Below are 42,271 nucleotides of genomic sequence, written 5' to 3'. Positions count from 1 at the left end.
AAAACAGTTGCAAAAAGAAAAACGCTTATAACGGATGTTTAAAATCCTGTTACAAGCGTTTTTTTATTGTCTAAAAAACGGCACTAATCAAAATAGGCGATGTTTTTCAGTGGCCTCAAAAAAAATGTTGGTTTTTTTTTTTTGTAAAAGCAAAAGTTTGATTTTTTAAGCTGGAATTTGTTGGCTCAGGCAATGCAACGTTCCAAAACCCCAAATGAAATCAGTAGCGTTAATTCCGATAATTTCCCTGTCAGGAAAACATTCTGAAAGTATGTTTAAAGCCACACGATCTTTAACATCATTAAAAGTAGGGACCAAAACACAATGATTTAAAATCAGGAAATTAGCATAACTGGCAGGCAATCGCAGGCCATCAAATTCCAATCGTTTTGGCATTGGTAACGCCACAATTACGGGTGATTTGCCATTCTCTAATTTGGCATTTTGCAATCGTTTTAAATTGTCCTGTAATGGTTTGTAGTTATTGTCTTTAGGATCTGTTTCTATAATGGTTACAATCGTATCTTCATTTACAAATCGGCATAAATCGTCAATATGACCGTGCGTATCATCCCCTTCAATTCCATCTCCCAACCAAATCACATTTGTAATTCCAAGGTATTCATTGAAAACCGCTTCATAATCCGCTTTGGTGAAATTTGGATTCCGAACCTGAATATCAGGATGCATCAAACATTCTTCCGAAGTCAGTAAAGTACCTCTTCCATTGGTATCAATAGCTCCTCCTTCAACAATAACCGGTTTTCCGTTATGTAAAACCTGGGTAACAGGAATATGTAGAAATTCTCCCACTTTAGCTGGAACAAATTGATCAAGCTGAATGTTTTTGTACTTTGCCCAACCATTAAAATTAAAGTTCAAAGCTTCTCTTTTGGTTCCATTTTTAATGATAATTGGGCCCGAATCACGCATCCAGCTTCTGTTGGTTTTATGAATGATATAAGAAATATTTGTCAGTGCGACATGAGCTGTCTGGAGCATTGCATTGACTTTTTCCTTTTGTTTTTCATCGGCAACAACTAAAAATACGGGCTCGAAAGTGGCCACTTTTTTTATGAATTCTACAAAAGCCCACTGAACCGCCTCGTATTTTCCCGGCCAATCCTTACCGTTGTGCGGAAAACAAAGTAAAATGCCTTGTTGCTTTTCCCATTCGGCAGGAAATCTTCTGTTATTTGTAGTCATAATTAATCGATTGCTCTTTTTGTAATATCACCAAAAGCGTCAATTCTTCTGTCTCTGAAGAACGGCCAGTTCTGACGTACATTTTCTTGTAAATCTAAATCAACTTCGGCAATCAGAATCTCTTCTTTGTCGTGCGAGGCTTGCGCCAAAATTTCGCCCTGTGGTCCCGCAATGAATGAAGATCCCCAAAACTGTATTCCCGCTGTATCAGGCAGGTATTGTTCTAACCCAATTCGGTTTGCTGCTGCTACATATACGCCATTGGCTACTGCATGTCCTTTCATCACGCTCATCCAAGCGCCATGCTGGTTTTCGCCATATTGCTCTTTTTCTTGTGGATGCCATCCTATGGCTGTAGGGTAAAACAACACTTCAGCACCTTTTAAAGCAGTCAAACGAGCTGCTTCAGGATACCATTGATCCCAACAAATTAGCGTTCCAATTTTTCCTTTTTGGGTTGGTATCGTTTTGAAACCTAAATCACCAGGTGTGAAATAGAATTTTTCATAAAAATGAGGATCATCCGGGATGTGCATTTTACGGTACAGTCCTGCCTCCGATCCATCAGTGTCAATGATGTAAGCGCTATTATGGTAAATTCCCGCCATTCTTTTTTCGAAGAAAGGAACAATAATTACCACACCTAATTCTTTTGCCAAAGTACTAAAAGCAATAAATGAAGTACTGTATAATGGTTCTGCCAAAGCAAAATTGTCCACATCCTCGCTTTGACAAAAATAATGACTGCTGTATAATTCCGGTAACGAAATGACTTCGGCACCAAGATTGGCGGCATCACGAACCCAGCTTAAGCATTTTTTTAAGTTGTTTTCGGCAATGTCATTAAGATTCAATTGAATGACCGCTATTTTGTATTTCTTATTTGGCATGACTAAATTTTAGACTGCAAAAATAGTAAATTTTATAAAGAGTAGAAAATAGGACTAATGTGTTTTTTTTGGCTTAAATTGTCTGCTGGTATTGTATTATATTTTAACAACTACTCCGAAGTCAGGAGCATTCGGAGTAGTTGTTAGTAGCCGCTTGCACCCAGACGAAGTCAATTCAGGTCAGCTCATCGTTGCTGGAGCTGCGCCTACGGAGGAGAAGCTAGGTTTTATTACTTTATAATTTTATAGCTCCTTTAGGGACCGTATTGCCAATGCTGGTTTTTTTGGAATAGTCCAAATTTGGCGAAGAATCCAATACAATGTTTTCACAAGCCGCTCCGTTAATGCTAACTGCTTTAGGTGATGCGGAGTTAAATTCAATATTTGTAAAGGACATATTTTTACCATTATAAATGTCAAATACATTGCTGTTTTCGATGTCCAATTTAGCATTGCTGATTTTGATTCCTTTGGCATCAATGATCGAAAAGCCTTTTTCAGCTTTTGCGGTCAAATTGGAGATTTCGATGTTTTCAAGGTTCATTTCAGGTAAACCTTGCAGGAATACTGCCTGATAAGCTCCTTTAATAGTTACATTTTTTATTGAAATGTTTTTGAACTGTGGTGTTTCCTCATTTACGGGTACCACTTTTGTGTTAATTTGATTTCCTCCTTCAGCCAACGTTTCTGTAATGGATTTTCCGCCATAATAAAGGTCGAAAGAAATAGCCTGTGAAGGAATATCGGTCATGAAAATATCGGAGATAAAGATATTTTCGACTATACCGCCACGTCCACGGTTGCTTTTAAAACGCAGTCCAACATCCGTTCCCATAAAAGTACAATTAGAAACATGCATATTCTTAACGCCTCCTGACATTTCGCTACCAACGGTCACACCACCATGTCCATGATAAACGATATTATTTCTTACAATAATGTTTTCACAGGGAATACCCCTTAAACGACCGTCCTTATCTTTTCCTGATTTAATACAAATGGCATCGTCACCCACATCAAAACTTGAATTTTCAACGATCACATTTTTACAAGATTCTACATCAAGACCATCCCCATTTTGAGAGAACCAGGGATTACGAACGGTTACATTACGAACAATTAAATCTTCTACCATTAAGGGATGTATGCACCAGGCAGGAGAATTTTGAAATACAGGGCCGTCAAATAATACTCTTTTACTATTTTGGATACTTACCATTACCGGGCGAAGAAAATCACGAATTGCTTCAAAGTCTTCTTTGGTTTTTAAATCAGCACGTACATTTTGGTCGGCATTCTGATTCCCTTTTACATACTGTTCAGAGGGATACCAGCTTTCTTTTTTATCATTGAGCACTCCTCCTGAAGCAACCAGTTTTTTCCATTGGCTGTCGGTTACCTTGCCCTTTTTTACCATACGCCATACCTCACCCGAACCGTCCCAGACACCTTTTCCGGTAAAGGCCACATTCTCAATGTTTTTACCGTAAATAGGAGAGATGCAACGCCAGGTATTTAATCCTTCAAAACTGGTTTCGATAATTGGATATAGATCTTTGTTGGTAGAGAATTTGATTAATGCTCCGGATTCTGCATGCAATTCGATGTTACTTTTCAAAATGATGGGACCCGTTAACCAAATTCCTGGAGGAATAATCACTTTTCCGCCTCCTTTTTTTGACACGGCATCAATTGCATCTGCAAAAGCTTTAGTGTTTAAAACATATCCTCCATTGGTAGCGCCAAAATCTTTTATGTTTACTGTATTATTCGGAATGGAGGGCTCTTTGACTTTTGCCATTTTGAATTCAATGTTTTTATAAGTTCCATCGGAGGCTGGATGATTGCCGATACTATTTTTAGAACAGCTTGTTACTAAAACGGCCAAAGCAATGCATAACAGGTTAATTGGGTTAGTTTTCATTCTTGTTTTAATTTAATTAGTTTATTTTTTTAAAGTTCATAAAACCATTTGGCTTCATTTGGTGTAATTCGTATCTTATATAGGGCACCTTTGAATCAGGAGGCATCAAAATGTAATCGATTACCCAAATGTATCTAATAAATGAGGAAATACAAATTAATTCTATTTAAAATATATTGGCATATGATTTTATGCTGTAAATTAATACTATCCCTATGGGGCTGCGGATGGAAGTATAGTGCAAAAAAACTGATGCCATTATAATATGTTTTAAAGGCTGCGTTGATTTTGGTATTGTTTTGTCAAGATTTGATCAACGCCTTTTGATTGTCTGTTGGTACGGAGCTATTACTTTTTGATTTACACTATTATAAAGAGGCTAATTTTTAGTCCCTATTCACCCCAAACGTTTCGGTATTTAGTATTACTATTTTTATTTACTTTTGAAATAAAAATAATATGGGGTTCAAACATGTATTTAGAGCCAAATTAGATTGGCTTTTTTCTAAAAAGGAAATGGCGACATACAATAAAAGTCATACCATAACGATTGACGGTAAGGCTGTTTTAAATGTTTCGGCTGCTAAAGCTTTCAAAGGAGATCCTGCTTTGTACAATCCTGAGGACCTGTTATTGAGTAGTGTGGTTTCCTGTCACATGATGTCATACCTATATGTTTGTAAGCAAAATGGTATCGACGTGGTGTCTTATACAGACGAAGCGGAGGCAACTCTTGAGGTTTTGGCCGATGGTAGCGGACGTTTCATTACTATTAAACTGTATCCTAAAGTTCGTATTAGCAACAAAGAAAAAATAGCCGAGGCACTTAGTTTGCATAAAAAAGCAAACCAACTCTGTTTTATAGCTAATTCGTGTAATTTTCCAATAGTACACTTTGCAACTTGTGAAATTGCAGCTGTAAATTAGAGTAATTGTATATTTTTACTTTGTTTTTTGGATAAAAATTATAAAATATCAATTAAATCAGAGGGATGGTTTAATACATATTTTGCTCCATTTGAAATCAATTCTTCTTCTGGTCTATAGCCCCATAATACCCCTACGGCACACATATTGGCATTCGTTGCCGTCTGCATATCAATATCGGAATCCCCTATGAAAATGATTTCTTCGGCTTTTAATCCAAAGTTCTTACTTATTTCCACTGTTTTAAACGGATTTGGTTTTTTTAGCGATTCTGTTGTCAAACCCATTATTGGATTAAAATAATCGGGAAATAGCGTTGCTGTAATTTCCTTTGTTAGATGATCTGCTTTATTCGAGAATACGTTTAGTTTTATATTGCGTGATTTTAATTCGTCTAATAATTCGAATATCCCATCATAGGCTTTTGTTTTACGCGTACAAATAGTGCGATATGCTGATAGCATCAAATGGTAACAACGATCAATCTCTGTTTCATCATTGGTTGTGGCAGGTAGTGCTTTGCTTACCAGATTTCTGAGGCCACTACCAATGAAATATTGATAAGTGTCATAACTATGTGTAGGGAAGTTGAGGCCTTGAAGGACACTATTCATTGCATCTGCAATGTCTTCAAGTGAATTTACCAGTGTTCCGTCTAAATCAAAAATAATTCCTTTGAACTTCATCTTATATACTTTAAATCAATCGAAAGAATGCGTTTTTCGACTGTTGTTTTGAGAGCAGCGGCAAAGGTAGGGATATTGTTTTTTATCTTAGAATGCATCGCTGATTTAATCCAGTTTTTTAAATAGTTTCAATTACACTTTCTTGTGATCTCCTAGATTTTGGTGTTACTTCAATTCGGTTAAAATCATCTTTCGAACCGTAACCTACGGCCATCGCAAATAGTGGTTTGTATTCTTTCATGTTAAGAATAGTCCTGTATTTATCCGATTCTATACCTTCCATTGCTGTCGAATCCAGACCTAATGAAACACTAGCCGTCAAACCAACTCCCAATGCTATATAAACTTGTTTGGACAACCATATTTTTAAATCTGCTTCTGAGATACTTGCTTTAATTTGATTGTACCAATCCTTTCTAGCTTGTGGTAATTCGTTGTCTACCACTTTTTGAAAAGCATCCAAATCATCCGCTACACTGAATACAACTAATAGTTTAGCCTGATTTATTTTTTCTTCATTATGCATTGAAACTGAAGCTAATTTTGCTTTAATTTCTGGATTTTGTACAAATGTAAATTTCCAAGGTTGAATATTTATAGAGGAAGGAGTGAGGCGTAAAACCTCTTTCAAATCTTCAATTTTTTCTTGCGGTATTGTTTTGTCAGAGTTGTACTTCTTTGCTGTGTATCTATTTTTTATTAATTCTAAAATATTCATGGTTATATTTTTTAAATGTTTTTATAGGATTAATTATAGGCGCAAAGTTAAGCTAATAATAGGCTTATACAATTTGATCGCCCTGGTACCAAGCGGATGTTTACCTTGAAAATGAGTTTTTTGGAATTGTCTTTAGAACGATAAAAGTTTTCTTTAGCCCCGATGGGGGTAAATATCCTTTTGGACTGGGGTTAGCTCAAAAGATATTGAGTAGGTGGGAGGGAAGTGGTTATGAAAAACTATTGTTGTGCTCCAAAAAGAAAGCACCAATCTCTCGACTGGTGCTTTCATGAAATTATAATTATTCTCAATTATTGAACCAATTCACTTTGATTTCTAAAAACCAATTTTCCATCAAATGCATCAATCAGAACGATGCTGTCTGTTGTTATTTTTCCGGATAGTATTTCTTTAGACAGTTCATTGAGCACATCTCTTTGAATTACTCTTTTCACAGGTCTCGCTCCAAATTGCGGATCATATCCTTTCTCGGACAAATAGGCAATGGCTTCCGGAGTGGCGTCCATCGTGATGCCTTGTTGCGCCAGCATTTTAGTGACATTTTTCAGTTGTAAACCTACGATTTGAGCAATATTTTCATTGGTGAGTGGCGTGAACATCACAATTTCATCAATACGATTGATAAATTCCGGGCGCACTGTTTGTTTCAATAATCCCAGTACTTCCACTTTTGCGGCTTCGGTTGCGGCTTCCACGCTTCCTTTTAGATTGTCAAATTTATCCTGAATAATCTGGCTTCCCATATTGGAAGTCATGATGATGATTGTATTTTTAAAATCAGCCAAACGTCCCTTGTTATCAGTCAAACGTCCCTCATCCAGTACTTGCAGTAAAATATTAAAAGTGTCCGGATGCGCTTTTTCAATCTCATCCAATAAGATTACGGAATAGGGTTTTCTACGAACGGCTTCGGTCAATTGTCCACCTTCATCATAGCCCACATATCCTGGAGGCGCACCCACCAAACGGCTTACGCTGTGGCGTTCTTGGTATTCGCTCATGTCGATACGGGTCATTGCATTTTCATCGTCAAATAGATATTCTGCCAGGGCTTTCGCCAATTCTGTTTTACCAACTCCTGTTGTACCCAGGAAAAGAAAGGTCCCCACCGGTTTTTTCATATCCTGTAATCCGGCACGGCTTCTGCGCACGGCATCACTTACCGCCTGAATGGCTTCTTCCTGTCCGACCACTCTGTGATGCAATTCATCTTCCAGTTTAAGTAATTTTTCTCTTTCACCCTGAAGCATTTTCATTACAGGAATTCCAGTCCATTTGGCCACTACTTCGGCAATATCTTCACGAGTAACTTCTTCTTTTATTAAGGAAGTTCCGGATTGGTTTTCTTGTAATTCCTTGAGTAAAATGTCTAAACGCTCTTGTGCCTCTTTAATTTTACCGTAACGAATTTCGGCTACTTTTCCATAATCACCATCACGTTCGGCACGTTCTGCTTCGTATTTGAAGTCTTCAATTTCAGTTTTTACTGTTTGAATGTTATCGACTACATCTTTCTCTGATTTCCATTTAGCATAGATTTCGTTGCGATCTTCTTTTAGGTTGGCCAGGTCCATTCCTAAAATTTTGAGTTTACTTTCGTCTTTTTCTCGTTTAATGGCTTCAATTTCAATTTCCAATTGCATGATTTTTCGATCCAAAACATCCAGTTCTTCTGGTTTCGAATTGATTTCCATGCGTAGTTTCGAAGCAGCTTCATCCATTAGATCGATGGCTTTGTCCGGAAGAAAACGGTTCGTAATATAACGTTGCGATAATTCAACAGCTGCAATAATAGCATCGTCTTTGATCTGGACTTTATGGTGGGTTTCGTATTTTTCTTTGATCCCGCGTAAAATCGAAATGGCACTTTCGGTATCCGGCTCTTCCACCATTATTTTTTGAAAACGTCTTTCGAGAGCTTTGTCTTTTTCAAAATATTTTTGATATTCGTCCAATGTTGTGGCTCCAATGGCACGCAGTTCCCCACGAGCCAATGCCGGTTTCAAAATGTTGGCAGCATCCATAGCGCCTTCGCCACCTCCAGCCCCTACAAGTGTATGAATTTCATCTATGAATAAAACAATATCGCCTTCAGCAGAAGTCACTTCTTTAACTACGGATTTTAATCGTTCTTCAAATTCCCCTTTGTATTTGGCACCAGCGATTAGCGCTCCCATATCAAGGGAATACACGATTTTATCCTTCAGATTATCAGGAACATCTCCATCCACAATACGGTGGGCCAATCCTTCGGCAATGGCGGTTTTTCCCACTCCGGGTTCTCCAACCAACATGGGGTTATTTTTAGTTCTTCGTGTTAGAATTTGCAACACTCGGCGAATTTCCTCGTCACGGCCAATTACAGGATCGAGTTTACCGGTGCGGGCTAATTCGTTCAGATTTTTAGCGTATTTATTTAAAGAATTATAGGTTTCCTCAGCAGATGCCGAAGTCACTCTTTCTCCTTTTCTCAATTCGTCGATAGCGGCATTAAGCCCTTTTTCAGTAACGCCCTGGTCTTTTAGAATTTGGCCTACTTTGCTTTTGGATCCAAATATGGCTAAAATTAAATGCTCAACGGAAACGAATTCATCATTCATTTTTTTTGCAATAATCTCGGCTTCGTTCAGCGTGGCGTTTGCGGTTCTGGAAAGCATAATTTCGCCACCGGAAACTTTCGGGAAGCTTTGTATAGTGCTGTCTATTATTTGTTCTAATAAACCCACATTTACGTTCAGTTTCTTCAATATAAAAGGAGCCACATTTTCATCTACTTCAAAAATAGCCTTGAAAATATGCTCATTTTCTATTTGCTGTTGCCCGTGGCTCTGAGCCAATTGTTGTGAAAGCTGAATGGCTTCCTGGGATTTGATTGTAAATTTATTAATGTTCATGATCTTATATTGTTTTGTTGTTATTTGACTAACTTTGCGAATTATATTCAATATATATTCCAATACAATAATACAGACAAATTGACAGAAATTTCATGATTTTTATCATGTATTAAAGTCAAAATGTCTTAAAATAAGACAATTATGAGTTTTTTTCAAAATATTTTTAACAGTTCAGACGACAAAGATGTAAAAGAAAACAAAATCAACTGGAATGAACTGACCGATTTAGGGCAACTGAATGAAATTATTTTCATTTCGAATGAAAAACCGGTGGCAATTTTTAAACACAGCACCCGATGCAGCGTAAGTAGGATGGCGCTGAAACAGTTTGAAAATGAGTTTAATAGCTCAGATAAAGTTACGCCTTATTTTTTAGATTTAATAGCATATCGCGATATTTCTAGTGCCATAGCAGATCGTTTTGGAGTTACACATGAATCCCCACAATTGCTATTAATTAAAGATGGGAAAGCGATTTATAATGTTTCGCACAGTGCTATTGATGCAGCCGAATTAGGAAAAAAGGTTTAGACTGCAATGTTTAAATTTGATATATAAAAAATCCATTCGTTTTAAATGAATGGATTTTTGTTGCAACAATTATTTTGGTTTTGAATTAATAAGAATCGTTCATTTTCTTTTTTATGGCATCTAAACAAAGGTTGTTGATACTTCCCTCGTGTGTATGTTTGGTTTCTTTCGGAGATTTAAAGGTGCCATTTTCTAATTGTTCTGCGACCGCTTTATAGGCATCTCTAAAAGGCATTCCTGCAACTACCATCTCGTTTAGGGAATCAACCGTAAACAAATAATCATATTTTTTATCGTCCAGGATATGCTCTTTTACTTTAATGTCTTTGATAGCAAAAATAGCGATATCCAAACAGGCTTTTAAGTTTTGAATGGCTGGAAATAAACCTTCTTTCAAAAGTTGCAGATCCCTGTGGTAACCACTTGGAAGGTTGTTTATAATTAAAGTAATTTCGTATGGCAATGCTTGAATTTTGTTGCATTTTCCGCGAATTAATTCAAAAACATCTGGATTTTTCTTGTGCGGCATGATACTGGATCCTGTTGTAAGATGCGAAGGCAAACTGATAAAGTCAAAATTCTGACTCATATACAAACAAACATCCATAGCGAATTTAGACAGGGTGGCGGCAACGCTGCTCATAGCAAAAGCGACTGTTTTTTCTGATTTTCCGCGGCTCATTTGTGCCGCTACAGAATTGAATTTTAAGGTTTCAAAACCTAATTCCTGTGTGGTGAATGTTCTGTTGATAGGAAAGGAACTTCCATATCCTGCAGCTGAACCCAATGGATTCTGGTCTACAATTTTTAAAGCTGCATTTAGCATCGTTACATCATCAATTAAGCTTTCGGCATAAGCAGAAAACCACATCCCAAAAGAAGATGGCATTGCAATTTGAAGGTGGGTGTACCCTGGCAACAAAACATTTTGATGTTTTTCTGCTGATTCCATCAGCAAATCAAAAAGGCTTTTTACCTGTTCTTTCAGTTCTTTCAGAACATCTTTCAGATACAAATTAACGTCTACCAAAACCTGGTCGTTACGGGAGCGGGCAGTATGAATTTTTTTTCCGGCGTCGCCTAGTTTTACCGTCAGTAAATATTCGATTTTGGAATGTACGTCTTCAAAGCTGTCTTCGATTTCGAATTTTCCGTTTGCAACATCTTTTATAATTTCTTCTAATGCCAAAACCAAAGAAACGGTTTCGGAGTCTGTTAAAAGACCGATCTGACCTAGCATTTTTGCATGAGCAATAGATCCTAAGGCATCATATTTTGCCAGAACTAAGTCCAGTTCCCTGTCGTTTCCAACTGTAAAATGTTCGATTTGCTGATCGGTTGGTATTCCTTTTTCCCAAAGTTTCATAAGATATTTATTTTAACCCAGTTAGGCGTTTGAGACCTGATTGGGTTTGTGTTTATTGTTTGAAAAAATCAGTTAGTATTTTGATATACAATTGGATTCCTTCTTCTATTTCGTTTATAAATATAAATTCGTCTGCCGAGTGCGACCGCAGGGTTTCACCTGGTCCTAATTTCAAGGATTGACAACTCAAAACCGATTGATCCGACAGCGTAGGCGAGCCGTACGTTGTTCTTCCCAGTGCTATTCCGGCTTGTACCAATCCGTGTGCAACAGGAATCGATGACGCATTCAAATGCATTGAACGGGGATTGATTTCAGCAGTCAAATGTTTTCTTACTGTAGCTAAAATTTCCTGATTGCTATAGCAATCATTCACCCTGATGTCGATGACCAGATGACATTCTGCGGGAACTACATTGTGTTGCTTTCCTGCTGTCACTTGTGTTACAGTCATTTTTACGGGGCCTAAAACTTCAGATATTTTTTCGAACTGATAGCTGTTAAACCATTCAATAACGGGTATCGCATTGTAAATCGGATTGTCCGGATTGTTATGCGCAGCGTGACTTGCAGTACCTTTGACGATGACATCGAGTACCAATAAACCTTTTTCGGCTATGGCCAATTGCATTAAAGTGGGTTCGCCGACAATGGCACATTCCAGTTCCGGTAAATGTTTCAGTACGCTGTTTAATCCATTTTTCCCACTGCTCTCTTCTTCGGCTGAAGCCACCATCACGATATTGTAAGGTAGCGTTTCATTCGAATAAAAATGAACAAAAGTGGCTAAAAGCGAAACCAAACAACCACCGGCATCATTACTTCCCAATCCGAATAATTTACCGTCTTTTACGATGGCTTCAAAAGGATCGTTCGTATACCCTTGGTTTGGTTTTACGGTATCATGGTGTGAATTGAGCAATAGCGTTGGTTTGGTCTTATCAAAATGTTTATTGAAAGCCCAAATATTATTGTTTTCTCTTTCGAAGGGGATGCTGTTTTGCGTAAACCATTTTTCGATTAACAGTGCTGTTTTATCTTCTTCACTTGAAAAGGAAGGGGTTTCAATCAATGCTTTTAATAGCGCGATGGCTTCTTGTGTAAGGATTTCTATACTCTTCATAGTGTAATTGTAGTGTACAATGCGCTCTTGTCCTGCAACATCCTGTGATGACCAATTTTGATTTTTTGAACTCCTTTGGACAAGCTGTTGAAACAGTTGTCTAATTTAGGAATCATACCGGAATGTATCGCTTTTTCGGCTTTTAATTTGGAATATAATTCTTGATTGATGCTTAAAATTACAGAAGAATCGTCTTCGGCGTCATATAAAACACCAGGTTTTTCGAAGCAGTAATTCAAAGTGACATCAAAAACTTCCGATAAAGCAATCGCCAGTTCACTTGCAATGGTATCCGCATTTGTATTTAATAATTGCCCTTTTCCATCGTGTGTTATCGCGCAAAATACGGGAACTATACCATTTGAAAGTAATGTCTCCAATAATTGTGTGTTCACTTTTTTGACATCGCCCACAAAACCATAGTTGATGGTTGGATGGTTTCTCTTATCAGACTGAATTAAATTCCCGTCAGCACCGGAAAGCCCCATGGCATTGGTGTTGTTTGACTGTAGTTGGGCCACGATATTTTTATTGATTTGACCTGCATAGATCATCACAACAACATCAAGCATAGCGGCATCGGTGATGCGTCGTCCGTCGATCATTTGTGGAACTAAACCAATGCTTTCCGCCATTTTAGTAGCTGATTTTCCTCCACCATGAACGAGTACTTTGTACCCATCAATCTTAGAAAAATCAGATAAAAACTGTGCTAATTCCGTTTGATTATCAATAATGTTTCCACCAATTTTTAGTAGCGTTACCGGTTTTTTATTTTCCATTTTCCAATATTTTTTGCAACACTAATTGTGCAGCATAGGTTCTATTATTGGCTTGTTCAATAACAATAGAATTTTCACTGTCGATTACTTCATCAGTAACAATTACATTACGTCTTACCGGCAAACAGTGCATGAATTTAGCATTATTTGTCAGTTTCATTTTATCGGCAGTTACAGTCCAATTTGGGTCGGAATTAGTAATCTGACCATAATCGGTATAATTACTCCAGTTTTTCGCATAAATGAAATCAGCGTTTTCAAATGCTTTATCCTGATCGTATTCAATTTTGGAATCTTTTGTGATTTCAGGATTCAATTCGTAACCTTCCGGATGTGTGATGACAAAATCTGCATCTTGCAATTGCATCATTTGTACGAAGGAATTGGGTACCGCTTGCGGTAGTGCTCTGGGATGCGGTGCCCAGGTCAAAACTACTTTTGGTCTGTGTTTCGTTTTGTGTTCTGCCATAGTAATCGCATCGGCCAGCGATTGTAAGGGATGGCCTGTAGCACTTTCCATATTTACAATTGGTACTGTAGCGTGTTTCAAAAAACCGGAGAGTACGATTTCGGCATTGTCTTTTTCTTTGTCTACAAGTCCGGCGAAAGCTCTGATGGCAATAATATCACAATATTGGGAAACTACTGCTGCAGCTTCTTTAATATGCTCAGAAGCACCGGAGTTCATGATGGCTCCATCTTCAAACTCCAATGTCCAGCCTTCGCTGGTAAAATTCATTACCATGACGTTCATTCCTAAATTCAAAGCTGCTTTTTGCGTGCTCAAACGAGTCCTTAGACTGGAATTAAAAAACAACATTCCTAAGGTTTTGTTCTTTCCCAGTTTTTTGTTTTTAAGCGGTTTTTTTTTAATTTTTAATGCTTGTTTCACCCATTTGTTGAGCGAATCTATGTTTTGTATGGAGATGTAGTTCATCATTATATAATTTTAGTAAAAGGGATTTCGTTTTTTAAAGCTTTTAAAATAAAGTTGTCTTCCAGGCCATTGACAATCCAGGTTTCGATATTGGCGGCTTTGGCAATTGCCGAAGCTTCGATTTTAGATTGCATTCCACCGGTTCCGTGCGAAGATTTAGAATCGCCAATCTCTTTTTCCAATAATTTTAAATCGGTTACTAAAGAAATGGTTTCAGGAACCGCATCATGGATGGATGATTTGGTGTAAATCCCGTTCGTATTGGTAGCAATGATAAGAACATCAACATTTAATAAAACGGCTGTTAAAGCGGCTAATTTATCATTGTCACCAAACTGAATCTCATCCGTTGCCACGGTATCATTTTCATTGATGATAGGAATGTAATTGTTTTTGACCAGTACATTGATGGTGTTTACGATATTTACTTTGGCCTGCTCTTTTTCGAAATCAGAATAAGAAAGTAAACATTGCGAAATTAGTAGTCCTAAATCGCTGAAATTTTCATGATAGATTCGCATCAAATGAGGCTGGCCTATTGAAGCCAACGCTTGTTTTACAAAAACATCTTTGTCCTGACTTTCCAGTTTTACAAATTGCTTGGCAGCGGCAATCGCACCGGAGCTTACAATTACAAATTCATAATCGTCTTTCAATGCTGCTATCTGCATACCAATATCTTCAATCTTTCCTCTCGAAATGTGATTGGTTTCTTTGGTTAATGTATTACTTCCTAACTTTAATAAAATTCTTTTTTTACCTGATTTGTCCATTTCCGTAAATATACCACTTATTAGTAACTAAATGTTGCAATCCAATTGGCCCGCGTTGGTGTAATTTGTCCGTGCTTATTGCTAATTCGCCACCTAGACCAAATTGTCCTCCATCAGTAAATCGGGTAGAGGCATTTTGATATACAGCTGCAGTATCTACATTTTCCATGAATTCCTGAGCAATTGTATCATTTTTTGTGATTATTGAAGCGGAATGTCCACCACAATATTTATTGATTTTATCAATTGCTTCCTGATTTGAATTTGTGGTTCCGATAACAATTTTATAATCTAAAAATTCTTCGTACCAAATTAAATCCGATTCGATCTGAGGAACGTTTGCTATGCTGGAAATGCTTTCATCTCCTAAAACGGTAACGTTTCTTTGTTGTAATTCCTGAATTATATTGGTAACGAAAGCTTCCCAATTTTCAAGATTAGTATCAATTAAAACTTTATCTAAAGCATTGCAAACGGATATGTTTGAGGTTTTTCCGTTGATTATTATAGCGAGTGCCTGGTCTAAATCCGCTTCAGCGTTTACATAAACAAAATTATTTCCCCGACCACTTATAATCACTGGGCACGTAGCGTGTTTTTTTACAAAAGCAATTAGATTTTCACCGCCACGAGGAACGATTAAATCCACTTTTTGTGTTGGTTTCTCCAAAAAGGCCTGCGTTTCTTCCCGATTGTAGTTCAAGTATTCCACCCATGCAGTAGGAACATTGTTTTCTTGTAAAGCCTGATGCCACAATTCCACAATTTTCAAGTTGGATTGCAGGGATTCTTTTCCGCCTTTAAGTAAAATTTTATTTCCTGACTTAAAAGCAATTCCGCCTGCTTCAACGGTAACATCGGGTCTGGATTCATAAATAATCATTACGGTTCCAAATGCCGCTGTCTTATTGATGATTTTCATTCCGTTTTCATGCTCGAAATTAAAACGCTCTACGCCAATAGGATCTTCCTGACTTGCTAACTGTTGCAGCGATAAAATCATACCGTCAATTTTAGGATCATCGACCAGTAAACGTTTTTCCATGGCCAGGTCATCTCCAGAATAATTATTTAAATCCTGTTGATTTACAGTTTTAATGTTGGCTCTTTCTTGTTGAAGAAGCGCGGCCATACGGCTTAAAACTGAATTTCGTTTTTCTATTGGTAGCAGCGTATTCATAATTAAGAATGTATTTGCTTCGCCTGTTCACTAAGGCTTAGTTCTTTCAATGTTTCTTTTAAAGCTTTAATAAAGGTATCGATCGCTTCCTTTTTGATTGTCAATGGCGGAAGAATTCTCAATAAATTTTTATTGTTTGCGTTTCCTGTAAAAATGTGTTGGTCAATAATCATTTTTTTACGAAGCGTACTTACGTCAAAATCAAATTCTACACCGAGCATTAATCCTTTTCCTTTTACTTTAATAACTTCAGGAACTTGTTTGATTGCTTCTAAAAAATAGGTATAAACGTCATTTACGTTATCCATTAATTTTTGGCTTTCGATCACATCCAAAACAGCAATTCCGGCTGCGCAAGCCAAATGATTTCCGCCAAAAGTAGTTCCTAATAGACCATAACTGGCTGTGAATTTTGGAGAAATCAGGATTCCGCCAATAGGAAAACCATTGCCCATTCCTTTAGCAAGTGAAATAATATCCGCTTTAATATTATGATGCTGGTGCGCGAAAAATTTCCCGCTTCTTCCGTATCCTGATTGCACTTCGTCTAAAATCAGAACGGCATCGTATGCTGCGCATATTTTTTCCAATGCCTGGAAAAATTCAGGCGTTCCCTGGTCTAAACCGCCAACTCCTTGAATTCCCTCGATAATAACAGAAGAAACATCTCCTTTTTTTAGTTCGTTTTCTACCAGTTGGATATTATTCAGTGGTAAAAAAGTAACGATTTGCTGTGCGTTGATCGGTGCAACAATTTTTTTGTTATCAGTAACGGCAACTGCCGCAGAAGTTCTTCCGTGAAAGGAATTATCAAAAGCAATTACTCTGGTTTTATTGTTGTGAAAAGAGGCTAATTTCAAGGCGTTTTCATTGGCTTCAGCTCCAGAACTGCATAAGAATAGCGTATACTCTTCCAATCCTGAAAGTTTGCCCAATTTGGCTGCTAATTCTACTTGTAATGGATTCTGAATCGCATTGGAATAAAAACCAATGTTATCCAATTGATTCTTTAGTTTGGCAACATAATCCGGTTGTGTGTGTCCAATGGAAATTACTCCATGACCACCGTATAAATCTAAATATTCCACTCCTTTTTCATCTGTAATAGTGCAATCCAGTGCTTTTACAGGAGTGATGTCGTATAATGGGTAAACGTCAAATAAGTTCATTTTTAATTGTTTTAAATGTTGGATCTCCTTTTAAATGAATCGGTTTTTAAATTTAGATTTAAAATTTATCATTTAAAACGGAAAATTAAAATCCGCTTGGTTTCAAATGCAATCCTATGGTTTCATCCAGTCCAAACATTAAATTCATGTTTTGAATGGCTTGTCCTGAGGCTCCTTTTGTTAAATTATCAATTACTGAAGTAATCAATAGCCGGTTTCCTTTTTTCATTAAACTAATGATACACTTGTTCGTTTGAACCACTTGTTTCATATTGATTCCAGCGGTGGTAACAGTTACAAATGGCTGGTCTTTGTAAAAAGCTTCGTATTTGGCCACCACATCTTCGAGACTTTCTTCGATTGTTGTGTATAATGTTGCAAAGATCCCTCTCGCAAAATCACCTCTGTTAGGTACAAAAATTAATTCGTTTGTATAATCCGCCTGCAATTGGTTTACACTTTGGTTTATTTCGCCCAAATGTTGGTGTTCAAAAGCTTTATAATGTGACATATTATTCGATCTCCAGCTAAAATGTGTCGTTTCCGATGGCGTAACTCCGGCTCCGGTACTTCCTGTTGTAGCATTAATATGAACGTCAGTCGTAAGCATTTCGTTTTTAGCCAATGGCAATAATGCCAATTGAATCGCCGTTGCAAAACAACCTGGATTAGCAATAAATTGCGCGTTTTTGATAACTGCTTTATTCAGTTCAGGCAAACCGTAAACGAAAGATTTACTATCAAAATCTTTGTCTTGGGTCAATCTGAAATCATTTCCTAAATCGATAATTTTGGTATGGCCTGCAAATTGATTTTGCGCTAAAAATGATTTTGATTTACCATGACCTAAACATAAGAAAACCACATTCACATTCGGATTTACGGTATCGGTAAAATTCATTTCAATATCGCCCATCAGATCATGATGTGCAACCGATAATGGTTTTCCGGCGTTTGTGGTACTGTAAACAAAATCAATCGTTGCATTGGGATGGTACATCAATATTCTGATGAGTTCCCCTGCAGTATAACCTGAACCGCCAATTATTCCAACATTAATCATAATCAAGATGGTTTACAGATGAAAATATGTTCTGGGCATTTCCCAGAATTTTAATGAATCCTTTGGCATCGTCTGATGTCCAGGCATTGTTCATTTCTCCGTATTGACCAAATCCAGTGTTCATCAAATCATTTTCAGATTCAATTCCGTCAAGCGAAAAGTGATAGGGTTTCAAGGAAACGGTTACCGTTCCATTTACCGTTTTCTGCGTGTCTTCCAGGAAAGTCTCGATGTTTCTCATCACAGGATCAAGAAATTGACCTTCATGAAATAGCATTCCGTACCAGTTTCCCAGTTGTTCTTTCCAGTATTGTTGCCATTTTCCTAGGGTATGTTTCTCTAACAAATGGTGTGCTTTGATGATGATTAAAGGTGCGGCAGCTTCAAAACCAACTCTTCCTTTAATTCCGATTATTGTATCGCCAACATGAATGTCTCTGCCAATTGCATATGCGCTGGCTAATTTTTCAAGAGCAACAATATTGTTTGATGGTTTATCTTTTGTACCGTTTACGGCAACTAATTCTCCTTTTACAAATTCCAAAGTCACTTTTTCTTCCCCTTCTTTTTGTAGTTGTGAAGGATAAGCCTCACTCGGTAACGGAAGGTTTGAAGTCAATGTTTCTTTACCACCTACGCTGGTTCCCCACAATCCTTTGTTAATGGAATATTGTGCTTTTTCCCAAGAATATTCAACACCGTTCGCTTGTAAATAAGCAACTTCTTCTTGTCTGGATAATTTTAAGTCTCTAATAGGAGTGATGATTTCAATTTCGGGAGCAATGGTTTGGAAAATCAGATCAAAACGAATTTGGTCATTTCCTGCACCGGTACTTCCGTGAGCGATTGCGTTTGCACCTACTTTTTTTGCATATTTAATCGCTTCCATCGCTTGAAAAACACGTTCCGCACTTACTGATAACGGATAGGTATTGTTTTTCAATACATTTCCATAAATCAGGTATTTAATGGCTTTATCATAATATTTATCTACAATAGTAAGATTTGCATGTTGCGCACTTCCTAATTCATAAGCTCTTTCTTCAATAGCGGCTAGTTCAGCTTCATCAAACCCTCCTGTATTTATAAGAACGGTATGAACTTCATATCCTTTTTCGTTTTTTAAATATTTTAGGCAATATGAGGTATCTAATCCTCCACTATAAGCTAATACAACTTTTTTCATGATATTATTTTTTTAAGAACAAGGCTTCTTTAATTGATTTTAATCTATTTAACACTCTGATATTAAAAGGATGTTTAGGTGGATCTTTAGGTTTTTCTTTTGGGTCATAAAGCATTCCGGTGCACAAGCACATTTTGTTGTCTTTACTTTTTAGGATTTCATAATTGGTACAGGTTTGACATCCTTTCCAAAAACTTGGATCGCTTGTAAGTTCTGAAAAAGGAACCGGTTTGTATCCCAAATCGGAATTGATTTTCATTACTGCCAAACCAGTAGTAATTCCAAATACTTTAGCCTCCGGATATTTTTCCAATGAATAGTCAAATACTTTTGATTTGATTTTTTTGGCTAAACCTAAATTTCTGTAATCAGGATGTACAATCAAACCAGAATGTGCTACAAACTTCCCGTGTTGCCAACTTTCGATATAACAGAAGCCAGCGAATTTACCATTGTCTAATGCAATGACAGCATCTTTGCTTTCCATCTTTTTTTGGATGTATTCAGGAGTTCTTTTAGCAATCCCAGTACCTCTTAATAAGGCAGATGATTCAATAGTATCGCATATTTCCTGCGAATACTTATAATGTTCTTCCTGAGTTACAATGATAGAAATGTTCATTTCAAGAGATTGTTTGAGTTAAAAAATGAGTTGGATTCAAGTTTTGAAAAACAAGAGTTATGCCAATTGAAATAGATATAAAAGAAGATATAGACCATGAGCATAGCGTTGTGTGGGCTAATGAACAAGGAAATATAGCTTTTTTAGGATATACTAATCCAATGGATAACTGGGATGATTTCAAAACGGTATAGATGAAAAATGAATAAAAACAAAAACAAAACACGTTGTGGGTACTATATTATAGCATCCGTACTTCGGGAGAAGCCGCAGGTCTGTTTGTCCGTGATATAGAAGTTATATGTACACTTATATTATTCATGGGTGCAAAAATACAATTATTTTGCAAATAGAATGCTTATTTTGTTTTTTGTAACAAAATTTTAATACAATGTTTGTTTTTTGTGGCAGCACCACTCCTTAAAATAATTTAATTTGAAGGAGTGGTGCCGTGCTATTTGATTTAACCGATTAGTTTCGAAATCTATTGCGACTAATAATGTCTTTTAATTTGGCTTTCAAATTTTCTCCCGTATCAAAAACCATTTGTTCGCTGCTGGGGAAAGCGACTGCTCTTCTATCAAAATAGGAGTAATAGCTATCATCAGAAGCACGTCGGTCTCCTTTATAGGTTGCGTAGGTATTTTCGAAAGTAAACTCGCTTGTCACAGGAAAGGACTGTATGAGTTGATTGCTTCTTAAGTTTACATAATCCACTTTCGCTGTAATTTGGCAGGATTTAAATTGTCTGGATTCATAAATACGGGCGTTGACAATTCTAAGGTTATCAACCATGACCACTTTTCCTTTTTCGTCTACAACTTCTTTACCGTTGGCGTCAATCAGTTTTTTTACGCCATCTTTTATGATCCGTTCTTTTACAAATTCTCTTTCTTTGATTTGCTCTGGTGAAATATAAATTTGACGAAAATTAATCATCATGCCATAATCGTAATCAATTCCTTTTTGTTTGTTACTGTGGTAAACAGTCCATTTGTCATTTAATCCATAGGTACTAAAATCCAGTAAATCATTCTGAAGGCGGGTGGGAATAATCATATTGGTTTCGTTTTTGGTGTACACCGAAACATAATCGGAACCTTTAAATTTAGCTTCATCCATAAGCTGCAAAACATTTTTGTAATTAGGATTTATTTGGTTCAAATAGTCCAAATCGTCGTATGCCTTGCGGAAATTCATCTTGTCTGACGTGAGCATTAACTTTTTGGCATTAGGATACAAATAAGCTGACAAGGCATTTTTACTGTCTATAATCTGGTCGTTATAATTATCAAAAGGGAAAATGGCGGTTCTGCCTTCTTTAATTAATTGTAACGGGAGTATCGGTTTAATTTTTTCCTGACGATTGTTCAATTGCATATAGGTGGTGTATATTTTTTCCAATTGTGCCGGATTAGCCTCTTTTACCAGCAAATTTATCGTATTCAAATCACGTTCTTTGGCTTTGGCGAAAGCTTCTTCGAGCAGATAAACATATTCCTGCTTGCCTTTTTTATCTTTGTTGGTTCGCAAATTCGAAATAGCATTATCAATTGCCTGATCGTAATTTCCAGTGCTTAATAAGTTTTGGGTTTGTTTTACGCCACAGGAAGAAACAAAAAGAAATAAGGTTAATAAAAGAGTAATCTTTTTCATAAGCGTTACTGTTAAATGATTGTTTTTTGAAGTAATTGCTACTAATTATAGGTAGTGGGTCAGTTGGTTTGAAATTCAAATTCCAAAAATAAAGCCACAAAAAAACCTAACAAAAATAGCATAAATGTTAGGTTTTGAAAGCGCATTTTTATTTTTTTTATTTTCTTACGAATGGCGGAAGTAACTTACTGGAAACTTCACCGAAACCAATACGGACCTGTCCGTTTTGACAAAATCCTTTCATGATTACAGTATCGTTATCATTTATAAATTTACGTTCTGTTCCGTCATTCATTTTTATTGGATTTTTTCCACCCCAGGTTAATTCTAACATGGAGCCAAAACTATCTTCGGTTGGTCCTGAGATTGTTCCTGATCCCATCATGTCTCCTGAATTTACGCGGCAGCCATTAGACGTATGATGTGCTAACTGCTGGCTCATCGTCCAATACATGTGTTTGAAATTCGAATGGGAAACGATAGTTGCTTCACTGTTTTCGGGTTGAATCGCTACTTCTAAATTAATATCAAACGAATGTTTTCCTTTTTGCTGTAAATAAGGAAGTGGAGTAGGTTCTTGTTTTGGGCCTTTTGTTCTAAACGGTTCCAAAGCGTCCATAGTAACAATCCAAGGGGAGATTGAGGTGGCAAAGTTCTTTGACAGGAAGGGGCCTAATGGTACATATTCCCATTTTTGAATATCACGGGCGCTCCAGTCATTTAATAAAACCATTCCGAAAATATAATCTTCAGCTTCAGTTACAGCAATGTTTTCTCCCATAATATTGACATCGGTTGTAATAAAAGCGGTTTCCAGCTCAAAATCGACGGAGCGGGAAGGGCCAAAAACAGGTGTGGTTTCACCACTCGGCAATGTTTGCCCCATTGGTCGGTGCACCGGAATCCCGGAAGGAACAATGGTAGAGCTTCTTCCGTGATAGCCCACTGGAATGTGAAGCCAGTTCGGTAATAATGCGTTTTCGGGATCCCTGAACATTTTTCCTACGTTAGTGGCATGCTCTTTACTGGAATAGAAGTCAGTATAATCGCCTATTAGTACAGGCAGTTGCATTTCTACATCTTCCATTTTGAAGATGACAATATCTATGTCTTTTATGTTATCTCTTAATTTTGGATTTTTTTCATCAAAAATTTCAGCGATTCGATTGCGAACCAAGCGCCATGTTTTTTTGCCATCCGAAATAAAATCATTCAAAGTGTCCTGCATGAACATATCATCCGTCAGCTCAATACCTTCAAAATAATTTAATTGCTGTAAAGCTCCCAAATCAATTGCAAAATCACCGATACGAGTTCCCACAGTTACTATGTTTTCTTTGGTAAGAAAAACACCAAAAGGAATGTTTTGAATGGGGAAATCACTAGCGGCAGTTACTTCTAACCATGATTTTCTTTTAGTATTGTTGGCTGTTATTGGCATAGGGATGTTAATTATTTTGTTGAAAATTACTCATCAAATATATTATAATCTAACTATTAACCAAACGTTTTTTTGTATTTTTGCAACATATTAACGAAAATCAAAGAAATGCAACGCGACGAACAAATTTTTGACCTTATTCTAGAAGAACAAGAAAGACAAATACACGGATTAGAACTTATCGCTTCGGAAAACTTCGTAAGTGACGAAGTAATGGAAGCAGCGGGTTCTGTTTTAACTAATAAATATGCAGAGGGATATCCTGGCAAAAGATACTACGGCGGTTGCGAAGTAGTCGATGTTATTGAGCAAATTGCTATTGACAGAGCCAAAGAATTATTTGGTGCTGCTTACGCAAATGTACAGCCACACTCTGGTTCACAAGCGAATACAGCTGTTTATCACGCTTGTATTAAACCGGGAGATAAAATTTTAGGTTTTGATTTGTCTCACGGTGGACATTTAACTCACGGTTCTCCTGTAAACTTTTCAGGACGTTTGTATACGCCTTCATTCTATGGTGTAGATGCAGCAACCGGAAGATTAGATTATGATAAAATTCAAGAAATAGCAACAAAAGAACAACCAAAATTAATCATTGCAGGAGCTTCGGCTTATTCTCGCGATATGGATTTTGAGCGTTTCAGAGTAATTGCTGACAGTGTTGGCGCTATTTTATTAGCTGACATTTCTCATCCTGCAGGTCTTATTGCAAAAGGTTTGATGAACGATCCATTGCCTCATTGTCATATTGTAACGACTACAACGCACAAAACATTACGAGGCCCTCGTGGAGGTTTAATTTTAATGGGTAAAGATTTCGAAAATCCATTTGGTTTAACTACTCCAAAAGGAGAAATCAGAATGATGTCTTCTTTATTGGATCTGGCTGTTTTTCCTGGAAATCAAGGGGGACCATTAATGCATATTATTGCTGCAAAAGCAGTAGCATTTGGTGAAGCATTGCAAGATGAGTTCTTTACTTATGCCTTGCAATTGCAAAAAAATGCTAACGCAATGGCAGATGCTTTTGTGAAAAGAGGCTATGAAATCATTTCTGGAGGAACAGACAATCACATGATGCTGATTGATTTAAGAAACAAAAATATTTCTGGAAAAGATGCGGAGAATGCATTGGTAAAGGCAGATATTACAGTAAATAAAAACATGGTTCCCTTTGATGATAAATCACCATTTGTAACTTCAGGAATTCGTGTAGGAACTGCAGCGATTACCACTCGTGGTTTGCTTGAGGAAGATATGGAAACTATTGTTGCTTTAATTGACAGAGTACTGATGGACCATACCAACGAAGCTGTTATCGAAGAGGTGGCTGCTGAAGTAAACGATATGATGAGCGAAAGAGCTATTTTCGTATACTAAATAAATACGTCTTAAAATTTTAAAGTCGAAAGTCGAAAGTCTTGAGTAGGAATTTAATGGTTCTTTCTTAATTTTGACTTTCGACTTTTTACTTTATGCCTTTTAATATTTTGATTTAAAAATTATGTCTGTACTGAGATTAAAATTACCGACCGATCCGAGATGGGTGAACATCGTAGCGAAAAACATTGAAGAAATCTTGACGGATCATGCCTGGTGCGAACAAAAAGCAGCTACAAATGCCATTACAATTATCACTAACAATTCAGAACACCAGGATTTAGTGAAAGATTTATTGGCTTTGGCCAAAGAAGAAATCGATCATTTTGAGCAGGTACATAATATTATCATCAAACGGGGTCTGAAGTTGGGTCGCGAACGAAAAGATCATTATGTGAACGAATTGTATTTGTATATGAAGAAAAGTGGAGATGGAAGCAGGGTTTCAGCTTTAGTGGAACGATTATTGTTTTCAGCTATGATAGAAGCAAGAAGTTGTGAACGGTTCAAAGTGCTTTCGGAAAACATTCAGGATGAAGAATTGGCTGTTTTTTACAGGGATCTGATGGAAAGTGAAGCGGGCCATTATACGACATTTATAACCTATGCCCGAAAATATGGAGTAGGAATTGATGTCGAAAAACGTTGGAGAGAATGGCTTGAATTTGAAGAAAATGTTATAACAAATTACGGTAAAAGTGAAACGATTCACGGATAAATTTATTTGTAGTATTTTTGATTTTCAAAAAAACACAGGTGATTTATTTAAAAGTAGTAAGAATCAGCTTTTTATGTTTTTTGCGTTTTAAAGAAAGCAGTGTTTTATATTTAAAGTAAATTATTTGTTACGGATTAATAATTTTTGATTTACTTTTAGCGTTTATTTTTAACTGTAACAACTGTTTATTGCTATGAAGCTCAATTTTAATTATGATGGAAATATTGCCTGCAGGGCGATATTGCAAGATCAATTAGAAAATTTAGATATTAAATATCAACTGTTGGATTTAGGACAAATTGAAATCGGCGATGATGTTTCAGAAGATAGCTTTACAGCTCTTCAGGATAGTTTAAAGAAGTATGCTATTCATATTATCGATAACCCAAAAGGGCAATTAATTCAAAAAATTAAAGATGCAATAATTGAAATCGTCTATGAAAAGGATAAATTTCCCAACATTACAATTTCTCAATACCTATCGGATAAACTGAATTTTAGATATGGATATATTACGAATGTTTTTTCTGAATATACGCATACCTCCATTGAGAATTTTATTATTATCCAAAAGATTGAAAGGGCAAAAAAATTAATAATTGAAGAGAAGCTTACTTTGACTGAGATTTCTCACGAGCTGAATTATAGCAGTGTGGCTTATTTATCAACTCAATTTAAAAAAGTAACAGGATTGACACCTTCCATGTTTAAAAGAATTGTAGGTAAAAGAAGAGAGTTAACTAATAATGAATAAATAAAAAACACAAAATAACCCCGATATTTTATGATTTCACATCAAGATTCAATGCATATTCTTTTAGCTGACGATGACGAAGATGATCGCACCTTTTTTAGTGAAGCTATACAGGAGCTTAAAATGAATAATAAGTTGACTCTGTTTAAAGATGGTAAAGATCTAATGGATTATTTAATACATCCTGATATTAGGTTGCCGCATGTCTTATTTCTTGATTTAAATATGCCGGGCAAAACCGGAATAGATTGTCTGAAAGAAATCAGAGCGAACATTCGTTTTAAAGATGTTTCTATTGCAATATATTCTACTTCTTCATCAGAAAAAGATATTGAAGACACTTTTATAGAGGGCGCTAATATTTACATCAAAAAGCCCAATGATTTTTCTATGTTGAAAAAAGTAATCAAAGAGGTGGTCAATATGAATTGGCAATTTCATACTTCAGGACTGAATATTGAAACTTTTTTCTTTAGCATATAATGGAGCATCAATGAAAATTTTAGGACTATATAAAAACGCTCAAGTGTTTAAAATAGCTTTGGCTATTGCAATTGTTGTGGTTTGCTATATAGCCTCGATGTTTTATTCCCAAATGAAAAAGCTTGATTCAACAGTTGAATTAATTGCAAATTCTAATGAAACGCAGCTGGAATTAGAAAAACTGTTATCTGTAATCAGTAATTACGAAACAAGTTTACGAAGTTATATTATCACAAAAGACGAATCGTATTTAGAAGACCGGTTTTTGAGCAGGGGTAAAATTGAAGAAAACTTAGAGAAATTAAAAAAGTTGACTTCAAATAATCCGACCAGAAATAAGGATATTGACCGGCTTAAGAAAATCATTGATTACAGATTTAAGCTGTTCCGACAAACGTTAATTATTGCTAAAAGTAAAAATTCAGGTCCCTTGTACCTGAACGCTAAGCTACTTGAAAGCAGTGAAGTTACCGACATGATGAAATCTTTTGTCACTAAAATAATATTTTCAGAAAGTGCAAAAACAAAATTTCAAAATGACAGCCATCAATTTGAATTGCGGGACTCTATGATAACTGCTTTTTTATTGGTCCTCCTTTCTCTTTTAATATTGTTGTTATCGTTCAATAAAATGAATGTGGATATTGATGAACTCAAAAAAGCCAATGATAAATTAAAACTGATTAACGAGTCGTATAATACTGCTGAAATGACCGCTGGTTTTGGACATTGGATGGTTAATCTGGAAACGAATACCTATACTTTTTCAGATAATTTGTTCCGTTTGATGGGGGTGGAGCCTAATGCTTTCGAACCCAACATAAAAAATACCATTAAATACATTCATCCGGATGATTTAGATTATGTGTCGAAAGTGCATAAGGATTCTTTAATCAGTCACCAGTCTACTTCTATGGTATTTAGGTTTTTAACTCCGGAAGGGGAGGTGAAATATATTTTAGGCGTAGGCAGTTTTACAAATGACGGAAATGGCAATTTGATCAAAATAGGGGTAAACTGTGATATTACAAATCAATACAAAAAAACACTTGAATTAGAGGAAAATAATAAAGAACTTAAATACATCAATAAAGAGCTCGAAGCTTTTAATAATATTGTAAGTCATGATTTGCAGGAACCGCTTCGTAAGATTCAAATGTTTATTTCCAGGCTGGAAGAAAAAGAATTGGATTTGCTTAGCTCGCAAGGAAAAGAATATTTTTCTAAAATTCGGGTTACAGCTAACAGAATGCAGACCTTATTAATAGATTTAGTGGATTATTCCAGAACTATAAAAGGAGATAAGGTTTTTGTCGAAACGGATTTAAACAAAGTCTTAGAGGAAACGCTGCAAGATTTGTCCACTACTATTGAAGAGAAAAAAGCAACGATTCAAATCGGAGATTTGCCAACAATCAGAGTAATACCATTTCAGATGAAACAGCTTTTTATAAATTTAATTTCGAATTCTCTTAAATACAGTAAAGACGCGGTGCCGCCTAAAATTAGCATTGCATCTAAAGAAATTACTGAAAAAGAAGTACTTGATTATAAAATAATCAATAAGGAGGATTATTATAAAATTGCCGTAGAAGATAACGGAATTGGTTTTAAACAGGAATATTCCGAAAAAATATTTCTGTTGTTTAAACGTTTAGAAACCGACCCCAAGTACTCTGGAACTGGCCTTGGTTTGGCTATTTGCAATAGGATTGTAGAGAATCACAAAGGTTTCATAAAAGTAAAAGCAGAACCCCATGTGGGAGCTAAATTCTATATTTTTATTCCAAAAGTTGATTTACTTTAATTTCAATAAAATAAATGACAATGGTTACAATAAAAGAAGCTTCAATAGCTGACTTAAATACAATTCAGGAGATTGCTTATAAATCCTGGCCCGAAACCTATGGCACCATACTGTCGCAAGATCAAATTCATTATATGCTTGATTTATGGTATACAAAAGATGTTTTGATTGATAATATGACCCATAAAAAGCATTTTTTTATATTAGCTTTTGACGAGTCTGTTTGCCTTGGATTTGCTTCTTATGAGCATAATTATTTAAACAAAAAGATAACTCGCCTGCACAAAATCTATTTGCTTCCAGAAGCGCAGGGCAAAGGAGTGGGGAAGTTGTTGATCGATACTGTTGAAAATTTGGCAAGGGAAGACCATTCAGATTTTATATCTTTAAATGTAAATAAATTTAATAAAGCGTTTGCCTTTTATCAAAAAATAGGTTTTGAAATTGTTGACGAGTATGATACTGAAATTGGAAATGGTTATTTGATGGAAGATTATATCATGCAAAAAAAGTTGTAATTCGCATGCAATACAATTGTGTCTGTAAAGCAATTCTTTTTTTGTAATAGACGGTTAAAGGGGCAATCTAAAACCAAAAACAGGAAGTTCCCCTTGCATGAAATCTAAATCTTCAGCTCTCCTGAAACCCATATTTTCATACATTTTCCAAGCGATTTGCATTGCCATTGTAGAATGGATAATCATTTGATTGTGCTTACTATCTTTCGCTTTTCTGATGCATTCGTTTATCAAAAGTTTACCGATACCTTTTCCTCTGGTTGCTGGATCTACCGCTAACAATCGAAATCCGGAAGCATTTTGTTCTTTAGTAGCTGTTCCACCAGAGCCATAAAACTGCATGTCACTAAAATAAACAACAGCTCCCGTTATTTTGTTCTCAGCAGTAACGGCTACTAGGAGTTCTGTTGTCGGGTTATCGGTTAATGTTCCGATATTAGCCAGCATTTTATAATAATTGGGTTGCTCAATCGCAGTTGGAAACCCTTGCAGTTGCGAATAGACCTGGACCATTAGTTTTCCAATTTCGTCAAATTCGCCGGATTTTGCATTTTGTATTGTGAATTCTGGCTGACTCCTATCATTTTGTCGGTTCATAAGAAATGTTTTTAATAGAGAAATAATTATTGAACCACAATTTCATGTTTGTAAAGCAATCCCTTAAGTCCTTCTAAAGCAAAGACCGCTTTTTTTAACTTTGTTACTTTTGGGTCAATGGTGTAATTATAACTTGTTTTGAAATTCGCTTTATTGGCAACTGCCTTTGCAAACTCAGAACGGTATAAATCGCAATTTTCAAAAATGACTTCAGTCAAATCTGTGGCCATAAAATCTACTGCAATTAAACTGCAATTGGTAAACGACGTTCCTTTGATTTTTAAGGTGTAAAATTTTGAGAAATCCAAAATGCAGTCTGTAAAATCAATTTCGAAAATTAATTTGTCACACATGGCGAAATTTACCTCTTTAATTTCGCAGCGATTGAAAGTTACGGTTCTAAAGGCTACATAATTTATTTTTGCTTTGCTAAAAGTACAGTCATTGAAAGTGCAGTCAATAAAGGTGACCGCCAAAAATATACATTGAGAGAAATTACAATTGGTAAAAGTACAACACTCAAATTCCTTAAAATTGACATCTTCTTCGCTATAAGTGGTATTGTTGTATTCGATATCTAGAAAATAGTCTGGCATTTAGGGGCTTTAATTCAGGTTTAAGGCAATTGTGTTGCGCAACAAAGAAACAAAATTCTATAGCTGTACACTTCAGATTTGTACTATTTATTTTAAAAATTTTAAATCCTGTGGTACCGTAGTTCAACATTGTAATATACTAGGAAGCGTAAAATTTAAGCAATGGCATTGCAACGGATGTTCATATGGAAATTGCTTTTCAGAGGTTATTTGTTATTTTGAATCTTCTCAAAACCTTTCTTGATGAATCGGGAATCATAGGGATGGATTTTCAAGACCTCCTATAAGAAAACATAGGAAACCGAAATTCCGCCATAAAAATTTCTAGGGTTCCCTGGGTAATAATACCGGGGCGGTGCAGTTCCAAAGCCAACTGCATTAGGTAAAATGCTGGCGGCATAATGACTGTTCGTTACGTTATTGATTCCAGTACTCAGCGTTGTTTTTAGGAATTTTTGTATCGTAAATGTATAGGCTGCTTTAATATCCAACAGCTGGTATCCATCGCTATATTTTGAATTTTGATCATTCATTGGAATTTTACCGACACTTCTAAAAGAAGTATTGATACTAAAACCCCGCGCTGTATTAATATCTAAGCCCAAATTCCATTGTACCTTAGGTACACCAGTTAGCTTATTACCCGAATAATCCGCAGCGCCGTCCACAAAATCCTTGAATTTAAAATTGTTAATAGTTCCTGAAAAATAAGGTGCAATTTGCCATTTGGAAGCTTTTATAAGCATGTAATTTACAGAAAATTCCATTCCAACATGTGAACTCTCGCCGGCATTAATTCCGACATACTGGTCCTCGGCCGTTCGTCTGGCAACTAATAAGTTGGTGATTTGTGTACTGTAAAGTGCCAGTTCAGTGTATAATTTATTGCCCAGCCAATTCCCTTTGAAACCCAATTCATAATTCCATCCCATTTCTGGTTTTAAATTGGTGTTGATTTGTCCTTCAAGAGTGAGTGTTTCGGCAACGGAGGGCACTGAGAATCCTTTGCTAATGGAGCAATAGCCGGTTGCACCTTCGGCTATTTTATAAGAAAGCCCAAGTCTGGGGGACCAGACATTTCCAAAAGAATAGGGTGGTTCCTGGTTTACCGTTTTGAGTTGAAAAACATCCTCTAAAGAATAGTGGGTCGTATTCAATGCCAGACCAGTTTCGAAATACAAATCTTTCAACAGTTGTAGTTCTATTTGTAAAAAATAATTGCTATAGTTCCGGTGCTGTTTTATAGCACTGAATTCAGCTCCGGTAATACTTCCCTGTCCGGGTTGAGACAGGTATAAATTTTTGAAAAGAGAAAAATTGTATTTTTCGGATAGCAATTCGGTTCCAAGACTTGCCTCAAAGGGCAATGAAAATAAATTGGATTTGTAATTTAATGTGGTGCGAAATCCCAGGGAGTTTGTTTTTTCTTTTAAAATATCAAAAGGCCTGTCTTCATTTGCCTTTTTTAAATGGGCAAAAACACTAGTCCTGGAAGACCATTTTTTAGAAAATTGATACTGGTATCCAATGCCCATCAGAAATTTATCATAGGATTCATTTCCTTTGGCGGCGGTCCAGGTACCTGCTGCTTTTTCAGGATGATTTCTGAAATCATTCTCATTGAGTGAACTGGGAATAAAAGCTTTTAAACGGGTGAAAATCCCTAAATAAGACATGCTTCCTTTGGAGTTTAGCTTTTGCTTTCCGTGTAGGTTTAACGATTTTCTGTCATAGGAACTATTGGCTCTAAAACCCTCGTTTTGCAAATCCGTATAACTGGAAAATAGATTTGATTTTAGGTCGCCATAGCCTGCGGATAGACTTTGTTTTACCAGGTCAAAACTGCCGAATGTGGTTGCCGATTTTCCAAAGGATTCCCGTAAAGGAGTTTCTCGCGCAAACAAATGAATTACACCGCCTAATCCGGATCCAAAGCTGGTGGAATTAGGCCCTTTAATTATTTCAATACTTCCGATGGATTCCAAATCAATATCTTCAATTGCCGTTTCGCCTTCGCCGCTTGTCAGCGGAATGCTTTCAAAATAAGCTTTTACTTTAGTGGTCCCATATTGGGATCGGGCACCTATTCCCCGAATTGTAATTCTATTGGTATTCAAAGCTCCTTGTTGCATATAAACTCCGGGAATTTTATTTAAAACGGAGGTAAGTATCACACCGTCCATTTTGTCGAGATCCTTTCTCGGGATAAAGGATACCGAGGCGGCACTATTTTGAATCGAAGTCCTGATAGGTGATGCCTGAAGAATAATTTCAGAAAGTGCGGTAGTGTCTTTTTGCACCTGACCAAAAATAGGTGTACCACCAATATATAACAGTAAAAAAGAAATGAAGTAAGCAGTATTTTTGTTCAATGGCTGTTTTATTTAGAGAAATAAAGATTTTATAAATTTACTGTTTACTTTTAAATTAATGGAAGCCAAATAGGATAAATGGACTAAAAAAAGGAGAATAAATCTGAATTTAATCCCAAAATCTGAGAAAATACTCGGGATACTGCAGCTTGCGTCTTCAATAACTTCCGGAATCCTTAATTGTATCGATGAAGCCGCTTTTGTAATGCTTCCCCAAAAAAACGTTGGACAGAAGTCATAGATGGCATATAATTTACCATGGTGATGGCACCTTAGTTATAATTTTTGTTTTTATGCCGCGAAGGCTGTCATTTCTAAAACACTTAAATATTTTTTTTGTTATATTTTATATAGATGTTATTTTTTTTGTAAATTTAATATATTGAATTTCAGTATTTTATATGATTTAGACGCACTTGTTTTAGAAACTGATTAAACCCAACAACGGTACAAATAAGTAAATTAAAATGAACAAATATAAAGTAGCTGTAGAAGAATTAATTTCAGAGACTGGAATTACTATCAATGGCGAGCAGCCCTATGACATACAGGTTCATAATTCACGATTTTATCAGCGTGTTTTGAGCCAGGGATCGCTTGGCATGGGGGAAAGTTATATGGAGGGTTGGTGGGATTGTGAAGACCTGGATAGTTTTTTTAATAAAATATTTACCAACGGAATAGAAAAAAAAGTACAAAATAACTGGAAATTTTTTTTGTTAGTATTTAAAGCAAAAATTTTTAACCTTCAGACTAAATCGAAAGCACTGCAATCCATCGCGCATCATTATGACATTGGTAACGTGTTGTATGAAAATATGCTTGATCCTTTAATGATGTATTCCTGTGGCTATTGGGAAGGGGTGTCAACCTTAAGTGAAGCGCAAGAACAAAAAATAAGATTGATTTGTGAGAAATTGCACTTAAAACCGGGTCAAAAGGTCTTGGACATAGGTTGTGGATGGGGTGGATTTGCCTACTATGCCGCAAAAAATTACAAAGTGAACGTTGTTGGTATAACAATTTCTGCAGCGCAACAAAAAGTGGCCATTGAACGTTGCAAAGGTTTGAATGTTGAAATTCGTTTTCAGGATTATAGAGATATTGATGAAAAATTTGATCGCATTGTATCGATCGGAATGTTAGAACACGTTGGATATAAGAATTACGATAGATTTATGAAAATTATTAATAAAAATCTAACGGATAATGGCCTTTGTCTGCTGCATTTTATTGCAGGCAACAAAACGGATTTGAATACGGATCCCTGGATTCATAAATATATTTTCCCCAGTGGATTAATTCCTTCCTTGACCCAAATCGGAAAAGCAATGGAAGAGAAGCTTTTACTGGAGGATTTGCATAACATTGGTTTGCATTATTACTATACTTTAAAGGCCTGGCAAGAAAATTTTAAAAAATCCAGTGATTGTTTAAAAAAGGAATATGATGAGACGTTCTACCGAATGTGGAATTTTTATCTGGCTATATCGGCAGCGTCCTTCCGTTCCAGAAGGTTAAATCTATGGCAGATTGTGGTTGCAAAACCCTGTTTTAAAAAGGAATATAAATCGGTTCGATTTTAAATGGGGCATTCCTCTTAAATAATAATTTCAATGTCCAATGGTACAGCATTATTAAATTAAAAATTTTATGGAAACCAGAACAAAATCACTTTGGGCAGGTTCAATCACTTTTGGACTGATCAACATACCGGTTAAAGTATTTTCAGCAGTTAAGGACAGCAGTATTGAAATGAATATGCTCGATAAGAATGATTATTCTAACATTAAATTTAAGCGTGTTAATGAAAATACAGGCAAAGAAGTTACTTATGCTGATATAGTGAAAGGATATAAACTGGATGATCAGTATGTGGTGGTTGAAGATTCGGATTTTGAAGCCGCCGAGGCCGAAAAAACCAAAACTATTGAAATAATGAATTTTGTTGATGAAGGTGAAATTGACACTATTTATTATGAACAGCCTTATTATCTGGAACCGGATAAAGGAGCTACGAAAGCATATGCATTACTTCGGGATGCATTACAGGCTTCGGGGAAAGTAGGCGTAGGCTCTATTGTTTTAAGAAATAAAGAGAGCCTGGTCATTTTAAAATCTTACAAAAATGTTATCGTGCTTAACCGAATTCGATTTCAGGAAGAGATTAGAAATACTGCAGAATTAAAAGTACCCCCGCTTTCTGAAATGAATACAAAAGAAATGGACATGGCCATAAAATTGGTCGGGCAATTAACCGAGAAATTTGATATTACCAGTTACAAGGATAATTATACTGCAAAACTTTTAGAAATTATAAAAGATAAGGCAAAAGGTAAAAAACAAGTCGCTCCTAAACTGAAAGTGGTACACAAACAGAGCGATGATTTAATGGCCATGCTGAAAGCAAGTCTGGAAAACAAAAAAAGTAAATCGTCTTAAGACAATGGATTTTCAGAAATCATTTTTATAATATTTTCTAAATTGGCTCCTTTGCCCAGTACCGGTTTCCACAAATCTCCTTTTTTGTCAAAGCGTTGCAGCACATTTTTGATGGTAAATTGTGAAGGGGATAATTTTTCGTTCACTTCTCCCCATTCCAAAGGAGTTGAGACGGTAGCCCCAGGTCTGGGTCTCACAGAATAGGGCGAAGCCAAAGTCTGACCCTGTCTGTTTTGTAAAAAATCAATATAAATTTTATTTCCTCTGTTTCCAAGGGGCCGCGTAACACTCGTAATTTCAGGAAGTCTCTTAACGACTTCATTTGCAATTAATTCAGAAAATAATTTAACGGAATCGTAATGATATTGGGCACCTAAAGGAATATAAATATGCAGACCCGTTGCTCCTGACGTTTTGCAATAGCATTCTGATTCCAATTCGTCCATTATTTCTTTTACCGTAAGTGCTGTTTTTACAACCTCTTTAAAATCGTTTTTTGCAGGATCTAAATCGATTACAGCCCAATCAGGGTTGTCCATTTTCCTGATTGTGGAATTCCAGGGATTCAATTCAATACAACCCAAATTTGCCATGTACAGCAAGGTCGCTTTGTCATTGCACAGTAAATAATCGATGTATTTATTATTCGATTTTGAATAAATTTTTTCAGTTTTAAGCCATGATGGAATATTTTTAAGATCGACATCTTTTTGATAAAAACTTGCTCCCTTAATTCCGTTCGGAAACCGGTTCATTGATTGTGGGCGATCGATTAGATAGGGCAATATCAATGCTGAAACAGAATTGTAATAGTTAACCAGATCTCCTTTTGAAATCCCATCATCTGGAAAAAATAGTTTGTTTTGATTGGTTAAGTGCAAACTTATTTTCCCCATTTTTAAATAAAAATCATTTTCATTTTTGATAGCCATGGCAGTATTTTTTTATTTTAAGTACTATCATCTTCTTAACTTATTAAATGAAAAAGTAACGTCTTTCGCTTTTTTATCCATTCGCAACCCCAGAAAAACAGGATGGCGCAAATAATGATCCTGAGTCCATTCGGTGAATTTTACCTGACAGACAAATTTTGGTTTAAGCCATTTTATTTTATCATGCAATGGTATTTTGTCTTTTATCGGGGATTCCTCCGTAAAATAAGGTTTGAATTTGTCGTACAGTTCCTTTAACGTATCTTCTTTAAAACCGGTACCACATTTTCCAATGTACCTTAATTCGTTATGATCGTATTGAGCCAGTAAAAGAGCTCCAAAATAACTTCGGGTAGTTTTTGATTCCGTTAGGCCAATAATGATCGCTTCTTCCTGTTGTGAAATTTTTATTTTAAGCCATTCATTGCTTCTTTTTCCCGATTGATACAGGCTGTCTGATGCTTTTGCGATGATGCCCTCCCAATTTTTTTTTGTAGCCTGTTCATAAAATAAAACGCCTTTTTCTTCAATATGTGGAGCAAAAAGTACGTTTGGCAGCGGGAAGTTACGCAGCAAAATTTCGACCAGTTCTTTTCGTTGCACCAATGATAAATTTGAAGTATCGTTGCCATCCAGGTTTAAAATATCGAAAACATAATACTTTAGCGTTCCTTTTCCGGTTTTAATATAATTCTGCAACAATTGAAAATCCGATCGGCCCGTTTCATCTTCAATGACAATTTCGCCGTCAAGTACTGCAACATGATTTATTTTTTTTAATTCATCGGCAATTGTCTTGAAATTTTTAGTAAAGGACAGCTGGTTGCGGCTATAAAGATTGACCTGATCCGGATTAATAACGGCAATGGTTCGGTAACCATCATATTTCTTTTCAAAAATCCATTTTTTTTTGTCAAATGGGGTTGCAATAGTATGTGCCAGCATTGGTTTAATAAATGCTGCTCTGCCATTTGTCTTAATATCAATCGGCTTTTTTTCTAAATCCTCTAAAGTGGCATTTGAGAGTACTGATTTATCTTTTTTTAAAATGTCGACAGTAGTGGCATACGGATCATTTTTTTTAATTAAAAGCCAGGAATTATCTTGCTCGCTGTTCAATTTAACCAATGAAAATTCGCCTTTTAATTTTTTTCCTTTCAGGATAAAACTAAGGTGTCCCTTGAGTAAATCTGTTTTTAATTTATTTTCAGTAGCTGTTTTTGATTGTGCTTCCGGTAAAGTATAGGTCCCGTTATCCCAAACGATAACAGTCCCGGCTCCATAATTTCCTTCTGGAATAATACCTTCAAAATCCTTATAAGTATACGGATGGTCCTCTACCATAATGGCAAGTCGTTTGTCGTCCGGATTCATGGAGGGGCCTTTCGGTATTGCCCAACTTTTTAAAACACCCTTTAATTCTAAACGAAAATCATAATGCAAATGGGATGCAGCATGTTTCTGAACAACAAAAATCAATTCATTTTGTGAATTTTCGACTGCTCCTTTGGGTTCCGCGGTGAAATTAAAATTACGTTGCTTATTGTATTTATCCAGCACCATTGCAAGATCATTTAGTGATTAATCTAAGGTGAAAACAGCATGTAAATTTATTAATTATAAAGCATTAAATTAAGTTATGGTTGTGATTTGTTGGTTGTTAGGTTGTTTTTTTTATCGTTTGAGATAAAAAAACAAGATTTGCGGGGGGGGGGACACTGTCGGGACAATTTTAGAATAGCCGTACTTTTAATGGTCTTCAATTTACCTTATTTTCTATTCTTCTTCTCCGCTTCCTTTGGTTAGCTCCGATAAAAGATAGTAGGCTCCTTTAATCACCACTTTTGCATTGGGATCAATTTCATCAATCACTTTTACTTCAGTATAGCCTATATCAGTTGCACCAGTGTTTACTTTTATTTGCTGAAAGGTATTCCTGGCAGTTGAAACAAATATAAAATGATCGTTACCATTGTTTACTATTGCTTCTGACGGCAGTGCTTTGGTTTGTATGTTGTCAATTTTTATTCTTGCTTCAACATACATTCCAGGTAAAAGGGTTTCCGTAATTTCGTTTATTTTGGCGTGAACTAAAACGGCTTGTTCGCTGGGTTCAAAGGCTTTGTTTATTGAAAATATTGTGGCTGGGTGCGAATGTGAAACATCGTTTGCGTCATTAAAAGTTATTTTTTGTCCTACTTTTATTTTGTGAATGTCTTTTTCAAAAACTTTTAGATCTAAATGTAAATACCGGTTATCTACTATTTCAAAAAGGACTGCATTGGCATCGGCAAATTTACCCATGCTTAAATTGATGTGTTGGATGTATCCACTTATTGGTGCAGCAATAGCAATGCTTGAAGCAATATTTTTTGATGACAAATTACCCGTATTAATACCTAATTGTGCCAATTTAGATCGTAGCGTTTGTTTTTTTACCTGTGCAATTTGTAATTCCCGCTGCGCTTGCTGGTAGGTTTTTCCGGCATTTATGTTATCGTCTCGTAACTCTTTTTGGCGTTGGTATTCTTTTTCTAAATAGGAAAGATTAGCACTGTTTTCTAAATACTCTTGTTGCAATTGTATTACATCAGTATTGGTGATAATTGCTAAAGTTTTACCGGCATTCACAAATTCGCCTTCTTGTACAAAAATATTTTTTACAACTCCGCCCGTCAGGATACTTACTTGTGCCTTATGCTGTGGTGGCAACGATAATTTTCCGTTAACCTTTACTGCAGTGGTGAGATTTTTATTTTCAAAGTCACCCAGTTGTAAGCCAATGGCTTTTATTTGCGCATCGGTAAAATGTACTTGAGCCAAAGTTTTTTCAGTACCTGTTAGTTCTTTAGTTGTTTCTATTGGTGTGCTTTCGCCTGATTTATTTTTGCAGGAAACAATTGCAAGAAATAGTAGCGTTATGAGGATTGATTTATTTTTCATCTGATAAATTTTACTTGTTTAATACATATTGAATGTTGACTATAGTCTGATTGTAATTATTCATTGCAGTCAGATAATCCGTTTTTATTTTATTGGCATCTTTTAGATTTTGGGTGTATTCAATATATCCAATATCGCCTGATTTGTAAAGGCGTTGTGCCGAATTTACTATAATTGCCGCCATGGGTAAACCGTCAGTTTTGTAATAACTGAGTTGATCTGAATATTGTTTTTGCAGTTGGTATTGCTGTAAAAAAAGTGTTGCTAATTCTTGTTGCGACTTTTCTAATTCTTTTTTAGCAATTTCGGTTTCTATCCTGGCAACCGCTGTTCTTGCTTTTATCCCATTTTTAAACAAAGGAATGTTCACACCGATACTTCCATAATAAAATGGATTTTCTTTGTCTAAACTTTGCGCATTTACACCCAGGTTAAATGACGGATTTGCTTTTGCTTTTTCGGATTTTATGGCCAATTCTTTGGCAATAATTTGCTGTTGTAAATAGTGTAATGCCGGATGATTTTTAACTAAGGTACTATCGCTCCAATTGATTTCGGGTAAGGCTTCGTATTTTTTTGGTGCCTGGAATTGCACGTCACTTCGGGTCCATTTTTGTAGTTCAGCTACGTAATTAGCTACTTGTGTATTGGCTTGAGCCAATTGTATTTTTAATTCTTTACGTTGCAATGTGGCATTTATTTTCTCCAGTTTACTAGTTTCACCTACTTGAAATTTTTTGTCGGCATATTTTTCATAATCGACAAAAATAGTGTCTGCTTCCAGTAATAAATTATATTGCTGCACATTGTAAATCCAAAAAAAATAAGCGCTTGATACGTTTTTTATCAACTCATTTTTTGTAACGGCTTCATACGATTTTGCAACAGCTACATTTTGATTTAATAAATTTCTATCGGCTTTGTTTGACAATTTAAAGCCTTGCGCAACACCAATAGTGTAATCAAAAACGCTGCTGTTGATTTGCCCTAAATTACTATTGGTATTCAAAGGGTCTAAAACGCCGGCAGTGTTTACTAACGTATGTTGTTGCTGTGTTTGCAAGATTGCCTGCTGAATTGTTGGATAATTTTTTAAGGCGGACTGTAACGCATCATTTAATTGCAAAGGGGAGTTTTGTGCATTTGCATTAAAAGAAAAACAACTAAAAAGGAAAACTGCTACTGCTGCTATTTTTGGAATTATTTTTACTTTTTTGGGTGTCATCACTAAATAATATAAAACGGGTAAAACAAATAATGTCAATAGCGTAGAGGTTATCAGACCTCCAATAACAACAGTCGCTAAGGGTTTTTGAACTTCAGCGCCTGCACTGGTTGATAACGCCATAGGCAAAAATCCGAATGAAGCTACGGTTGCTGTTGCCAAAATAGGCCGTAACCTGGCGCTGCTTCCTTTGTAAATGCGTTGCAGTAAATTGTCTTCTCCTTCATCTTTTAAAGTATTATAATAACTGATTAAAACAATTCCATTTAGTACCGCAACTCCAAAAAGTGCAATAAAACCAACTCCTGCCGATATGCTGAAATTCATACCGCGAACCCATAAAGCGATAATTCCGCCAATGGATGCTAGAGGAATTGCAGAAAAAATAATCGTTGCTTCTTTCAAAGAGCGGAAAGATAAAAAGAGTAAAAAGAAAATGAGTAACAAAGCAACAGGAACCGCTAATTGCAATCGCGCTTTTGCCTCTTGAAGGTTTTGAAATTGTCCCCCGTAGTTGATAAAATATCCGTCAGGCAATTTTAGTTTTGCCCCTAATTTTTGTTGTATTTCAAGCACAACACTTTCTACGTCACGACCTCTGACGTTGGCTTCTATTACGATCCTTCGTTGCGCATCTTCACGGCTTATCTGCGAAGGTGCCGTTTTGAAAGTTATTTCTGCAACTTCATTAAGTGGTATTTGATTTCCATTGGGGGTTGGAATTAATAATGATTTTAGGGCGTCAATGTCGGTGTTCCCATCTTTAGGAATTCGAACCACCAAATCAAATTTCCGTTCTCCTTCATAGACCACACCTGTCGTTCCACCTGCATAAGCCGTGTTTAAAATCCGGTTTATTTCGGCAATATTCAAACCATATTGCGCAATTTTATTTCTGTTGTAGTGCACTACCAATTGTGGCATTCCCGAAACTTGTTCCACTTTAATATCCGTTAAACCCTCAATTGTATTAATTATTGGAACCGCTCTGTTGGCTTCAGAAAAAAGTTTATCTAAATCATCCCCAAATATTTTTATGGCAATATCCGATTTTACACCTGCAATCAATTCATTGAAGCGCATTTGAATAGGTTGTTCAAAAGATAAGTTACAGCCTGGAATTATACTTAATTTTTCATTCATTTTTTCGGCTAATTCTTCTTTGTTATCAGCTGTTGTCCATTCTTTTTTGTCTTTCATAACGATTATAAGATCGGCACTTTCAATCGGCATTGGGTCAGTTGGTATTTCGCTGCTTCCAATTTTACTAACCACTTCCTTTACTTCTGGAAATGTTAATGCCAATTTTTCCAATTGTGTACCCACTTCAATACTTTGAGACAAACTGCTTCCCTGACGGATAGTGTAATTCATCGCGAAATCGCCTTCGTCTAACTCGGGAATAAATTCACCACCCAATGAATTGAAAATGAATAACGACGATACAAATAAGAAAATAGCAACACCAATCACTGCGAACTTTCTTGCTAAAGCAAGGGTTAGAAGGGGGTGATAGCATTGGTTTAATTTGTTTATAAATCGATCGGTAAAATTGGGTCTGTCGCTAATTTTTTTACTCAAAAAAAGACTGCTTGCCCAAGGCACATAAGTAAGTGAAAGCAGTAATGCTCCTATGATTGCAAAACTTACGGTTTGTGCCATTGGCATAAACATTTTGCCCTCGACACCACTCAAAACAAATAAAGGAATGTACACGATTAAAATAATGATTTGCCCAAAAATGGCACTACTCATAATTTTTGACGAACTTTTAATTACTTCATTGTCCATTTGACTTTGAGAAAGAATAGTGCTTTTGTACTGCTTTGAAAAAATATGTAAAGTGGCTTCCACAACAATTACCGCTCCGTCTACAATAAGTCCAAAATCTAAAGCTCCCATGCTCATCAGGTTGGCACTTAATCCGAACATATTCATAATAATTATTGCAAACAGCATTGCCAACGGAATTACCGAAGCCACAATTAAACCTGCTCTTACACTTCCTAAAAATAAAACCAATACTAAAATAACGATTAATGCACCTTCAAACAAGTTCGTACTAACGGTACTCACAGTTTTATCTATGAGCTTTGTCCTGTCCACAAATACGTCAATTTTCACTCCCTGCGGCAACCCTTTTTCGATAGATTTTATTCTTTCTTTAACCCGGGTAATTACGCTAACAGCATTCTCGCCTTTTTGCATAAGGACAATACCACCAACGGTTTCACCATTTCCGTTTCGGGTCATAGCACCATAACGGGGAGCAAAACCAAATTTTACGGTTCTTCGCCTAAATTAGTGGATTTGCATTTTTTAGGTATTTCCTAAATAATACACCATTTTTATAAAATTCTCGGGATTTCTATAACCTCTTGCTCTGGATCTTGCTAACTGCAT

Annotated in this window: 36 protein-coding genes and 1 pseudogene; 11 read left to right on the top strand and 26 right to left on the bottom strand. The window is 36.1% G+C overall.

Features of this window, described 5'->3' with window-relative positions:
• Positions 1-165: 165 nt before the first annotated feature.
• The 3 genes from ACNQGH_RS19360 to ACNQGH_RS19350 form a co-directional block, all read right to left on the bottom strand.
• Entirely contained in the window at positions 166-1,206 is a 1,041-nt protein-coding gene (locus ACNQGH_RS19360; protein WP_417957671.1) for an agmatine deiminase family protein, read from the bottom strand.
• 2 nt (positions 1,207-1,208) lie between these two features.
• The gene (locus ACNQGH_RS19355) at positions 1,209-2,096 is read right to left on the bottom strand and encodes a carbon-nitrogen hydrolase (protein ID WP_417957670.1); all 888 of its coding nucleotides are present in this window, start codon (positions 2,094-2,096) and stop codon (positions 1,209-1,211) included.
• Positions 2,097-2,331: 235 nt separating this feature from the next.
• A complete protein-coding gene (locus tag ACNQGH_RS19350) occupies positions 2,332-4,020 on the bottom strand; it encodes a glycoside hydrolase family 28 protein (RefSeq protein WP_417957669.1) in 1,689 nt (562 codons plus the stop codon).
• 459 nt (positions 4,021-4,479) lie between these two features.
• On the opposite strand from ACNQGH_RS19350, the gene ACNQGH_RS19345 reads away from it, so the two are divergent.
• Positions 4,480-4,947, top strand: a complete 468-nt coding sequence (locus ACNQGH_RS19345; protein ID WP_417957668.1) for an OsmC family protein — start codon at positions 4,480-4,482, stop codon at positions 4,945-4,947.
• 38 nt (positions 4,948-4,985) lie between these two features.
• Here the strand turns inward: ACNQGH_RS19345 and ACNQGH_RS19340 are convergent, their stop codons facing one another.
• The 3 genes from ACNQGH_RS19340 to clpB form a co-directional block, all read right to left on the bottom strand.
• The gene (locus ACNQGH_RS19340; protein ID WP_417957667.1) at positions 4,986-5,633 is read right to left on the bottom strand and encodes an HAD family hydrolase; all 648 of its coding nucleotides are present in this window, start codon (positions 5,631-5,633) and stop codon (positions 4,986-4,988) included.
• Positions 5,634-5,751: 118 nt separating this feature from the next.
• On the bottom strand, positions 5,752-6,351 hold the full coding sequence (locus ACNQGH_RS19335; protein ID WP_417957666.1) for a nitroreductase family protein: 600 nt from the start codon (positions 6,349-6,351) through the stop codon (positions 5,752-5,754).
• A gap of 311 nt (positions 6,352-6,662) precedes the next feature.
• A complete protein-coding gene (gene clpB, locus ACNQGH_RS19330) occupies positions 6,663-9,266 on the bottom strand; it encodes an ATP-dependent chaperone ClpB (protein ID WP_417957665.1) in 2,604 nt (867 codons plus the stop codon).
• Between the two features lie 144 nt (positions 9,267-9,410).
• Between clpB and ytxJ the strand changes: the two genes are divergently transcribed.
• A complete protein-coding gene (ytxJ, locus tag ACNQGH_RS19325; protein ID WP_417957664.1) occupies positions 9,411-9,800 on the top strand; it encodes a bacillithiol system redox-active protein YtxJ in 390 nt (129 codons plus the stop codon).
• A gap of 85 nt (positions 9,801-9,885) precedes the next feature.
• Here the strand turns inward: ytxJ and argH are convergent, their stop codons facing one another.
• The 10 genes from argH to ACNQGH_RS19275 all read right to left on the bottom strand — a co-directional run bounded on the left by argH (position 9,886) and on the right by ACNQGH_RS19275 (position 20,001).
• Positions 9,886-11,166 carry an argininosuccinate lyase gene (gene argH, locus ACNQGH_RS19320; RefSeq protein ID WP_417957663.1) on the bottom strand — a complete coding sequence of 427 codons (1,281 nt, stop codon included), beginning with the start codon at positions 11,164-11,166 and terminating at the stop codon, positions 9,886-9,888.
• Between the two features lie 52 nt (positions 11,167-11,218).
• Positions 11,219-12,289 (bottom strand): M20 family metallo-hydrolase, encoded by a 1,071-nt coding sequence (locus tag ACNQGH_RS19315; RefSeq protein ID WP_417957662.1) that lies wholly within the window; start codon positions 12,287-12,289, stop codon positions 11,219-11,221.
• Positions 12,286-13,071, bottom strand: coding sequence for an acetylglutamate kinase (gene argB / locus ACNQGH_RS19310; protein WP_417957661.1), 786 nt, complete (start codon positions 13,069-13,071; stop codon positions 12,286-12,288). The genes ACNQGH_RS19315 and argB overlap by 4 nt, the downstream gene beginning before the upstream one ends.
• Positions 13,061-14,008 (bottom strand): N-acetylornithine carbamoyltransferase, encoded by a 948-nt coding sequence (locus ACNQGH_RS19305; RefSeq protein WP_417957673.1) that lies wholly within the window; start codon positions 14,006-14,008, stop codon positions 13,061-13,063. The genes argB and ACNQGH_RS19305 overlap by 11 nt, the downstream gene beginning before the upstream one ends.
• A 2-nt stretch (positions 14,009-14,010) precedes the next feature.
• On the bottom strand, positions 14,011-14,781 hold the full coding sequence (proB, locus tag ACNQGH_RS19300) for a glutamate 5-kinase (RefSeq protein ID WP_417957660.1): 771 nt from the start codon (positions 14,779-14,781) through the stop codon (positions 14,011-14,013).
• The gene (locus tag ACNQGH_RS19295) at positions 14,765-15,961 is read right to left on the bottom strand and encodes a glutamate-5-semialdehyde dehydrogenase (protein ID WP_417957659.1); all 1,197 of its coding nucleotides are present in this window, start codon (positions 15,959-15,961) and stop codon (positions 14,765-14,767) included. Before ACNQGH_RS19295 ends, proB begins: the two co-directional genes overlap by 17 nt.
• Before the next feature lie 2 nt (positions 15,962-15,963).
• Positions 15,964-17,130, bottom strand: coding sequence for an aspartate aminotransferase family protein (locus ACNQGH_RS19290; protein ID WP_417957658.1), 1,167 nt, complete (start codon positions 17,128-17,130; stop codon positions 15,964-15,966).
• Between the two features lie 85 nt (positions 17,131-17,215).
• Complete coding sequence (argC, locus tag ACNQGH_RS19285; RefSeq protein WP_417957657.1) at positions 17,216-18,193, bottom strand: N-acetyl-gamma-glutamyl-phosphate reductase; 978 nt, start codon at positions 18,191-18,193, stop codon at positions 17,216-17,218.
• Complete coding sequence (locus ACNQGH_RS19280) at positions 18,186-19,379, bottom strand: argininosuccinate synthase (RefSeq protein WP_417957656.1); 1,194 nt, start codon at positions 19,377-19,379, stop codon at positions 18,186-18,188. Before ACNQGH_RS19280 ends, argC begins: the two co-directional genes overlap by 8 nt.
• Before the next feature lie 4 nt (positions 19,380-19,383).
• On the bottom strand, positions 19,384-20,001 hold the full coding sequence (locus ACNQGH_RS19275) for a GNAT family N-acetyltransferase (RefSeq protein ID WP_417957655.1): 618 nt from the start codon (positions 19,999-20,001) through the stop codon (positions 19,384-19,386).
• A gap of 59 nt (positions 20,002-20,060) precedes the next feature.
• Between ACNQGH_RS19275 and ACNQGH_RS19270 the strand changes: the two genes are divergently transcribed.
• Positions 20,061-20,195 carry a hypothetical protein gene (locus tag ACNQGH_RS19270; protein WP_417957654.1) on the top strand — a complete coding sequence of 45 codons (135 nt, stop codon included), beginning with the start codon at positions 20,061-20,063 and terminating at the stop codon, positions 20,193-20,195.
• Between the two features lie 277 nt (positions 20,196-20,472).
• Here the strand turns inward: ACNQGH_RS19270 and ACNQGH_RS19265 are convergent, their stop codons facing one another.
• Both ACNQGH_RS19265 and fahA read right to left on the bottom strand, forming a co-directional pair.
• Complete coding sequence (locus tag ACNQGH_RS19265) at positions 20,473-21,657, bottom strand: hypothetical protein (protein ID WP_417957653.1); 1,185 nt, start codon at positions 21,655-21,657, stop codon at positions 20,473-20,475.
• Between the two features lie 157 nt (positions 21,658-21,814).
• A complete protein-coding gene (fahA, locus tag ACNQGH_RS19260; protein ID WP_417957652.1) occupies positions 21,815-23,098 on the bottom strand; it encodes a fumarylacetoacetase in 1,284 nt (427 codons plus the stop codon).
• Between the two features lie 108 nt (positions 23,099-23,206).
• Between fahA and glyA the strand changes: the two genes are divergently transcribed.
• From glyA to ACNQGH_RS19230, 6 genes are all read left to right on the top strand, one after another.
• Positions 23,207-24,481: a serine hydroxymethyltransferase gene (gene glyA, locus ACNQGH_RS19255; protein ID WP_417957651.1), complete on the top strand. Its 1,275-nt coding sequence runs from the start codon at positions 23,207-23,209 to the stop codon at positions 24,479-24,481.
• Positions 24,482-24,605: 124 nt separating this feature from the next.
• Positions 24,606-25,199 (top strand): MiaE family protein, encoded by a 594-nt coding sequence (locus ACNQGH_RS19250; RefSeq protein ID WP_417957650.1) that lies wholly within the window; start codon positions 24,606-24,608, stop codon positions 25,197-25,199.
• 193 nt (positions 25,200-25,392) lie between these two features.
• Positions 25,393-25,953, top strand: coding sequence for a helix-turn-helix domain-containing protein (locus ACNQGH_RS19245; protein ID WP_417957649.1), 561 nt, complete (start codon positions 25,393-25,395; stop codon positions 25,951-25,953).
• Positions 25,954-25,983: 30 nt separating this feature from the next.
• The gene (locus ACNQGH_RS19240; protein WP_417957648.1) at positions 25,984-26,436 is read left to right on the top strand and encodes a response regulator; all 453 of its coding nucleotides are present in this window, start codon (positions 25,984-25,986) and stop codon (positions 26,434-26,436) included.
• Between the two features lie 10 nt (positions 26,437-26,446).
• Entirely contained in the window at positions 26,447-28,243 is a 1,797-nt protein-coding gene (locus ACNQGH_RS19235) for a CHASE3 domain-containing protein (RefSeq protein WP_417957647.1), read from the top strand.
• Between the two features lie 20 nt (positions 28,244-28,263).
• On the top strand, positions 28,264-28,761 hold the full coding sequence (locus ACNQGH_RS19230) for a GNAT family N-acetyltransferase (RefSeq protein ID WP_417957646.1): 498 nt from the start codon (positions 28,264-28,266) through the stop codon (positions 28,759-28,761).
• 54 nt (positions 28,762-28,815) lie between these two features.
• On the opposite strand, the gene ACNQGH_RS19225 is transcribed toward ACNQGH_RS19230, so the two are convergent.
• The 3 genes from ACNQGH_RS19225 to ACNQGH_RS19215 all read right to left on the bottom strand — a co-directional run bounded on the left by ACNQGH_RS19225 (position 28,816) and on the right by ACNQGH_RS19215 (position 32,326).
• Positions 28,816-29,358 (bottom strand): GNAT family N-acetyltransferase, encoded by a 543-nt coding sequence (locus ACNQGH_RS19225; RefSeq protein WP_417957645.1) that lies wholly within the window; start codon positions 29,356-29,358, stop codon positions 28,816-28,818.
• 26 nt (positions 29,359-29,384) lie between these two features.
• Entirely contained in the window at positions 29,385-29,954 is a 570-nt protein-coding gene (locus tag ACNQGH_RS19220) for a pentapeptide repeat-containing protein (protein ID WP_417957644.1), read from the bottom strand.
• A gap of 281 nt (positions 29,955-30,235) precedes the next feature.
• Complete coding sequence (locus ACNQGH_RS19215; RefSeq protein WP_417957643.1) at positions 30,236-32,326, bottom strand: TonB-dependent receptor family protein; 2,091 nt, start codon at positions 32,324-32,326, stop codon at positions 30,236-30,238.
• Positions 32,327-32,793: 467 nt separating this feature from the next.
• Here ACNQGH_RS19215 and cfa point away from each other — a divergent pair, with 467 nt between their 5' ends.
• On the top strand, positions 32,794-33,912 hold the full coding sequence (cfa, locus tag ACNQGH_RS19210) for a cyclopropane fatty acyl phospholipid synthase (protein ID WP_417957642.1): 1,119 nt from the start codon (positions 32,794-32,796) through the stop codon (positions 33,910-33,912).
• Positions 33,913-33,979: 67 nt separating this feature from the next.
• Positions 33,980-34,768, top strand: a complete 789-nt coding sequence (ku, locus tag ACNQGH_RS19205; protein ID WP_417957641.1) for a non-homologous end joining protein Ku — start codon at positions 33,980-33,982, stop codon at positions 34,766-34,768.
• Here ku and ligD (ACNQGH_RS19200) read toward each other — a convergent pair.
• From ligD (ACNQGH_RS19200) to ACNQGH_RS19180, 5 genes and pseudogenes are all read right to left on the bottom strand, one after another.
• Positions 34,765-35,700: a non-homologous end-joining DNA ligase gene (gene ligD / locus ACNQGH_RS19200; RefSeq protein WP_417957640.1), complete on the bottom strand. Its 936-nt coding sequence runs from the start codon at positions 35,698-35,700 to the stop codon at positions 34,765-34,767. The genes ku and ligD (ACNQGH_RS19200) overlap by 4 nt on opposite strands.
• Positions 35,701-35,727: 27 nt before the next feature.
• Positions 35,728-37,263, bottom strand: a complete 1,536-nt coding sequence (ligD, locus tag ACNQGH_RS19195; protein ID WP_417957639.1) for a non-homologous end-joining DNA ligase — start codon at positions 37,261-37,263, stop codon at positions 35,728-35,730.
• A gap of 213 nt (positions 37,264-37,476) precedes the next feature.
• Positions 37,477-38,643: an efflux RND transporter periplasmic adaptor subunit gene (locus ACNQGH_RS19190; protein ID WP_417957638.1), complete on the bottom strand. Its 1,167-nt coding sequence runs from the start codon at positions 38,641-38,643 to the stop codon at positions 37,477-37,479.
• Positions 38,644-38,653: 10 nt separating this feature from the next.
• Complete coding sequence (locus tag ACNQGH_RS19185) at positions 38,654-39,868, bottom strand: TolC family protein (RefSeq protein WP_417957672.1); 1,215 nt, start codon at positions 39,866-39,868, stop codon at positions 38,654-38,656.
• A pseudogene (locus ACNQGH_RS19180) lies at positions 39,869-42,145 on the bottom strand (efflux RND transporter permease subunit); the annotation flags it as partial.
• Between the last annotated feature and the right edge of the window lie 126 nt (positions 42,146-42,271).

Source organism: Flavobacterium kochi, from assembly GCF_048286715.1.
Classification (GTDB): domain Bacteria; phylum Bacteroidota; class Bacteroidia; order Flavobacteriales; family Flavobacteriaceae; genus Flavobacterium.
Note: the sequence above shows the minus strand (reverse complement) of the source record. Positions and strands in the feature narration are given on the sequence as shown.

What these genes read in the sequence shown, in the direction of transcription:
- ligD (WP_417957640.1), bottom strand. Translation starts at nt 35,700, where the DNA reads ATGGCTATCAAAAATGAAAATGATTTTTATTTAAAAATGGGGAAAATA.
- argH (WP_417957663.1), bottom strand. Translation starts at nt 11,166, where the DNA reads ATGAAACTTTGGGAAAAAGGAATACCAACCGATCAGCAAATCGAACAT.
- argC (WP_417957657.1), bottom strand. Translation starts at nt 18,193, where the DNA reads ATGATTAATGTTGGAATAATTGGCGGTTCAGGTTATACTGCAGGGGAA.
- ACNQGH_RS19295 (WP_417957659.1), bottom strand. Translation starts at nt 15,961, where the DNA reads ATGAATACGCTGCTACCAATAGAAAAACGAAATTCAGTTTTAAGCCGT.
- ACNQGH_RS19350 (WP_417957669.1), bottom strand. Translation starts at nt 4,020, where the DNA reads ATGAAAACTAACCCAATTAACCTGTTATGCATTGCTTTGGCCGTTTTA.
- ACNQGH_RS19280 (WP_417957656.1), bottom strand. Translation starts at nt 19,379, where the DNA reads ATGAAAAAAGTTGTATTAGCTTATAGTGGAGGATTAGATACCTCATAT.
- ACNQGH_RS19335 (WP_417957666.1), bottom strand. Translation starts at nt 6,351, where the DNA reads ATGAATATTTTAGAATTAATAAAAAATAGATACACAGCAAAGAAGTAC.
- ACNQGH_RS19315 (WP_417957662.1), bottom strand. Translation starts at nt 12,289, where the DNA reads ATGAAGAGTATAGAAATCCTTACACAAGAAGCCATCGCGCTATTAAAA.
- ACNQGH_RS19275 (WP_417957655.1), bottom strand. Translation starts at nt 20,001, where the DNA reads ATGAACATTTCTATCATTGTAACTCAGGAAGAACATTATAAGTATTCG.
- ACNQGH_RS19270 (WP_417957654.1), top strand. Translation starts at nt 20,061, where the DNA reads ATGCCAATTGAAATAGATATAAAAGAAGATATAGACCATGAGCATAGC.
- ACNQGH_RS19230 (WP_417957646.1), top strand. Translation starts at nt 28,264, where the DNA reads ATGGTTACAATAAAAGAAGCTTCAATAGCTGACTTAAATACAATTCAG.
- ACNQGH_RS19340 (WP_417957667.1), bottom strand. Translation starts at nt 5,633, where the DNA reads ATGAAGTTCAAAGGAATTATTTTTGATTTAGACGGAACACTGGTAAAT.
- ACNQGH_RS19245 (WP_417957649.1), top strand. Translation starts at nt 25,393, where the DNA reads ATGAAGCTCAATTTTAATTATGATGGAAATATTGCCTGCAGGGCGATA.
- ligD (WP_417957639.1), bottom strand. Translation starts at nt 37,263, where the DNA reads ATGGTGCTGGATAAATACAATAAGCAACGTAATTTTAATTTCACCGCG.
- ACNQGH_RS19345 (WP_417957668.1), top strand. Translation starts at nt 4,480, where the DNA reads ATGGGGTTCAAACATGTATTTAGAGCCAAATTAGATTGGCTTTTTTCT.
- ACNQGH_RS19355 (WP_417957670.1), bottom strand. Translation starts at nt 2,096, where the DNA reads ATGCCAAATAAGAAATACAAAATAGCGGTCATTCAATTGAATCTTAAT.
- ACNQGH_RS19190 (WP_417957638.1), bottom strand. Translation starts at nt 38,643, where the DNA reads ATGAAAAATAAATCAATCCTCATAACGCTACTATTTCTTGCAATTGTT.
- glyA (WP_417957651.1), top strand. Translation starts at nt 23,207, where the DNA reads ATGCAACGCGACGAACAAATTTTTGACCTTATTCTAGAAGAACAAGAA.
- proB (WP_417957660.1), bottom strand. Translation starts at nt 14,781, where the DNA reads ATGGACAAATCAGGTAAAAAAAGAATTTTATTAAAGTTAGGAAGTAAT.
- ACNQGH_RS19240 (WP_417957648.1), top strand. Translation starts at nt 25,984, where the DNA reads ATGATTTCACATCAAGATTCAATGCATATTCTTTTAGCTGACGATGAC.
- clpB (WP_417957665.1), bottom strand. Translation starts at nt 9,266, where the DNA reads ATGAACATTAATAAATTTACAATCAAATCCCAGGAAGCCATTCAGCTT.
- ACNQGH_RS19265 (WP_417957653.1), bottom strand. Translation starts at nt 21,657, where the DNA reads ATGAAAAAGATTACTCTTTTATTAACCTTATTTCTTTTTGTTTCTTCC.
- ACNQGH_RS19290 (WP_417957658.1), bottom strand. Translation starts at nt 17,130, where the DNA reads ATGAACTTATTTGACGTTTACCCATTATACGACATCACTCCTGTAAAA.
- ACNQGH_RS19235 (WP_417957647.1), top strand. Translation starts at nt 26,447, where the DNA reads ATGAAAATTTTAGGACTATATAAAAACGCTCAAGTGTTTAAAATAGCT.
- cfa (WP_417957642.1), top strand. Translation starts at nt 32,794, where the DNA reads ATGAACAAATATAAAGTAGCTGTAGAAGAATTAATTTCAGAGACTGGA.
- argB (WP_417957661.1), bottom strand. Translation starts at nt 13,071, where the DNA reads ATGGAAAATAAAAAACCGGTAACGCTACTAAAAATTGGTGGAAACATT.
- ACNQGH_RS19220 (WP_417957644.1), bottom strand. Translation starts at nt 29,954, where the DNA reads ATGCCAGACTATTTTCTAGATATCGAATACAACAATACCACTTATAGC.
- ACNQGH_RS19250 (WP_417957650.1), top strand. Translation starts at nt 24,606, where the DNA reads ATGTCTGTACTGAGATTAAAATTACCGACCGATCCGAGATGGGTGAAC.
- ytxJ (WP_417957664.1), top strand. Translation starts at nt 9,411, where the DNA reads ATGAGTTTTTTTCAAAATATTTTTAACAGTTCAGACGACAAAGATGTA.
- ACNQGH_RS19305 (WP_417957673.1), bottom strand. Translation starts at nt 14,008, where the DNA reads ATGAACTACATCTCCATACAAAACATAGATTCGCTCAACAAATGGGTG.
- ku (WP_417957641.1), top strand. Translation starts at nt 33,980, where the DNA reads ATGGAAACCAGAACAAAATCACTTTGGGCAGGTTCAATCACTTTTGGA.
- fahA (WP_417957652.1), bottom strand. Translation starts at nt 23,098, where the DNA reads ATGCCAATAACAGCCAACAATACTAAAAGAAAATCATGGTTAGAAGTA.
- ACNQGH_RS19225 (WP_417957645.1), bottom strand. Translation starts at nt 29,358, where the DNA reads ATGAACCGACAAAATGATAGGAGTCAGCCAGAATTCACAATACAAAAT.
- ACNQGH_RS19360 (WP_417957671.1), bottom strand. Translation starts at nt 1,206, where the DNA reads ATGACTACAAATAACAGAAGATTTCCTGCCGAATGGGAAAAGCAACAA.
- ACNQGH_RS19185 (WP_417957672.1), bottom strand. Translation starts at nt 39,868, where the DNA reads ATGACACCCAAAAAAGTAAAAATAATTCCAAAAATAGCAGCAGTAGCA.